The organism is Citrobacter sp. Cpo061, assembly GCF_030332845.1.
Taxonomy (GTDB): domain Bacteria; phylum Pseudomonadota; class Gammaproteobacteria; order Enterobacterales; family Enterobacteriaceae; genus Citrobacter; species Citrobacter portucalensis.
The window spans coordinates 1-57,671 of the sequence record NZ_JAOWHB010000005.1 but is presented as its reverse complement, the minus strand read 5'-3'; the positions used below and the strand labels follow the sequence as shown (position 1 = coordinate 57,671).

47 protein-coding genes, 2 pseudogenes and 1 riboswitch (1 of these 50 running past the window's edge) are annotated in these 57,671 nt (G+C 52.7%); of the genes and pseudogenes, 25 read left to right on the top strand and 24 right to left on the bottom strand.

Translation table 11 applies throughout. The features are described 5' to 3' along the window. Window positions 1–827: pseudogene (locus tag OGX97_RS00260) on the top strand (MFS transporter) (it extends 440 nt beyond the left edge of the window). A gap of 43 nt (window positions 828–870) precedes the next feature. Here OGX97_RS00260 and cpxA read toward each other — a convergent pair. Both cpxA and cpxR read right to left on the bottom strand, forming a co-directional pair. Continuing rightward, the gene (gene cpxA, locus OGX97_RS00255; protein ID WP_003028758.1) at window positions 871–2,244 is read right to left on the bottom strand and encodes an envelope stress sensor histidine kinase CpxA; all 1,374 of its coding nucleotides are present in this window, start codon (window positions 2,242–2,244) and stop codon (window positions 871–873) included. Next, the gene (cpxR, locus tag OGX97_RS00250; RefSeq protein WP_003028763.1) at window positions 2,241–2,939 is read right to left on the bottom strand and encodes an envelope stress response regulator transcription factor CpxR; all 699 of its coding nucleotides are present in this window, start codon (window positions 2,937–2,939) and stop codon (window positions 2,241–2,243) included. The genes cpxA and cpxR overlap by 4 nt, the downstream gene beginning before the upstream one ends. A gap of 150 nt (window positions 2,940–3,089) precedes the next feature. Here cpxR and cpxP point away from each other — a divergent pair, with 150 nt between their 5' ends. The 7 genes from cpxP (at window position 3,090) to OGX97_RS00215 (ending at window position 10,797) form a co-directional block, all read left to right on the top strand. Beyond that, the gene (gene cpxP, locus OGX97_RS00245) at window positions 3,090–3,590 is read left to right on the top strand and encodes a cell-envelope stress modulator CpxP (protein ID WP_008787022.1); all 501 of its coding nucleotides are present in this window, start codon (window positions 3,090–3,092) and stop codon (window positions 3,588–3,590) included. A gap of 148 nt (window positions 3,591–3,738) precedes the next feature. Continuing rightward, a complete protein-coding gene (gene fieF, locus OGX97_RS00240; protein WP_003825216.1) occupies window positions 3,739–4,641 on the top strand; it encodes a CDF family cation-efflux transporter FieF in 903 nt (300 codons plus the stop codon). A gap of 185 nt (window positions 4,642–4,826) precedes the next feature. Further along, a complete protein-coding gene (pfkA, locus tag OGX97_RS00235; RefSeq protein ID WP_003825214.1) occupies window positions 4,827–5,789 on the top strand; it encodes a 6-phosphofructokinase in 963 nt (320 codons plus the stop codon). 200 nt (window positions 5,790–5,989) lie between these two features. Beyond that, the gene (gene sbp, locus OGX97_RS00230) at window positions 5,990–6,979 is read left to right on the top strand and encodes a sulfate/thiosulfate ABC transporter substrate-binding protein Sbp (protein WP_032945592.1); all 990 of its coding nucleotides are present in this window, start codon (window positions 5,990–5,992) and stop codon (window positions 6,977–6,979) included. Between the two features lie 104 nt (window positions 6,980–7,083). Next, the gene (locus OGX97_RS00225) at window positions 7,084–7,833 is read left to right on the top strand and encodes a CDP-diacylglycerol diphosphatase (RefSeq protein WP_020996109.1); all 750 of its coding nucleotides are present in this window, start codon (window positions 7,084–7,086) and stop codon (window positions 7,831–7,833) included. A 73-nt stretch (window positions 7,834–7,906) separates the two neighbouring features. Beyond that, window positions 7,907–9,211 carry an SLC13 family permease gene (locus tag OGX97_RS00220; protein ID WP_008787026.1) on the top strand — a complete coding sequence of 435 codons (1,305 nt, stop codon included), beginning with the start codon at window positions 7,907–7,909 and terminating at the stop codon, window positions 9,209–9,211. A 113-nt stretch (window positions 9,212–9,324) separates the two neighbouring features. Then, on the top strand, window positions 9,325–10,797 hold the full coding sequence (locus OGX97_RS00215; RefSeq protein WP_003825206.1) for a DASS family sodium-coupled anion symporter: 1,473 nt from the start codon (window positions 9,325–9,327) through the stop codon (window positions 10,795–10,797). A 39-nt stretch (window positions 10,798–10,836) separates the two neighbouring features. Here the strand turns inward: OGX97_RS00215 and tpiA are convergent, their stop codons facing one another. Together tpiA and OGX97_RS00205 are read right to left on the bottom strand one after the other, a co-directional pair. Continuing rightward, window positions 10,837–11,604 (bottom strand): triose-phosphate isomerase, encoded by a 768-nt coding sequence (tpiA, locus tag OGX97_RS00210; protein ID WP_003028783.1) that lies wholly within the window; start codon window positions 11,602–11,604, stop codon window positions 10,837–10,839. Between the two features lie 108 nt (window positions 11,605–11,712). Beyond that, on the bottom strand, window positions 11,713–12,312 hold the full coding sequence (locus OGX97_RS00205) for a YiiQ family protein (protein WP_153687751.1): 600 nt from the start codon (window positions 12,310–12,312) through the stop codon (window positions 11,713–11,715). Window positions 12,313–12,412: 100 nt separating this feature from the next. On the opposite strand from OGX97_RS00205, the gene OGX97_RS00200 reads away from it, so the two are divergent. Then, window positions 12,413–12,841 carry a DUF805 domain-containing protein gene (locus OGX97_RS00200; RefSeq protein ID WP_008787028.1) on the top strand — a complete coding sequence of 143 codons (429 nt, stop codon included), beginning with the start codon at window positions 12,413–12,415 and terminating at the stop codon, window positions 12,839–12,841. A 63-nt stretch (window positions 12,842–12,904) separates the two neighbouring features. Here the strand turns inward: OGX97_RS00200 and fpr are convergent, their stop codons facing one another. From fpr to OGX97_RS00180, 4 genes are all read right to left on the bottom strand, one after another. Then, window positions 12,905–13,651 carry a ferredoxin--NADP(+) reductase gene (gene fpr, locus OGX97_RS00195; RefSeq protein ID WP_048215185.1) on the bottom strand — a complete coding sequence of 249 codons (747 nt, stop codon included), beginning with the start codon at window positions 13,649–13,651 and terminating at the stop codon, window positions 12,905–12,907. A gap of 95 nt (window positions 13,652–13,746) precedes the next feature. Next, window positions 13,747–14,757 carry a class II fructose-bisphosphatase gene (glpX, locus tag OGX97_RS00190; RefSeq protein ID WP_003840506.1) on the bottom strand — a complete coding sequence of 337 codons (1,011 nt, stop codon included), beginning with the start codon at window positions 14,755–14,757 and terminating at the stop codon, window positions 13,747–13,749. A 135-nt stretch (window positions 14,758–14,892) separates the two neighbouring features. After that, window positions 14,893–16,401 carry a glycerol kinase GlpK gene (gene glpK / locus OGX97_RS00185; RefSeq protein WP_003028792.1) on the bottom strand — a complete coding sequence of 503 codons (1,509 nt, stop codon included), beginning with the start codon at window positions 16,399–16,401 and terminating at the stop codon, window positions 14,893–14,895. 22 nt (window positions 16,402–16,423) lie between these two features. Further along, a complete protein-coding gene (locus OGX97_RS00180; RefSeq protein ID WP_008787032.1) occupies window positions 16,424–17,269 on the bottom strand; it encodes an MIP/aquaporin family protein in 846 nt (281 codons plus the stop codon). A 428-nt stretch (window positions 17,270–17,697) separates the two neighbouring features. Here OGX97_RS00180 and zapB point away from each other — a divergent pair, with 428 nt between their 5' ends. Then, the gene (zapB, locus tag OGX97_RS00175; protein ID WP_115259761.1) at window positions 17,698–17,943 is read left to right on the top strand and encodes a septal ring assembly protein ZapB; all 246 of its coding nucleotides are present in this window, start codon (window positions 17,698–17,700) and stop codon (window positions 17,941–17,943) included. Between the two features lie 218 nt (window positions 17,944–18,161). Here the strand turns inward: zapB and rraA are convergent, their stop codons facing one another. From rraA to priA, 7 genes are all read right to left on the bottom strand, one after another. Beyond that, window positions 18,162–18,647 (bottom strand): ribonuclease E activity regulator RraA, encoded by a 486-nt coding sequence (gene rraA, locus OGX97_RS00170; protein WP_008787034.1) that lies wholly within the window; start codon window positions 18,645–18,647, stop codon window positions 18,162–18,164. A 92-nt stretch (window positions 18,648–18,739) separates the two neighbouring features. Next, on the bottom strand, window positions 18,740–19,669 hold the full coding sequence (gene menA / locus OGX97_RS00165) for a 1,4-dihydroxy-2-naphthoate polyprenyltransferase (RefSeq protein WP_103285925.1): 930 nt from the start codon (window positions 19,667–19,669) through the stop codon (window positions 18,740–18,742). A gap of 67 nt (window positions 19,670–19,736) precedes the next feature. Continuing rightward, window positions 19,737–21,068 (bottom strand): HslU--HslV peptidase ATPase subunit, encoded by a 1,332-nt coding sequence (hslU, locus tag OGX97_RS00160; protein WP_003028803.1) that lies wholly within the window; start codon window positions 21,066–21,068, stop codon window positions 19,737–19,739. Between the two features lie 9 nt (window positions 21,069–21,077). Further along, entirely contained in the window at window positions 21,078–21,608 is a 531-nt protein-coding gene (gene hslV / locus OGX97_RS00155) for an ATP-dependent protease subunit HslV (protein ID WP_003028805.1), read from the bottom strand. Window positions 21,609–21,699: 91 nt separating this feature from the next. Continuing rightward, window positions 21,700–22,674: a cell division protein FtsN gene (gene ftsN / locus OGX97_RS00150; RefSeq protein ID WP_079935063.1), complete on the bottom strand. Its 975-nt coding sequence runs from the start codon at window positions 22,672–22,674 to the stop codon at window positions 21,700–21,702. A 93-nt stretch (window positions 22,675–22,767) separates the two neighbouring features. Then, on the bottom strand, window positions 22,768–23,793 hold the full coding sequence (cytR, locus tag OGX97_RS00145; RefSeq protein WP_003825179.1) for a DNA-binding transcriptional regulator CytR: 1,026 nt from the start codon (window positions 23,791–23,793) through the stop codon (window positions 22,768–22,770). A gap of 156 nt (window positions 23,794–23,949) precedes the next feature. Then, complete coding sequence (priA, locus tag OGX97_RS00140) at window positions 23,950–26,148, bottom strand: primosomal protein N' (RefSeq protein ID WP_218659644.1); 2,199 nt, start codon at window positions 26,146–26,148, stop codon at window positions 23,950–23,952. 257 nt (window positions 26,149–26,405) lie between these two features. Between priA and rpmE the strand changes: the two genes are divergently transcribed. The 3 genes and pseudogenes from rpmE (at window position 26,406) to OGX97_RS00125 (ending at window position 29,142) form a co-directional block, all read left to right on the top strand. Next, complete coding sequence (gene rpmE / locus OGX97_RS00135; RefSeq protein ID WP_008787040.1) at window positions 26,406–26,618, top strand: 50S ribosomal protein L31; 213 nt, start codon at window positions 26,406–26,408, stop codon at window positions 26,616–26,618. A gap of 340 nt (window positions 26,619–26,958) precedes the next feature. Beyond that, on the top strand, window positions 26,959–27,639 hold the full coding sequence (locus tag OGX97_RS00130) for an oligogalacturonate-specific porin KdgM family protein (protein ID WP_003825173.1): 681 nt from the start codon (window positions 26,959–26,961) through the stop codon (window positions 27,637–27,639). Window positions 27,640–27,717: 78 nt separating this feature from the next. Then, window positions 27,718–29,142, top strand: a pseudogene (locus OGX97_RS00125) (MFS transporter). 58 nt (window positions 29,143–29,200) lie between these two features. On the opposite strand, the gene metJ reads toward OGX97_RS00125, so the two are convergent. Continuing rightward, window positions 29,201–29,518, bottom strand: coding sequence for a met regulon transcriptional regulator MetJ (gene metJ / locus OGX97_RS00120; protein ID WP_003825168.1), 318 nt, complete (start codon window positions 29,516–29,518; stop codon window positions 29,201–29,203). Between the two features lie 265 nt (window positions 29,519–29,783). On the opposite strand from metJ, the gene metB reads away from it, so the two are divergent. The 4 genes from metB (at window position 29,784) to katG (ending at window position 36,989) form a co-directional block, all read left to right on the top strand. Continuing rightward, window positions 29,784–30,944, top strand: coding sequence for a cystathionine gamma-synthase (gene metB / locus OGX97_RS00115; RefSeq protein WP_003028818.1), 1,161 nt, complete (start codon window positions 29,784–29,786; stop codon window positions 30,942–30,944). A gap of 2 nt (window positions 30,945–30,946) precedes the next feature. After that, window positions 30,947–33,379 (top strand): bifunctional aspartate kinase/homoserine dehydrogenase II, encoded by a 2,433-nt coding sequence (locus OGX97_RS00110; RefSeq protein ID WP_032945630.1) that lies wholly within the window; start codon window positions 30,947–30,949, stop codon window positions 33,377–33,379. 374 nt (window positions 33,380–33,753) lie between these two features. Further along, window positions 33,754–34,641 (top strand): methylenetetrahydrofolate reductase, encoded by an 888-nt coding sequence (gene metF / locus OGX97_RS00105; RefSeq protein ID WP_235125909.1) that lies wholly within the window; start codon window positions 33,754–33,756, stop codon window positions 34,639–34,641. A gap of 167 nt (window positions 34,642–34,808) precedes the next feature. Continuing rightward, complete coding sequence (gene katG / locus OGX97_RS00100; protein WP_008787046.1) at window positions 34,809–36,989, top strand: catalase/peroxidase HPI; 2,181 nt, start codon at window positions 34,809–34,811, stop codon at window positions 36,987–36,989. Between the two features lie 86 nt (window positions 36,990–37,075). Here the strand turns inward: katG and gldA are convergent, their stop codons facing one another. The 6 genes from gldA to argE form a co-directional block, all read right to left on the bottom strand. Beyond that, window positions 37,076–38,179: a bifunctional L-1,2-propanediol dehydrogenase/glycerol dehydrogenase gene (gene gldA / locus OGX97_RS00095; protein ID WP_060683063.1), complete on the bottom strand. Its 1,104-nt coding sequence runs from the start codon at window positions 38,177–38,179 to the stop codon at window positions 37,076–37,078. 12 nt (window positions 38,180–38,191) lie between these two features. Beyond that, the gene (gene fsa, locus OGX97_RS00090) at window positions 38,192–38,854 is read right to left on the bottom strand and encodes a fructose-6-phosphate aldolase (RefSeq protein ID WP_020996106.1); all 663 of its coding nucleotides are present in this window, start codon (window positions 38,852–38,854) and stop codon (window positions 38,192–38,194) included. Window positions 38,855–39,099: 245 nt separating this feature from the next. Then, window positions 39,100–39,960, bottom strand: a complete 861-nt coding sequence (locus tag OGX97_RS00085) for a helix-turn-helix transcriptional regulator (protein WP_191226552.1) — start codon at window positions 39,958–39,960, stop codon at window positions 39,100–39,102. A gap of 151 nt (window positions 39,961–40,111) precedes the next feature. After that, a complete protein-coding gene (locus tag OGX97_RS00080) occupies window positions 40,112–41,845 on the bottom strand; it encodes a phosphoethanolamine transferase CptA (protein WP_008787054.1) in 1,734 nt (577 codons plus the stop codon). Window positions 41,846–42,055: 210 nt separating this feature from the next. After that, window positions 42,056–44,707, bottom strand: coding sequence for a phosphoenolpyruvate carboxylase (gene ppc, locus OGX97_RS00075; RefSeq protein WP_008787055.1), 2,652 nt, complete (start codon window positions 44,705–44,707; stop codon window positions 42,056–42,058). A gap of 269 nt (window positions 44,708–44,976) precedes the next feature. Continuing rightward, window positions 44,977–46,128 carry an acetylornithine deacetylase gene (gene argE / locus OGX97_RS00070; RefSeq protein WP_137378325.1) on the bottom strand — a complete coding sequence of 384 codons (1,152 nt, stop codon included), beginning with the start codon at window positions 46,126–46,128 and terminating at the stop codon, window positions 44,977–44,979. A gap of 155 nt (window positions 46,129–46,283) precedes the next feature. On the opposite strand from argE, the gene argC reads away from it, so the two are divergent. The 4 genes from argC to oxyR all read left to right on the top strand — a co-directional run bounded on the left by argC (window position 46,284) and on the right by oxyR (window position 50,801). Continuing rightward, a complete protein-coding gene (argC, locus tag OGX97_RS00065) occupies window positions 46,284–47,288 on the top strand; it encodes an N-acetyl-gamma-glutamyl-phosphate reductase (RefSeq protein WP_279851049.1) in 1,005 nt (334 codons plus the stop codon). Window positions 47,289–47,298: 10 nt separating this feature from the next. After that, on the top strand, window positions 47,299–48,072 hold the full coding sequence (gene argB / locus OGX97_RS00060) for an acetylglutamate kinase (protein WP_003028854.1): 774 nt from the start codon (window positions 47,299–47,301) through the stop codon (window positions 48,070–48,072). 108 nt (window positions 48,073–48,180) lie between these two features. Beyond that, window positions 48,181–49,551 carry an argininosuccinate lyase gene (argH, locus tag OGX97_RS00055; RefSeq protein WP_048237070.1) on the top strand — a complete coding sequence of 457 codons (1,371 nt, stop codon included), beginning with the start codon at window positions 48,181–48,183 and terminating at the stop codon, window positions 49,549–49,551. Window positions 49,552–49,883: 332 nt separating this feature from the next. Further along, on the top strand, window positions 49,884–50,801 hold the full coding sequence (gene oxyR, locus OGX97_RS00050; RefSeq protein ID WP_008787060.1) for a DNA-binding transcriptional regulator OxyR: 918 nt from the start codon (window positions 49,884–49,886) through the stop codon (window positions 50,799–50,801). Here the strand turns inward: oxyR and sthA are convergent. After that, window positions 50,784–52,184 (bottom strand): Si-specific NAD(P)(+) transhydrogenase, encoded by a 1,401-nt coding sequence (gene sthA / locus OGX97_RS00045; RefSeq protein WP_003028860.1) that lies wholly within the window; start codon window positions 52,182–52,184, stop codon window positions 50,784–50,786. The two genes, oxyR and sthA, sit on opposite strands and share 18 nt — an antisense overlap. Window positions 52,185–52,375: 191 nt before the next feature. Here sthA and fabR point away from each other — a divergent pair, with 191 nt between their 5' ends. Both fabR and OGX97_RS00035 read left to right on the top strand, forming a co-directional pair. After that, complete coding sequence (gene fabR / locus OGX97_RS00040; protein ID WP_003028862.1) at window positions 52,376–53,011, top strand: HTH-type transcriptional repressor FabR; 636 nt, start codon at window positions 52,376–52,378, stop codon at window positions 53,009–53,011. 15 nt (window positions 53,012–53,026) lie between these two features. Then, the gene (locus OGX97_RS00035; RefSeq protein ID WP_003825114.1) at window positions 53,027–53,386 is read left to right on the top strand and encodes a YijD family membrane protein; all 360 of its coding nucleotides are present in this window, start codon (window positions 53,027–53,029) and stop codon (window positions 53,384–53,386) included. 72 nt (window positions 53,387–53,458) lie between these two features. Here the strand turns inward: OGX97_RS00035 and trmA are convergent, their stop codons facing one another. Beyond that, entirely contained in the window at window positions 53,459–54,559 is a 1,101-nt protein-coding gene (gene trmA, locus OGX97_RS00030; protein ID WP_100271667.1) for a tRNA (uridine(54)-C5)-methyltransferase TrmA, read from the bottom strand. Between the two features lie 115 nt (window positions 54,560–54,674). Next, window positions 54,675–54,861, top strand: a riboswitch (cobalamin riboswitch). 65 nt (window positions 54,862–54,926) lie between these two features. Between trmA and btuB the strand changes: the two genes are divergently transcribed. Then, window positions 54,927–56,783, top strand: coding sequence for a TonB-dependent vitamin B12 receptor BtuB (gene btuB / locus OGX97_RS00025; protein ID WP_032945649.1), 1,857 nt, complete (start codon window positions 54,927–54,929; stop codon window positions 56,781–56,783). Beyond that, window positions 56,728–57,579 (top strand): glutamate racemase, encoded by an 852-nt coding sequence (gene murI / locus OGX97_RS00020; RefSeq protein ID WP_235125900.1) that lies wholly within the window; start codon window positions 56,728–56,730, stop codon window positions 57,577–57,579. The genes btuB and murI overlap by 56 nt, the downstream gene beginning before the upstream one ends. Window positions 57,580–57,671 lie beyond the last annotated feature (92 nt).

Here is a 57,671-nt window from a genome sequence, read left to right as displayed (position 1 = left end):
TGGATGTTATCGTTGCATCTGGCGCTCTGTTTGTCTTCGTCCAGTTTGGTGAAGGTAAAGCGGGGATGCAGGCGGGCCTGTTGTTCTATACGGTAATTACGCTTGTGGCAGGTATTGTGACGTACTTTATTGTCGATGATGACAAAGTGAAAGGTGGCGAGAAAACCAGTGCCAACATGGAAGTGTTAAAGGGTATCAAACATGTTTTGTCCTGCCCTAATGTTTGGCTGGCTTCTTTAGGTATTTTCTTCGTTTATGCCGCGTACTGTGGACTGACTTACTTTATTCCGTTCTTAAAAGATATCTATATGCTGCCGGTAGCTCTCGTCGGTGCGTACGGCATCATCAACCAGTATGCGTTAAAAATGGTAGGTGGGCCGATTGGCGGAATGTTGGCAGATAAAGTTGCTAAATCACCGACAGTGTATCTGAAGTGGACGTTCCTGATCTCTGCTGTGGCGATGCTTGTGTTCATGCAGTTACCGCATCAAACAATGAACGTGTATATCGGTATGGCGGCGACATTAGGGTTCGGAGCGATTATCTTCTCACAGCGCGCCATTTTCTTCGCGCCGATGGATGAGATCGGTACCCCACGTGAGTATGCGGGCTCGGCAATGGCATTTGGTTGCATCATCGGTTATATGCCAGCGATGTTTGCGTACACGTTGTACGGCTATTTGCTGGATACCAATAGCGGCATCACTGGCTACAACTATGTCTTTAGCGTGATGATTGCGTTCAGCTTAATGGGCTTTATCTGTTCGACCATTCTGGTGAAGCGAATTAAAAAGCAAAAGCTAGCGGCGGCGGCTGCGGCGGCATAACGTGAATGCTTCCCCGGTAATCATGTCGTACCGGGGAAGCCTGTTAAGCGCGTTTATACAGCGGTAACCAAATCACCAGCCGTAAACCACCCAGCGGGCTGTCTTCGGCCTTCACCCAGCCACGATGCTGCTGAATTGCGGTTTCAACAATCGCCAGACCCAGACCCGTTCCGCCAGACTCGCGATCGCGCGCCTCATCGGTACGATAGAACGGACGGAAAATCTGTTCTCTGTCTTCAGGGCTAACGCCTGGGCCATCGTCGTCCACGGTGATGGTAATCCCGTCGATATCCACCGCGAAGCCAACTTCAATCTTCGTATGTGAATAGCGCAGGGCATTGCGCACAATGTTTTCCAGCGCACTTTCCAACGCATTTGGGTTACCGTACAGCGGCCACGGACCCGGCGGGAAATTCACCGTGAGCGATTTACCCATCTGCTCAGCTTCAAAGGCGGCGTTATCCAGCACTTCGCCCCAAAGCTGATTAGCTTTCACTGTTTCACTGACCAGCGCGTTTTTCTGCTGATTACGTGACATCACCAGCAGGTCGTTGATCATGCTGTCCAGTCGGTGTGCTTCTGTTTCAATGCGCTCCAGCTCTTTGCTCTCACCGCTACGACGGCGCAGCAGAGCGGTGCCCAGTTGCAGACGCGTTAGCGGTGTTCTCAGCTCGTGAGAGATGTCCGACAGCAGGCGTTGCTGTGTGGTCATCATCCGTTCCAACGCCGTCACCATCTGGTTAAAGCTCGCGCCTGCCGCCAGGAACTCCTGCGGACCGGCTTCCAGCTCAGGATGTTGACGCAGGTTACCCTGAGCTACTTCATCCGCCGCGTTTTTCAACTTACGCGCCGGTTTCGCCAGACTCCAGGCAAGCCAGAGCAATAGCGGTGAGCTGACTAACATGGTGACGATCAGCAACAACAGCGGTCGGTCGAACAGCAGGTTGATAAAGTCAGATTGTGAGCTGCTGGCAGGTCGTATGAGATACAGCTGGTAGTTATCTTCACCGTCTCTGACGGAGAAAGGCCCGACCATCTCAACGCGACCGTATTTTTTCTTTTGCGGATGGTCGGCGTTATCGGCCTGACCAATAAAGTTACGAATGATCTGCATTTCGTTGCGTTCTGCGCCGATCACGCGTCCTTCCGTCGTAACAAGTAATAACCGCTGTCCTGGCGGCGCCCACTTGTCTATCGCCCGAAACAAGCGACGCCACCACATCAAATCATTGGGTGGATCGTTCGCCAGTTCAGCTTCAACGTGTTGCTCAATCATTAACCCCTGGCGCTGCTCGCTGTCCAGTAGCTCGGTCATCTGGCGTGAGTCGAGCTTGGGTAACATCAGTACCAACATCAACACCAGTGCCAGCGTCAACCAGAAGATGGCAAAGATGCGTGCGGTTAAGCTCCCTATCATGAAGCGGAGACCATCAGGTAGCCGCGACCACGCAGGGTTTTAAACCACGGGTGTCCGTCTTTACGCTCTGGCAGCTTACGACGCAGGTTCGAGATATGCATGTCGATCGCGCGATCGAAAGGCGTCAGGCGTTTGCCCAGCACTTCCTGGCTCAGGTGCTCACGCGAAACCACCTGACCGAGATGCTGAGCCAGCAAATAGAGCAGGGTGAATTCGGTGCCGGTTAACTCCAGAATTTGCCCGTCAAAGCTGGCTTCCTGGCGACCCGGATTAAGGCTTAACGCATCAACTTCCAGCGTCGGCGAGCCGTTATCGCTGTTCTGCTGCTGTTCGCTCCAGTGTGAGCGACGCAGAATAGCGCGGATGCGCGCGACCAGTTCACGGTCGTTAAACGGTTTAGGTAAATAGTCGTCCGCGCCCAGCTCAAGGCCAAGTACGCGATCCAATTCGCTGCCGCGAGCGGTCAGCATGATTACGGGTGTCTGGTGTGTCTGACGAAGTGCTTTCAGCGTATCAATGCCGTTTTTCTTCGGCATCATGACGTCAAGCAAAAGTAAATCGATGCTGTCATCCAGAAGCTCAAGCGCCTGTTCCCCATCATAGGCAACCAGCACATCGAAACCTTCCATTTCGAGCAACTCCTTTAACAGGGAAGTCAGCTCTCGGTCATCATCAACTAACAGGATTTTATTCATTGTTTACGTACCTCCGAGGCAGAAATTACGTCATCAGGCGTCGCTAATCTATGACTTTACGTTGTTTTACACCCCCTGACGCATGTTTGCAGCCCGAATCGTAAACTGTCTCTCGTTGAATCGCGACAGAAAAGATTTTGGGAGCAAGTGATGGGCAAAGTTACCGCTGCCGTCATGGCCTCAACGCTGGCACTCAGTACATTTAGCCATGCAGCTGAAGTCGTCACAGGCGATCACTGGCACCTGGGTGAAGGCTCATCGCAACGCAGCGTTCAGAGCCACATGTTTGACGGTATCAGTTTAACCGAACATCAACGTCAACAGATGCGAGATTTAATGCAGCAGGCGAGACACGAACAGCCTCCTGTTAATGTTAGCGAAATGGAGACAATGCATCGCCTTGTCACCGCAGAGAAATTTGATGAAAGCGCAGTGCGCGCTCAGGCAGAAAGAATGGCGCAAGAACAGGTTGCCCGCCAGGTTGAAATAGCCAGGATCCGCAATCAGATGTATCGCCTGTTAACGCCAGAGCAGCAAGCGGTTTTAAATGAGAAACATGAACAACGAATGGAGCAACTGCGCGATGTAGCGCACTGGAAAAAAAGCTCATCGTTGAATTTATTGAGTAGTAGCAACTCACGTTCCCAGTAGTAACCCTGTTTTCCTTGCCATAGACACCATCCCTGTCTTCCCCCACATGATGTGGGGGTTTTTTTTTGCCCAAAATTTGTCCCTCGGTTATTGCCTGACTGTTTTACTTCATCCGTTATACTAGCGGCATATCCTGGCAGGAGTGTTTATGAATCAAACCTATGGGCGGCTAGTGAGCCGGGCGGCAATCGCGGCAACCGTGATGGCATCGCTGTTACTTTTGATCAAAATTTTTGCGTGGTGGTACACCGGATCGGTCAGTATTCTGGCTGCACTGGTGGATTCTCTGGTGGACATCGCGGCGTCGTTAACCAACCTGTTGGTGGTGCGCTATTCGCTGCAGCCCGCCGATGATGAGCATACGTTCGGACACGGAAAAGCGGAATCGCTGGCGGCGCTGGCGCAAAGCATGTTTATTTCTGGTTCGGCGCTATTTTTATTCCTGACCGGGATTCAGCATCTCATCCAACCCACGCCGATGAAAGATCCGGGCGTTGGGGTGGTGGTCACCATCATTGCGTTAGTGTGTACAATCATTCTGGTCTCGTTTCAGCGCTGGGTAGTGAAGCGTACGCAAAGTCAGGCCGTTCGGGCAGATATGCTTCATTATCAGTCTGATGTTATGATGAACGGTGCGATTCTCATTGCGCTCGGGCTGGCATGGTATGGCTGGCATCGTGCAGATGCCTTGTTTGCGCTGGGGATTGGCATCTATATTTTATATAGCGCATTACGCATGGGGTATGAGGCAGTGCAATCTTTGCTGGATCGCGCTTTACCCGATGAGGAACGTCAGGAAATTATTGATATAGTGACGTCATGGCCTGGAGTCAGCGGCGCTCACGATCTTCGCACGCGGCAGTCAGGGCCGACCCGCTTTATTCAGATTCATTTGGAAATGGAAGATAATCTGCCGCTCGTTCAGGCGCATTTGGTGGCTGAACAGGTTGAGCAGGCAATTTTACGGCGTTTCCCGGGATCGGATGTCATCATTCATCAGGATCCCTGTTCAGTCGTACCCAAGGAAGGCAAGATGTTTGAGCTTTCATAATTCGTTGTAAAAAAAGTGAACCGGGCCAGCATTTTGTGTATAAATTACCACCATTTGGCCTGACCTGAATCAATTCAGCAGGAAGTGATTGTTATACTATCTGCATATTCGTTGGATCGTTTCGATATGCGGAATCGACTTCCGGCAGCAGATTTCATTTTGCATTCCAAAGTTCAGAGGTAGTCATGATTAAGAAAATCGGTGTGTTGACAAGCGGCGGTGATGCGCCGGGCATGAACGCAGCAATCCGTGGTGTTGTACGTGCAGCGTTGACGGAAGGGCTGGAAGTCATGGGGATCCATGATGGCTACCTGGGTTTGTATGAAGACCGTATGGTCCAGCTTGACCGCTACAGCGTGTCCGACATGATCAACCGTGGCGGTACTTTCCTCGGTTCTGCTCGCTTCCCGGAATTCCGTGATGAAAACGTACGTGCGGTGGCGATCGAAAACCTGAAGAAGCGTGGCATCGACGCCCTGGTTGTTATCGGGGGTGACGGTTCTTACATGGGTGCAAAACGCCTGACTGAAATGGGCTTCCCATGCATCGGTCTGCCGGGCACTATCGATAACGATATCAAAGGTACCGACTACACCATCGGTTACTTCACCGCTCTGGGTACCGTTGTCGAAGCGATTGACCGCCTGCGTGATACCTCTTCTTCTCACCAGCGTATTTCCATCGTCGAAGTGATGGGCCGCTACTGTGGTGACCTGACCTTGGCAGCTGCAATTGCCGGTGGTTGTGAGTTCGTGGTGGTTCCGGAAGTGGAATTCAGCCGTGACGATTTGGTTACTGAAATCAAAGCGGGCATCGCGAAAGGTAAAAAACACGCAATCGTAGCGATCACTGAACACATGTGTGACGTTGACGAACTGGCGCATTACATTGAGAAAGAAACGGGTCGTGAAACGCGTGCAACCGTACTGGGTCACATCCAGCGTGGTGGTTCCCCGGTTCCTTACGACCGTATCCTGGCATCCCGTATGGGCGCCTATGCCATTGAACTTCTGCTAGAAGGTCACGGCGGTCGCTGCGTAGGTATTCAGAACGAGCAGCTGGTTCACCACGACATCATCGACGCTATCGAAAACATGAAGCGTCCGTTCAAAGGTGACTGGCTGGACTGCGCGAAAAAACTGTACTAAATGCAATTGCCTGATGGCGGCTTGCACCTTATCCGGCCTACATGATGCAAATCGTAGGCTTGATAAGCGTAGCGCCATCAGGCAAAAACTCGACGCCATATATTCCCCCAAGTTATAGCAAATCTTTTTTTATTCTTTAATGTTTGGATGCCTTTCTGGCACGCTTTGCTCATCACAACACTACCTAAGAGAGCTGGGCGATGAACAAATGGGGCGTAGGGTTAACATTATTGCTGGCATCGACCAGCGTTCTGGCAAAGGATATTCAGTTACTTAACGTATCGTACGATCCAACGCGTGAACTGTACGAGCAGTACAATAAGGCCTTCAGCGCGCACTGGAAGCAGGAAACGGGCGACAACGTTGTGATCCGCCAGTCGCACGGCGGTTCGGGTAAACAGGCGACTTCCGTCATCAACGGCATTGAAGCCGATGTTGTGACGCTGGCACTTGCTTACGACGTGGATGCCATTGCTGAACGTGGCCGTATCGATAAAAACTGGATTAAACGCCTGCCGGATAATTCTGCGCCTTACACCTCCACCATCGTGTTCCTGGTCCGCAAAGGCAATCCCAAACAAATTCATGACTGGAACGATTTAATCAAACCGGGCGTGTCGGTCATTACGCCAAACCCGAAAAGCTCCGGCGGAGCTCGCTGGAACTATCTGGCGGCATGGGGCTATGCCCTGCACCACAACAACAACGATCAGGCCAAGGCACAAGACTTTGTGAAGGCCCTGTATAAAAACGTTGAGGTACTCGATTCTGGCGCACGTGGCTCAACCAATACCTTCGTTGAACGTGGTATCGGTGATGTGCTGATTGCCTGGGAAAACGAAGCGCTGTTGGCAACGAACGAGCTGGGCAAAGATAAATTCGAGATAGTGACCCCGAGTGAATCTATCCTCGCGGAGCCGACCGTATCCGTGGTTGATAAAGTGGTGGAAAAGAAAGATACCAAAGCGGTGGCGGAAGCTTACCTGAAGTATCTCTACTCGCCGGAAGGTCAGGAGATAGCAGCGAAAAACTTCTACCGCCCACGTGATGCAGAAGTCGCGAAGAAATACGAAAACGCATTTCCGAAGCTGAAGCTGTTCACTATCGACGAAGAGTTTGGCGGCTGGACGAAAGCGCAGAAAGAGCACTTCTCTAACGGCGGTACGTTCGACCAAATCAGTAAACGATAAATAAGTCTGTGATTTACCGACCCGGTGGCCTAACGCGACCGGGTTTTTTATTTGTCATGGTTTTGCGTTACTCTTGCCCTTCAATGGGATACAGGAAACGCGTAATGAAAAAAGCAGGCTATCTTTTACTGGCGGTGATAGTGGTCGCCGCCGCTGCAGGTATCGGGTACTGGAAATTCACCGGCAACCCGGACGCATTACGCCAGATCGTTCTTCAGCAATGCCTGCCGCACCAGTTGCAGCAGCAGGACCCCGCCCCATGCGCTGAAGTAAAGCCGGATGCCGGATATGTGGTGTTCAAAGACCGTAACGGCCCACTGCAATATCTGTTGATGCCTACCTGGCGGATCAACGGTACGGAAAGTCCGCTGTTGTTGAAATCAGGCACACCGAACTTTTTCTGGCTGGCCTGGCAGGCGCGTAGCTTTATGAGCCAAAAATACGGCCAGGAAATCCCTGACAAAGCAGTCTCTCTGACCATTAACTCTCGTAGCGGGCGTACGCAAAATCACCTGCATATTCATATCTCCTGCCTGCGAACCGATGTCAGAAAGCAGCTGGATGACAACCTGGCGAAAATCAGCACCCGCTGGCTACCATTACCGGGTGGGCTGCGCGGTCATGAATATCTGGCACGTCGCGTCACGGAAAATGAACTGGCACAACGCAGCCCGTTTATGATGCTGGCGGAAGAGGTGCCGGATGCGCGTGAGCATATGGGCAGCTATGCGTTGGCGATGGTGCGCCAGAGCGACGAATCCTTTGTCCTGCTGGCTACTCAGCGCAATCTGCTGGCACTGAATCTCGCCTCCGCTGAGGAAATTCAGGATCATCAATGTGATATTCTGCGTTAACCCCACCTAATCTGGCGTTTACTCCGCATGCCTGTCCCCGTATTCTTGTTGAAAAAAACAACAGGAGACAGGCATGTCGCTCTGGCTTACACACCCTCTGTTTATCCCCTCTCTGGTGGTTGGTATCACCATTCTGCTCTGGGCTACGTCGCTGCTGCCGGAGTTTATAACGGCGCTGCTGTTCTTTGCCGTGGCGATGGTGGCCAAAATCGCGCCACCGGATGTGATTTTTGGCGGCTTTGCGTCCTCCGCGTTCTGGCTGGTATTTAGCGGCTTTGTACTGGGTATCGCGATTCGTAAAACGGGGCTGGCGGACAGGGCGGCGAGGGCGCTGTCATCGAGGTTGACTGATTCCTGGCCGTTAATGGTGGCGAGTGTGGTACTGCTAAGTTATGCGCTGGCATTTGTAATGCCGTCCAACATGGGGCGCATTGCGCTGCTGATGCCGATCGTCGCGGCGATGGCGAAACGGGCTGGAATTAACGACGGCACGCGCGCCTGGTATGGTCTGGCACTGGCAGTCGGGTTTGGGACGTTCCAGCTTTCTGCGACGATTTTACCCGCTAACGTACCGAATCTGGTGATGAGCGGCGCGGCGGAAGGCTCTTACGGCATCCACCTCAATTATCTTCCCTATTTGCTGCTGCATACGCCGGTTCTGGGTTGGCTTAAAGGCGCGGTGCTCATTGTGCTTATCTGCTGGTTGTTCCCTGGCAAGCCGCATGCGCCGCGCGATCTCACGCCGCCGGAGCCGATGAGCCGGGATGAAAAACGTCTGGCCTGGATGTTAGCGGTGGTGCTGTTCTTGTGGGTAAGCGAAAGCTGGCACGGCATTGGCCCCGCGTGGACCGGGCTGGCGGCGGCAGTTATCACATTGCTACCACGGGTTGGCTTTATCAATGGCGACGAGTTTTCCACTGGGGTCAACATTCGTACCTGTATTTATGTGGCGGGTATTCTGGGGCTGGCGATCACCGTCACGCAAACCGGTATTGGTAGCGCTGTTGGCGAAGCGCTGTTACAGGTGATGCCGCTGGATGCGGAAAAGCCGTTTACCAGTTTCCTCGCGCTGACCGGTATTACCACTGCGCTTAATTTTATTATGACGGCGAACGGTGTTCCGGCGTTGTATACCACGTTGGCGCAAAGTTTTGCCGATGCGACGGGATTCCCGCTGCTGTCGGTGATTATGATCCAGGTGCTGGGTTATTCAACGCCACTGTTGCCGTATCAGGCTTCACCGATCGTAGTGGCGATGGCGCTCGGGAAAGTACCTGCAAGGGCGGGGATGCTGCTATGTATCGCACTGGCGGCGGCAACGTATTTGATTCTTCTGCCGCTGGATTACGCCTGGTTTACGGTGTTAGGAAAACTGTAGATGTATCAAAATGTTAATTTTATGTTTTGTGAGTGAGTGAATTGTATTATGTGCGGCAATATCGGTTAATGCCCGAGCGCAGATTTGCGCACTGGAAACTCAAGGATTGATTCATGGACAGTTTGACCCCCATCCGCTGTTGGCCTGCCATCATCTCGCTCGTGATTACGCTGACCATCTGGTTTGTTATCCCGTGTCCTCCTGACGTAACCCCGCAAGCGTGGCACCTGCTGGCACTGTTTATTGGTACGATCGCCGCGATTATCGGTAAAGCTATGCCCATTGGCGCAATTGCGATTGTGGCGATTATGCTGGTGGCGATGACTGGCGTTACTAACCCCGGCAAACCCTCCGCGGCGTTGAACGATGCGTTGAGTGGCTTTTCGAACCAGTTAATCTGGCTGATTGGTTTATCCATTATGCTGTCGCAAAGTCTGTTAAAGACCGGCCTGGGGGCGCGTATTGGCTACGGGTTTATTGCGCTATTTGGTAAAAGAACGCTGGGTATTGCGTGGGCATTAACCCTTGCGGAAACGCTAATTGCACCCGTAACGCCAAGCAATACCGCGCGTGGCGGCGGCATTATTCACCCGGTAATGCGGGCGATTGCGGAGAGCCTCGGCTCGCAGCCAGGCCATGCCGAGAATGGCTCAACGGGCCGTTATCTCGCGCTGGTGAACTACAACATTAACCCGATCAGCTCGGCAATGTTCATCACCGCGACCGCACCTAACCCGTTAATCGTCAGCTTTTTGACGAAGGGGACGGATGGCGTGCTGAACATGACCTGGGGAATGTGGGCTATTGCGGCGCTTCTTCCCGCTCTGGTATCACTGGTTGTCATGCCGATTGTAATCTGGTGGCTCTATCCGCCAGCTATCACGCGCACGCCAAATGCGCCGCAGTTCGCGCGGCAAAAACTGGATGCGCTGGGTCCACTATCACTGGCAGAAAAAATCACCCTGGCAGTGTTCATTTTGCTGCTCTGCCTGTGGGCGGGTGTTCCAGCGATGCTGATGGGCAGTGCCTGGAGCGTAAACCCCACTAGCGCCGCGTTAATTGGTTTGTCGATTCTATTGATGGCGGGCGTATTGAGCTGGGATGACATTCTTAAATGCCGCGGGGCATGGGATACGATAGTCTGGTTTGCCGCGCTGGTGATGATGGCGGATTTTCTCAGCAAACTGGGGTTGGTGGGATGGCTGGCAACCAGCGTTGGTAGCGCAATCGACCATCTTGGCGTGCACTGGAGTGTTGCAACGCTGCTGTTGATTCTGCTTTATGTCTACTCGCACTACTTTTTCGCCAGCACTACTGCGCATATTACGGCTATGTTCGCTGCGTTTTTCGCCGCAGGATTAGGCCTCGGCGCGCCGCCAGCATTGCTTGGTTTAATGCTCGGTTTCTCCTCCTCCCTGATGATGTCGCTCACGCACTATGGCACGGGTACTGCGCCGATCATCTTTGGTTCGGGCTATGTCACGCTGGCAGAGTGGTGGAAAACGGGGCTGGTGATGAGTGTGGTCAACCTGACCATTTGGGGTGTGACCGGCGCCTTCTGGTGGCACTGGTTGGGATACTGGTAGTTAATACAGCGGGAGGAGTGCTCCTCCCGCCTTAACAACTTAAGCCTGTTTAGCGGCTTCTGCTGCTTTAACGATGACGGCGAAGGCGTCTGCTTTCAGAGAAGCACCACCAACCAGCGCACCGTCGATGTCCGGCTGAGCAAACAGCTCTGCCGCGTTAGCTGCGTTTACAGAACCGCCGTACTGGATGATTACTTGCTCAGCGATTTTCGCGTCAGCTTTAGCAATGTGGTCACGAATAAATTTGTGAACAGCCTGAGCCTGAGCAGGAGTTGCAGATTTACCGGTACCGATAGCCCATACTGGTTCGTAAGCGATAACGACGCCTTCGAATGCTGCCGCGCCCTGAGTTTTCAGAACCGCGTCGATCTGACGTGCACAAACTTCTTCAGTTTTGCCCGCTTCGTTTTCTGCTTCGGTTTCACCGATGCACAGAACTGGAGTCAGACCCTGCTCTTTCAGTACGGCGAATTTTTTAGCGATCAGCTCGTCAGATTCTTTGTGGTAAGTACGACGCTCAGAGTGACCGATAATGATGTACTGTGCGCCGATGTCTTTCAGCATTTCAGCACTTGTTTCACCAGTGAATGCGCCAGACAGGTTCAGGTCAACGTTCTGCGCGCCCAGAATGATGTGGCTACCGGCAGCGGCGTGTTTCGCCAGGTCGATATACATTTCCGGCGGAGCAATCGCTACTGCACAGCCAGCAACGCCAGCCAGTTCTTTACGCAGATTAGCAACCAGTTCGTTTACCATGTGGCGGCTGCCGTTCAGTTTCCAGTTACCCATCACTAAAGGATGTCGCATTTCATTTCTCCACGCTTGTCAGCGAATTAAGGAATATGGCCGCCCGTAAGGGCAGCATGGTCTGTGAAACAGTATAGAGATTCATCCCCCGAAAGGCTTTGCTTTTTGTCACTTATTCGACCCTTCGAGGTTTTCAGATAGAGCCAGCTTAATCGGTTCAACAGCGAAGGTCAGCCCCTTTTCACCGTTATCTGCCACGACATAGCGAATTGCGCCTTCTGTTTCGGCGTAATAGTGCTTACCTTTGCCTGCGGCGAGCAGTTTTTGCAGTTTTTTCTGGCTCTGTTCCTTCGTCAGTAGCGGTGCGACGGTGCGGATGACGGCGGTCATGTATTCCAGCGCTTTCGCTTTAGCTGCCTTTTGCTCTGGTCCCTGAATTGGTAACCAGGTTATCTGCATGCTTTTGATTTTCAGGGTGCCGCGCTCAAGGGCGGAAGACGCATACAGGTTTTCATTGATTTTACTGGCCGCGCGGGTGAGATTTGCCCGATCGCGACTGCTGTCGATGGCGCGGAACTCATTCAGGATCAGCTTCGGATTCTGTGTATTAAAGTTTTCGCGAAACTGGCTAATCGACAGGTCAAAGGTCGGCGCGCCCGCCAGTAAATAGGGGGCTGTGGTTGCCGTCGATGGCGCTTCCGCCAATGCCGCAGGGCTGGCGGTTAAGGCTGAAAACAATAATAAAAACAGTGTAAATCCGTGCTTCATCAATCGTACCTTTCATTCTCACTGCTCACGATTAAAACGGTAACCGTCGAGCTTGTCAAAAGGGTAAACTGTTCTGGAAGGTAATAATAAAGGAACTTACATGACCATACAGCAGTGGTTATTCTCATTTAAAGGGCGCATCGGGCGCCGTGATTTCTGGATTTGGATTGGCCTATGGATCGTCGGCATGCTGGTTTTGTTTTCGCTGGCGAGCAAACAATTACTCGATATTCAGACCGCGGCTTTTTGTCTGGTGTGTCTGCTATGGCCAACGGCGGCAGTGACGGTAAAACGTCTGCATGACCGGGGGCGTTCCGGAGCGTGGGCGCTGTTGATGATTCTGGCGTGGATGCTGCTGGCCGGAAATTGGGCGATGTTACCCGGCGTCTGGCAATGGGCGGTAGGCCGCTTTGTTCCAACGTTGATTCTGGTCGGCATGCTTATCGATCTGGGTGCGTTCATTGGCACCCAGGACGCAAATAAATATGGTAAGGATACGCAGGACGTAAAGTACAGGGCTGACTCGTAGGCCGGATAAGTGTATGCGCCATCCGGCAAAATGCCCGGGTGTTTACCGGGCATTGAAACGTTCTTACCAGTAGTGCTCTGCGGTCATATGGCCCGGTCGGCGGCGCAGGTGTTTGGTCATCTGCCGGGTGTCCTTCAGCAACTGCTGCGTGTCGCGTACCATCTGCGGGTTTCCGCACAGCATCACATGACAGGTTTCTTTATCCATTGGCAGCCCGACCGCTTTTTCCAGTTCACCGCTTTCAATTAGCGCCGGTACACGCCCGGTCAGCGAATCTGCCACGGTTTCACGGCTGACCACCGTCTGGATGCGTAATTTACCTTCGTAGCGCTTTTCCAGCGCCTGCATCAACGGCAGATAGCTCAAATCGGCGGCATAGCGCGCGGCGTGGACCAGCACCAGATTTTTGAAGCGATCCAGGTCTTTGCCTAATTGCAGAATCGACAAGTATGGGCCGATAGCCGTGCCGGTTGCCAGCATCCACAGCGTGTCGCAATCGGGGACTTCATCCAGCACGAAGAAACCAGCAGCTTCACTCACCACCTGGACTTCATCGCCAGGCTTCAGTGCTGCCAGACGAGGGCTGAGTTTGCCGTCGGGAACCGTCACCAGATAAAACTCTAAATCGGGGTTATCAGGGGCATTGACGTAAGAATAGGCGCGCTGGACGCGCTCGCCCTCGATCTCAAGGCCAAGCTTGGTGAATTGACCTGCAGTGAAAGGAAGAACCGGAGCTCGCACGGTCAAACTAAACAGGGCATCGGTCCAGTTCTGTACCTTCGTGACTTTGCCTGTTACCCAATCTGCCATGGTTTTCTCCTGTCTGCTTTGATTGCCTTATCTTCGTTCGTTGGACGAAAGATTTCCAGCCCATATGGGCTGGAAGGCTCTATTGATCAAATCAATTACAGGATGTGCGCCTGCACATCGGGATCTTTGCGATCGAGGTAGTGAATCGACTGAATGCGACGGATCGTACGTGATTTACCGCGGATCAGCAGCGTTTCGGTGGTCGCGATATTACCTTTGCGGCTAATCCCTTCCAGCAAATCGCCTTTGGTGATGCCGGTGGCAGAGAAAATGACGTTGTCGCTACGCGCCATTTCATCGAGACGCAGCGCTTTGCCCGCTTCAATGCCCATGGCGGCGCAACGAGCGAGTTCTTGTTCGCCAATGCGACGGTTCTCTTCGCTGTCGCCTTTGACGTCATGACGTGCCAGCAAACGGCCTTGCATGTCGCCGTCCAGCGCGCGGATAACGGCGGCAGAAACGACACCTTCCGGTGCGCCGCCAATGCCGTACAGCACGTCAACTTCACTGTCTGGCATGCAGGTCAGAATGGAGGCCGCAACGTCACCGTCTGGAATAGCAAAAACACGCACGCCCAGTTTTTGCATTTCGGCGATCGTTTCATCATGGCGTGGCTTGGCCAGAATGGTGACGGTCAGTTCACTCAGCGGCTTATTGAGTGCAGCGGCAACGTTATGCAGGTTGGCTTCCAGCGACAGGTTCAGGTCGATAGACCCTTTTGCGCCTGGGCCGACAATCAGCTTTTCCATGTACATGTCTGGCGCGTTCAGGAAGCAGCCTTTATCGCCAACAGCCAGTACGGCCAGCGCGTTTGCCTGACCCATTGCCGTCATGCGTGTGCCTTCGATAGGATCGACGGCGATGTCGACCGCATCACCAAGACCGGTCCCGACTTTCTCACCGATAAACAGCATCGGTGCTTCATCGATCTCACCCTCGCCAATCACGATGGTACCGTCGATATTGACCTGGTTGAGCATAATACGCATGGCGTTTACCGCCGCGCCGTCAGCGGTATTTTTGTCGCCGCGGCCCAGCCATTTATAGCCAGCCAGCGCGGCCGCTTCGGTCACGCGTGAAAATTCAATGGCAAGTTCTCGTCTCATTGCAAACTCGTAGCTGAAAGGAATGGCGCGAAGTGTAGCACAGGGGAGGGGGCGAGATTATTGATGTGTGTGCGGGGTTGCCCCCGCACGAAGATATTGCCGGATAAGGCACAGTTGCCATCCGGCTATGACGTATTACTCGTCGTGATCTTCCCACGCCATGGCGCGTTTGACCGCTTTTTTCCAGCCGCTGTAACGGAAGTTACGTTCGGTGGTTTCGATGCCTGGGCGGAATTCACGCTCGATGACCGCTTTTTCCTGCAGCTCATCCAGATTCTGCCAGAAGCCTACTGCCAGACCAGCGAGGTATGCCGCACCCAATGCGGTGACTTCGCGGACTTCCGGGCGCTCAACGCGCGTGCCGAGAATGTCGGACTGGAACTGCATCAGGAAGTTGTTGGCGACCGCACCGCCATCGACGCGCAGGGCGTGCAGGCGAATACCGGAGTCAGCCTGCATTGCTTCCAGAACATCACGAGTCTGATATGCAATAGACTCAAGCGTGGCACGGATGATGTGGTTGGAGTTTACCCCACGGGTCAGACCAAAGATGGCGCCGCGAGCATACGGGTCCCAGTATGGTGCGCCCAGGCCAGTAAATGCCGGAACGACATACACGCCGTTGGTGTCTTTCACTTTGGTGGCGAAATATTCGGAGTCGAACGCATCGCTGATGAGTTTCATTTCATCACGCAGCCACTGGATAGATGCGCCAGCCATAAATACCGCACCTTCCAGCGCGTAGTTCACTTCCCCGGTCGGTCCGCAGGCGATGGTGGTCAGCAGTCCGTTTTCGGACTTAACGGCTTTCTCGCCGGTGTTCATCAGCATGAAGCAGCCGGTACCGTAAGTGTTTTTCGCCATCCCTTCCTTCACGCACAGCTGGCCAAACAGCGCTGCCTGCTGGTCACCGGCGATACCGGAGATAGGAATACGAATACCGCCTTTACCACCGATGTTGGTCTGGCCGTACACTTCAGAAGAGCGACGAACTTCAGGCAGCATTGCACGCGGAATATCCAGCGCATCCAGCATCGTGTCATCCCAGTCCAGGGAGTGGATGTTGAACAGCATGGTACGTGAGGCGTTGGTGTAATCCGTGACGTGTACACGTCCCTGCGTCATTTTCCAGATAAGCCAGGTATCTACGGTACCGAACAGCAGTTCGCCGCGACGAGCGCGCTCACGCGAGCCTTCTACGTGGTCGAGGATCCACTTCACTTTGGTGCCGGAGAAGTACGGGTCAATGACCAGACCTGTATTATTACGGATGTACTCTTCCATACCGTCGCGTTTGAGCTTTTCGCAGATATCCGCGGTACGACGACACTGCCACACAATCGCGTTATAGATAGGTTTACCGGTTTCGCGTTCCCAGACGATGGTGGTTTCACGCTGGTTGGTAATACCGATCGCTGCAATTTCATCGGAACTGATATCGGCTTTCGCCAGAACTTCTACCAGCGTGGAGCTTTGGGTCGCCCAAATTTCCATCGGGTCATGTTCTACCCAACCTGCTTTCGGGTAGATTTGTTCGAATTCGCGCTGTGAAACGGCAACGATATTCGCATCGTGGTCCATTACGACCGCGCGGGAGCTGGTGGTGCCCTGGTCGAGCGCAACGATATATTTTTTTTCAGTCATAATTTTTTGTCCCGTAGTCACATTACTGCGAAGCTTTTTGTTGAGTGTTGGCCGCAACGTCTTTTTCTTCAATCGCGCAGACATCGCACGGTAAATGACGACCAATCAGTTTGCGATATGCCCATGCGCCCAAAATCGCGCCGGTAATTGGGCCAAACACCGGAACCAGGAAGTAAGGGATATCGCGACCACCCGTGAAGGCAATCTCACCCCATCCGGCCATCCAGGCGAAGAGTTTCGGTCCGAAGTCACGTGCCGGGTTCATCGCAAAACCTGTCAGCGGACCCATGGAAGCACCAATAACGGCAATCAACAAGCCGATCAGCAGTGGTGCCAGCGGACCACGAGGTACACCGTTACCATCGTCGGTCAGAGCCAGAATCAGCCCCATTAGAATAGCGGTAATGACCATTTCAACCGCGAAGGCCTGCACAAAATTGATATGCGGGTTCGGATAGGTGGAGAAAGTACCTGCCAGACCCAGGCTCTCGGTACTGCCGCGTACGATATGGTTAGTTTGTTCGAAATCGAGGAAAAGATTGTAATAAAGCCCGTAAACCAGTGCCGCTGCGCAAAAGGCGCCGGCAATTTGCGAAATAATAAAAGGAACAACTTTGCGTTTATCAAAACAGGCGAACAGCCAGAGTGCGATGGTTACCGCGGGATTCAGGTGTGCACCAGAAACGCCTGCGGTCAGATAGATAGCCATCGCTACCCCCAGACCCCAGATGACACTGATTTCCCACTGACCGAAAGTAGCCCCAGCCACTTTAAGTGCAGCGACACAGCCCACACCGAAGAAAATCAACAACCCGGTACCGAGGAATTCAGCAATGCACTGGCCTTTTAAGGTTGATGTTTGACTCATAATCGGATCCTGAAGAGAGTTTAATGTTTATTGTGTGCGAGAAGGTCACTGACATCCCCGGAGCCGGTAGGCACACTGTTAATTTATCGTTAACGCGCAAAAACGAGAAATATCGAAATTAAAATGTGTGTACTGCATCAACAAAATGAGCGTTTTCGCGCCATCGTGAGGTATTTGTTATACAAAAATAGTGTGAGCTGAATCATTTCACTGATCAATCTGTTAACACTTAAGAGTTATGACAGTAATGTCACCAGGAGAAAGACTAAAAGTGTTGCAAACCGCAATCTGCGCGGGATGCCGCTGGACAGGGATGACGCGGCTTCATACAATCGGTGTTAAGTAGAGTGCGCTCGTTTTTATTAAGGCGTCGCCGGTTATCGGGACGAGGATTTTTATCCATCAACGCCTTGCAATTCAGGAGAGGTATGACGATGTCATTAGAAGTGTTTGAGAAACTGGAAGCAAAAGTACAGCAGGCGATTGATACCATCACGCTGTTGCAGATGGAAATCGAAGAGCTGAAAGAAAAGAACAACTCACTGTCGCAGGAAGTTCAGTCTGCACAGCAGCAGCGTGAAGAACTGGAGCGTGAGAACAATAGCCTGAAAGAACAGCAGAGCGGCTGGCAGGATCGTCTGCATGCCCTCCTCGGTCGTATGGAAGAAGTCTAATCCTCGTCATATTTCACGTTATGGCGGCGTTGGCTGCGTGCATTCACCCCAGTCACATAGTGACCTATGCTTCTGGGGATTCACTTACTTGCCGCCTTGCCCTGACGTGAAATCTTTAGAGGATTTAGAGTGCGAGTTTGTAGGCCGGACAAGGCGTAAGCCGCCATCCGGCAATCAGCGACACGCATAAAAAAGGCACCTTGCGGTGCCTTTTTCGCTTATTCGATATCGAGCGGGTCTTCGGAGAGGATTATCCCGGTGTTATCGGCGTACAGGTGGTCGCCGGAGAAGAACGTCACGCCACCGAAGTTGACGCGTACATCGCTTTCTCCAATGCCTTCACCTGAGGCACCTACCGGAATAGCGGCAATCGCCTGAATGCCGATATCCAGTTCTTCCAGATCGTCTACCTGGCGTACTGAGCCGTAGATGACCAGACCTTCCCATTCATTCTGTACGGCCAGCCGTGCCAGTTCGGCATCGACCAGCGCACGACGAACAGAACCGCCGCCATCGACCAGCAGAATGCGACCACGGCCGTTTTGTTCGAGCAGATCGTACAGCAACCCGTTGTCCTCGAAACATTTTACCGTGATGATTTGTCCGCCAAACGACGACCGTCCTCCAAAGTTAGAGAACAGCGGTTCCACGACGTTGACATCTTCCTGATAGATGTCACAAAGCTCGGATGTATCGTATTTCATAGGCTTAACGTTCAGTTGCTGCGAGAATTTTTAGTATATCGCGCTATGTGTACTGTTGGCAAAATCATCAATTGTTAATTGATATTTGTCAGTTAAAGAGACCACTGACTTAAGAAAATTCCAACGACAAACAGCAGGTTAGTTAACAATGCCGCTTTTACGGTGCGTTCCAGCATCGGACGCATTGCTGCCGGGTCCATCTCGCGCATTACATAGTGAGCCTGTTTGATCAGCAGCGGAGCGGCGAGGATAAACAGCCATCCCCACAGGCTTTGCAGTGAGAACAGGTTGAACAGTGCCAGACAGACCAGCGTGCCCATCAGCAGACAGGCGTGGTAGCGGCGGGCATTGACAGCGCCTAAACGCACGACCAGCGTGTTCTTGCCGTTTTCTCTGTCGCTGTTGATATCGCGCAGGTTGTTGACGTTGAGCACGGCGGTTGCCAGCAGGCCGCAGGCGGTGGCAGGCAGAATCAGCGCTGGAATCAATGTATGCGCCTGCAGATACCAACTTCCCATTACGCTGAGCCAGCCGAAGAATACCAGCACAGAAATATCGCCCAGGCCAATATATCCGTAAGGGCGATTACCCACGGTGTAGGTGATCGCGGCGATAATCGACAGGCCGCCGAGCACCAGGAAACCGACAAAGTCCGCCAGCGTGTGACAGGCTACAGCAACCAGTGCCAGCCCGGACAGACAGATCAGCACCACGGTGACGATCAGCGCGCGCTTCATCTGCTGTTGGGTGATGACCCCTTTTTGCATACCGCGCAGCGGTCCAATACGGTCGGGCTTGTCGCTGCCTTTAACGGCATCGCCATAGTCGTTAGCAAGATTGGACAGAATTTGCAGCAGTCCTGCCGTAATCAATGCCAGCAGAGCAACCAGCGGATCGAAGTATCCTTGCCACCATGCTAATGCCGTACCGACGATGATCGCCGCGAAGGCGAGCGGTAAGGTCTTAGGTCGTAAACTTTCCAGCCAGGCTTGTGAGCGGCTAATTTGTTGTTGTTCAGTCATATTTAGCGCCAATAAAAATGGGGCTTTATCAGCCCCATCAACAGTGATGAAAATGCATTGAACGCGATTATAGGATAAAACGGCTCAGATCTTCATCTGCGACCAGCGCATCCAGATGTTTGCTCACATATTCGGCATCAATTGTGATGCTTTGGCCGTTCAAATCGCTCGCATCATAGGAAATATCTTCCATCAGACGTTCCAGAACGGTATGCAGACGACGTGCACCGATGTTTTCGGTGGTTTCGTTAACCTGCCAGGCCGCTTCGGCAATGCGTTTAATACCGGATTCAGTGAAGTTGATGTCCACACCTTCAGTCGCCATCAGCGCTTTGTACTGGACGGTGATGGAGGCATTCGGTTCGGTAAGGATACGCTCAAAATCGCTGGTGGTCAGCGCCTGCAGCTCGACACGAATCGGCAGACGACCCTGCAGTTCTGGGATCAGGTCGGACGGTTTGGCTACCTGGAATGCACCAGAAGCGATAAACAGAATGTGATCTGTTTTCACCATGCCGTGCTTGGTGGAGACCGTGCAGCCTTCAACCAGCGGCAGCAGGTCGCGCTGTACGCCTTCACGGGACACGTCCGGGCCGGAGGATTCACCGCGCTTACAGATTTTGTCGATTTCGTCGATAAACACGATCCCGTGCTGCTCAACGGCGTCGATAGCTTCTTGTTTCAGCTCTTCCGGGTTCACCAGTTTGGCAGCTTCTTCTTCAATCAGCAGCTTCATCGCGTCTTTGATTTTCAGCTTACGCGGTTTTTGCTTCTGACCGCCCAGGTTCTGGAACATGGACTGCAGCTGGCTGGTCATCTCTTCCATTCCTGGAGGCGCCATAATTTCAACGCCCATCGGTGCGGCCGCGAGATCGATTTCGATCTCTTTATCATCCAGCTGGCCTTCACGCAGTTTTTTACGGAATGCCTGACGCGCTGCAGAAGGTTCCTGCGGCTGCTCTGACTGCCCCCAGTTATTTTTAGCTGGTGGGATCAGCACGTCGAGAATGCGCTCTTCCGCCATCTCTTCGGCACGGAAGCGGTTTTTCTCAATTGCCTGCACGCGGACCATTTTGATGGCAGCATCGGTCAGATCGCGGATGATGGAATCTACTTCTTTACCAACATAGCCGACTTCGGTGAATTTTGTTGCTTCAACTTTGATGAACGGCGCGTTGGCCAGTTTTGCCAGACGACGGGCGATTTCGGTTTTACCGACACCGGTCGGGCCAATCATCAGAATGTTTTTCGGCGTGACTTCATGACGCAACTCTTCGTTGAGCTGCATACGACGCCAGCGGTTACGCAGGGCGATCGCCACGGAACGCTTAGCGTTATCCTGGCCGATGATGTGTTTGTTCAGTTCGCTGACAATTTCGCGTGGGGTCATTTCAGACATGGGGGATCCTTACGCTTTGGAGTTCAATTCTTCGATGGTATGGAAGTGGTTGGTATAAATGCAGATATCCCCTGCAATATCCAACGCTTTCTCAGCAATCTCGCGTGCGCCAAGCTCGGTATTTTCAAGCAGAGCGCGTGCAGCAGCCTGGGCGTAGGGACCGCCGGAGCCGATAGCAATCAGATCGTTTTCTGGCTGGATGACGTCGCCGTTACCGGTGATGATGAGTGATGCCGTTTCATCTGCGACGGCCAGCAGCGCTTCGAGTTTGCGCAGCATACGGTCGGTACGCCAGTCTTTTGCCAGTTCAACGGCAGCTTTCACCAGGTGACCCTGGTGCATTTCCAGCTTGCGTTCAAACAGTTCAAACAGCGTGAATGCATCCGCAGTACCACCCGCAAAGCCCGCGATGACTTTATCGTTGTACAGACGGCGGACTTTCTTCACGTTGCCTTTCATTACGGTGTTACCCAGTGTGGCCTGACCATCACCGGCGATTACCACATGGCCGTTACGGCGTACGCTTACTATTGTTGTCACGAGCAGACCCCTTGGTTACAAATGCAATGTACAGGCCCCGCACAGTGTACGGGGCGTAATGCAAGTATAGATGGGGGGGATTTTGGGGGTTTCAACCCCCAGTGGAGAGTCGAATGCAGTTTGTGTGACCAGCAACCTTCAGGCGGCTGATGGTGTTGTCGGCATTCTCTTTGCCTTTGACCGGACCAATGACCACACGATTCCAGCCGTTATTGGTGGTAATACGCGAGTTGAACCCTTCAAAGGCCAGCTGCGCGCGCACGGTTTCTGCCTGCTCAGCGCCTTTAAATGACCCGCACTGAACCATCCAGCGGCGTTCATCTTTTTTCTCCGCCGTCTGTTTTGGCGGTTGCGTTTCATTCGTTATTGGCGCGGCCGGTTGCGTTTTCGGCTGAGCGGCGGTGGTATGCGCAGGCGTTTGCAGCAGATCCTGATACGGCTGTTGCGCCGCCGGTTTTGGCTGCGCTTTCGGCTGCTGTACCGGCGCGGCTTGTGCTGTACGCGTTTGCTGCTGCTGATACGGCTGTTCTGTTGCCCGTGGACGCGGCTGCTGAGCCTGCTGCTGTGCGTTATTCCACTGCTGCTGTTGCACCTGACGCTGACGCTGCAGCGTTTGCTGGCGCTGTTCAGGCGTTTGCTCGTTCCACGGTACTTCGTTGAGCTGTGTCGGCTGTTGACGCATATCAGCCTGCATTTGCGCCAATAGCTGGCGCTGCTCATTGGTTAGCTGGTCGGCATTCAGCACCTCGCCGCCCGCAGACGGTTCGGTAGGCGCACGTACGCCAGGCTGACGACTTTCCAGCTCTTTGATGTATCGCCAGCGCTCTTCCGGTTTTGGCGGAATGCCATTACCGGTGACTTTCTGGTTTTGCAGCGTTTCGGACTCTTCTTTCTTGTGATGCGTAATGAAGTACAGACCACCGATAAAGGTCACGAGTACGGCTGCAGCAATAGCAACCATTGCGGGCGATACCGCAGGCGTATTGCGTTGTTTTTTCCGTGATGTGCTCTTCTTGCGCCGCGAAGGTGCCGGTTGGCCGCGACGTACATAATCTCGTTGTGCCACTATCGTTTCGCTGTATTTATTCGTTCGTCAGCCCGCCATGTTACTTAAGCGGCGGGCCTTTGACCAGACAGGGGAGTCCGAAAGCACTTTACTTTACGTCAGTGCCCGGGTAGTACCCCGAATAATAAGCTCGCAGTCCAGTAAACGTGAGCCACTGCTGACGCTCTGCCCTTGTAATTGATCGAGCAGTAACAGCATAGCTTCACGTCCGATATCGAAACGCGGCTGTGCGACGGTTGTCAGGGGTGGATCACAAAATTCCGTGAGCGAAATGTTATCAAAGCCAATAATGGATAAATCATCAGGGACTTTCAGACCCTGACGTTTGGCGTAAGAGAGTGCGCCCAGCGCCATGACGTCGCTGTGACAAAAGACAGCGGTCGGCGGCTGTGGTAGTTCAAGGAGCTGCTTCAACGCATTGGCTCCCGCTTCATAGGTAAAGTCACCGCGCGCGATGAAATGCGGATCGACCGTAATTCCGCTGCGGCGTAATGCCTGAACGTAGCCTTGCAGACGGTAATGGCACAGCGGCATATCTTCGGGGCCGGCGATACAACCAATGCGTTTATGCCCCAGTTCCAGCAGATAATTCATCGCGTTAAAGGCGGCGGTGAGGTTATCAATGTGCACGGTAGGGAGTTCCAGCTCTGGCGCGAACTCGTTCGACATGACCATCGGCGGTAAATTGCGCTGTTCTTCCACGCTGGCATCAAACGGCAGGCGCGAGCTGAGCAGTACCATGCCATCGATCTGCTTGGTGATAATGAGGTTAAGAAACGTCTTTTCCTGCTGATTCTGGTGCGCGCAGTCGCCAATAAGCACCAGGTATCCCTGTTCTGCGGCAGTCACTTCGATGCCACGAATCACTTCGCTAAAAAACGGATCGCAGATATCCGGCACAATCACCAGAATGGTACGTGACTCATTACGCTTAACGTTACGTCCCATTGATTGGGGTAGATATCCCACTTCCAGCGCTGCCTGCTCAACCTTGTTACGGGTTGACTGTGAGACTTTGTCCGGGTTCATTAATGCGCGGGATACGGTTGCCGTTGAGACTTTCGCCTTCAGAGCAACATCTTTCATCGTAGCGGCGGCAACCTGCTTATTCGGTTTCACTCTTTCTCCTCGCCAGAGAGCTGCTGGCACAGACTCGTCCCTGGATAACCTTCATCTGAAACATTTTTATCAGATAGTGAATGGAAGCGGTTACAGAATTTTCATAAAAAGTGTGATGGATCTTTAATTTTACGATCCGCCTCGCATCGTGAGGGGTTATCCCTCGATGGGATCGACATCCAGCACCCATTTAACCTTGCGTGCATCGGGTAGCGTATTGATCAGTGCCAGCGTGCCGCTGACGATATGTTGCAGACGAATTCGTGATGGATGTTGCAACAATATTTGCCAACGATAACGACCACCGCGTTTGGGCGCCAGTGCGGGAACCGGGCCGAGCACCCAGAGTTTGTCATCAGCCAACGGGCTGGCTTGAATGAGATTCCGTAGTTGCTGCAAGAACATTGGTGCATGCTGGTTGTTATGATCTTCTGCCCGCACGATCACATGGCTGGTCCACGGTGGAAGCTGGAGCGTTTGTCGCTCGGCCAGCGCCTGTTCGGCAAACGCGTCATAGCCTTTATACAGCAAGGTTTGCAGCAGCGGATGTTCAGGATGGTGCGTTTGCAGCACCACTTCGCCTTGCTTCCCGGCGCGTCCGGCACGGCCAGAGACCTGCGTATAGAGCTGGGCGAAGCGTTCTGCTGACCGGAAATCTGCGGAGAATAGCGCGCCGTCAACGTCCAGCAGCGCCACCAGAGTGACGTCCGGGAAGTGGTGGCCTTTGGCCAGCATTTGCGTGCCTATAAGAATTCGTGCGCCGCCGCGATGCACTTCTGCCAGATGCTGCTCCAGCGACCCTTTACGGCTGGTGGTGTCGCGATCGATGCGTGAAATTGGCACGCCGGGGAAAAAAGGTGCCAGCGCCTGTTCAAGCTGTTCGGTGCCGAGTCCTACCGGAACCATATGCGTCGAGCCGCAGGAAGGGCACTGACGTGGTATTGGGCGCTGGCTGTCACAGTGGTGGCAACGCAGGTGGTGCTGCGCCTGATGTAGCGTGTAGTAGTGATCGCAACGCGGACATTCGGCAATCCAGCCACAGTCGTGGCAAAGCAGGGCGGGTGCAAAACCGCGACGGTTCAAAAACAGGATCACCTGGTTATCCGCCTGCAGGTGCTGACGCATACGGGCGATTAGCGCAGGGGCGAGTCCGGCCTGCACCTGCTGACCTTTGAGATCCAGCACGTGCTGAGTGGCTGGGCGCGCATTTCCGGCGCGGCGCGTCAGGCGTAGCATGCGATATTTGTTCTGCCGCACGTTACACAGCGTTTCCAGTGCCGGGGTGGCTGAGCCGAGAATAATCGGGATTTGCTCGCTATGGGCGCGGTAAACCGCGAGGTCGCGCGCATGATAGCGCCAGCCTTCCTGCTGTTTATAAGAGCTGTCGTGTTCTTCGTCGATGACAATCACGCCGAGATTTTTAAACGGCGTAAACAGCGAAGAACGCGTGCCGATAACTATCGCCGCCTCGCCATTTTTTGCTTTCAGCCAGGCTGAAAGACGTTCACTGTCGTTTAAACCGGAGTGCAGGACTTCGACCGGCGCATTGAAACGTTCGCGAAAACGGGCAATAGTTTGCGGCGTCAGGCCAATCTCCGGCACCATCACCAGAGCCTGCTTGCCCTGGGCAAGGACGTTTTCCAGAACGCTAAGATAGACCTCTGTTTTGCCTGATCCCGTTACGCCCGCTAATAGCCAGGCGCTAAAACTGTCTGAGGCGCTGTGAATCGCCCCGACGGCGGTGGCCTGCTCGGTGTTCAGCCGCAGACGCTCACCGGAAACCGCGTAGTGCGTACGCCAGTCGCTAAAGCCTGGTGTTTCGCTCGCCAGATCGCACAGCCCTTTTTTCCGCAGAGCCTGTAATGCGGCATCATTAAATTCCAGTTCAGCCACCTGGTCGCGCCAGATTTTCCCCTGGCGTAGCGCAGCCAGCGCCTGTTGCTGCTTGGGAGAACGCTTCAGGTTGTTGAGGTCAATTACCTGGCCTTCTTCAGTGGCAAACCAGTACCACATGGGCGCGTTTGTCGCCGGGCGTCCCTGGCGCAGTAAAATTGGCAGAGCGTGAAACAGTACGTCACCGATGGGATGATGATAATAATCAGCCGCCCACAACAGCAGACGCCAGACAGAGGTCGAGTAGACCGGTTCGCTGTCCAGCACTTCGAGAACGGCTTTCAATTCGCTCCGCGGCAGTTCACTGTGCTCGCTGACGGAAAGGACGATACCCACGCGCTCCTGCTGCTTGCCAAAGGGCACGCGTACACGACACCCGGCTTTGGCACTCAAGCCTTCCGGCAGGAGGTAGTCAAAGGTGCGAGGTAGCGGAACAGGTAAGGCAACGTGCGCAACGGGCATTGAATCATCCTGACTTGAAATCTGGCGGGTTAGTATACACATTAGTGGAGGGTAGAATGCGGATCAGTTTGCATGAGCAGGTTAATTTCTGTATGATTCGCCGCCTTTGATGCAAATTGATTGCGTCAAACAATGACCATTACCCGAGAGTTTCAGGCTGTTGATGCAGCGTGAAAGGTGACGGGGAATAATTAACATCGCGTGGTGTCTGGCGTTAGGGCTGGAAGAGCGACGCGGCCTTAAACCGAGGTTTTCCCATGAAAAAAGATATTCACCCGAAATACGAAGAAATTACTGCAAACTGCTCTTGCGGTAACGTCATGAAAATCCGCTCTACCGTCGGTCACGATCTGAACCTGGACGTGTGCGGTCAGTGCCACCCGTTCTATACTGGCAAGCAGCGTGATGTTGCTACCGGTGGCCGTGTTGATCGCTTCAACAAGCGTTTCAGCATCCCAGGCAGCAAGTAAGTTTCAGCTGTCAGAAAAAAGCGCCTTATGGCGCTTTTTTTGTTTCTGCGCTTCAGAACTGAAATATATATTGATGTATTGAATAATCTATTTTATTAAATAAATAAAACGGTGTTTTATTTTTTTCGATAAAATATTGAAACTGGTGATCTGCGTCCTTTTTATCTTCTGTCTTTTGCCACTTTTACCAGCTCCTGGCAAAATACCAAAGGTTTCTGCTTTCTTTCTAAAATACACTTTTGTGGAAATATAAAATTAATCTAAAAGCCTTTTTGTTTTCCCATTTTATGGACAAAACGAGATGGATTATTTCCGTTGTTGAGTGTGAAGAGGGATTGTCATGAAATTTAAATCTGCGTTATTACTGATTCCATTATTCTCTGCGGCCGCACAGGCGGGTTATGTTGATTACCGACATGAATATTATGACGATGGACGTAATTACGATCGTGTGTATATGTCTCACCGTTTTGCCACGGGTTTTGGTGTGGCAGTAGAAGCCATTTCTCGTTCCGAAAACACGCAGTCAAATGATGCGTGGAATAATATGGAAAGTAACGGCAACGAGTATACCGCAAGCTATCAGTTCACCTGGCAGGGTCTTGTCTGGCAGCCCGGCATTGCAATCGAAACGGGCGATAATATCGCGATTTATAAGCCTTATATCCGCGTACAGTACAACATCAACGACAACTGGTGGACCGCGTTCCGCTATCGTCAGGAGTACATGCGCAGAAACACTGACGGCAAAGATGACCGCATGGTCTATCGTCCGGAAGCCTGGCTTGGTTATAACGTCAATGACTGGATGTTTGAGCTAAATGGTATTTATAAAATTGCCGATAGCGAAGATTTATATAACAACCGGAAAGATGATTATGAATATAACTTCCGCGTGGCGTACAAATTAGGCTCCTGGGTTCCATTTGTTGAGGTTGGCAACGTTTCCTCGGGTTATAACACAACAACGACAGACGATCGTCAGACCCGTTATCGTGTCGGTCTTGGTTATAACTTTTAATCGGTAATAGTTTTCGTATCGGCTGATTACGTCGATAAGCATAGTTTGTGTGAATAATATGTCTAAGGAGTTGACATCATGTCTAATGATGGAACTATTATCGGAAATAATGAAACCACTGCCGTCAGGCCTTTCGGAATTAGAGATAAAATTGGTTATTTATGTGGTGACCTCGGAACCTGTTTTATTCTTGGCTTAGTTAATAGTTTTTTAATGATTTATTACACTAACGTCCTCGGTATTTCCGGCGTTATTGTTGGCTCACTCTATTTTGTGACCAAACTCTTTGATGCGTTCGTTGATGTTGGTGTAGGGCGCTTATGCGATACCTCTAAACTGACGGTACATGGACGTTTCAACCCGTGGGTGCGTCGCATGAAGTATCCATTTTGCATCATTGCGGTTGTCCTGTTCCTGCCGTTTGTGAATGATTTTTCTTATACGGCGAAAATCATCTACATCTGCTGCTCCTATTTCATTTACGGTTCGCTGTTATCTACCGTGAGTATTCCGTACGGTGCTATGTCTGCGGCGATTAGCTCGAATCCTGAAGATCGTGTATCGCTTTCAACCTGGCGTAGCGTTGGGTCAGCAATTGGCGGTGGGGCAACTGGCTTTTTCATTCCAATCCTGATGTACACCACCCTGGTGGATGGAAGCCAGGTGATTTCCGGGCAACACTTCTTCTGGATTTCCATTGGTTGCGCAGTGCTGGGCTTGATCTTTTTATCCTTGACCTGTCATTTAACGACGGAGCGCGTGCGCGTGGAGAGAAAAGAGAGCATGCCCGTTTCGGTGTTGCTGAAGGGACTGGCACGCAATAAGGCGCTGATTGTTTTAGTGGTTGTGGATTTGCTGATTGTAATTAATCAGGGGTTGTCCGGTACCAACATGACTTACCTGTTTAATGACTATTTCCACAATAAAGAGGCGATGTCAGTCGCGTTGCTGTTTACCTTTGGTTCCCTGGTTTTGCTGGCGCCATAGGCATCCTGGCTCACGAAGCGGTTTGGTAAAAAAGAAGCCAGCGTAGGCGCGTTGCTTTTTGCCGTGGTCATGTATGTGATTATGTACTTTGTCCACATTACGGATGCAAAGGTCTATCTGGTTTTCTTGTTCCTGGCGACGCTGGGTGCAGGGTTATTCAACCTGATGATTTGGGCGTTTATGACTGATGTTTGTGACTACCATCAGTATGTCACTGGCGATCGCGAGGATGGCACGGTTTATGGTGTGAACTTCTTTGCGCGCAAGGTTGGTCAGGCATGCGCAGGGGCGATTGGTGGCTTTATGTTGGCTATCATTGGCTATCAATCATCGTCAACAGGTGGTGCAGTGCAAACCAGCATTGTGCAGGAAAATATTTATACGATGGCGAATCTCTTGCCGGCGCTATGCCTGTTTTTGGCGGCGGTCATTCTGATTTATTTCTATCCATTGAACCGTACGGAAACGCTCAAAATGGAAGAAACATTGAATAAACTCAATGGTATTAGTAAGTAACACTGTGAGAAAAGGCGGGAGCATTCCCGCCTCTACACGCTCATTGCTGTTCTAACTATCAGTATTCCCACGTTTCCGGGTTGATACCCAGTTCACGCATGATTACCTTTGCTTCTTCCGGGATTTCATCACTGCGTTCTTTACGCAGGTCGTCATCGTTGGGTAAGGGTTGCCCAGTAAAAGCATGCAGAAACGCTTCACACAGCAGTTCGCTGTTGGTGGCGTGGCGCAGGTTGTTCACCTGACGACGCGTGCGTTCATCGGTAAGGATTTTTAACACCTTCAGAGGAATGGAAACCGTAATTTTTTTGACTTGCTCACTCTTCTTACCGTGCTCAGCGTATGGGCTGATATATTCGCCGCTCCATTCAGCCATGAGATACCTAATCCTCTTCGTCATTAATATTGAGGCCAGAACCTGAGCCCGGACCATAATTGCGCGTAGTTTATCGTAGTGGCGTGGCCCTGACACGAAGTAAGCCGACGCAGATGTACGCTAATGCATATAATTTTAACGGCTATTTCCAGTTTGCTCAATCTATACGCAAAGAAGTTTAGATGTCCAGATGTATTGACGGCTATCGTAACTATGATTACTCTGGTGTCTGACTTTTCACCGACTCAGCCAGGATCTCCTCAATATGACGCGTAAACAGGCCACCATCGCAGTGCGTAGCGGGTTAAATGACGACGAACAGTACGGTTGCGTTGTCCCGCCGATTCACCTCTCCAGCACCTATAACTTTACCGGATTTAATGAACCTCGCGCCCATGACTATTCGCGTCGCGGCAACCCAACGCGCGATGTTGTTCAGCGTGCGCTGGCGGAACTGGAAGGCGGTGCAGGTGCTGTGCTGACCAATACTGGCATGTCGGCGATTCATTTGGTGACCACGGTCTTCCTCAAGCCTGGCGATCTGCTGGTCGCACCGCATGACTGCTACGGCGGGAGCTACCGACTGTTTGACAGTCTGGCAAAGCGTGGCTGTTACCGGGTCCTGTTTGTCGATCAAGGAGATGAGCAGGCATTACAGGCCGCATTGGCAGAAAAACCGAAACTGGTGCTGGTAGAAAGCCCAAGCAACCCGCTGCTGCGCGTGGTGGATATTGCGAAAATCTGTCAGCTGGCGCGTGAAGCTGGCGCGGTCAGCGTGGTCGACAACACTTTTTTAAGCCCGGCACTGCAAAATCCACTGGCATTGGGCGCCGATCTGGTGTTGCATTCATGCACGAAATATTTAAACGGTCACTCAGACGTGGTGGCTGGTGTTGTGATAGCGAAAGATCCGGAAACGGTCACTGAACTGGCATGGTGGGCGAATAATATTGGTGTGACCGGCGGCGCGTTTGATAGTTATCTGCTGTTGCGCGGCCTGCGTACTCTGTCTCCTCGAATGGAGGTGGCGCAACGTAATGCTCAGGCGATAGTCGATTATCTGCAAACTCAGCCGCTGGTGAAAAAATTGTATCACCCGTCATTGCCGGATAATCAGGGCCATGAGATTGCCGCGCGTCAGCAAAAAGGCTTTGGCGCGATGTTAAGTTTTGAACTGGATGGTGATGAGCAAACGCTGCGCCGCTTCCTTGGCGGGTTGTCATTGTTTACGCTGGCGGAATCGTTAGGGGGTGTTGAAAGTCTGATCTCCCACGCCGCAACCATGACACACGCGGGCATGGCGCCAGAAGCGCGTGCTGCTGCCGGAATTTCCGAAACGCTGCTGCGTATCTCCACCGGTATTGAAGATGGCGAAGATTTAATTGCCGACCTGGAAAATGGCTTCCGGGCTGCAAACAAGGGGTAAACATGAGTGTGATTGCGCAGGCAGGGGCGAAGGGTCGTCAACTGCACAAATTTGGTGGTAGTAGTCTGGCTGATGTGAAATGTTATCTGCGTGTCGCAGGCATTATGGCGGAGTACTCGCAGCCTGATGACATGATGGTTGTTTCAGCCGCAGGCAGTACCACTAACCAGTTGATTAGCTGGCTGAAATTAAGCCAGACCGATCGCCTTTCTGCGCATCAGGTTCAACAGGCGTTACGTCGCTATCAGAGCGAGCTTATCAGCGGTTTGTTACCGCCTGATATAGCGGATGGACTAATTGGTGCGTTTATTCACGATCTGGAGCGTCTGGCTGGATTACTCGACAGTGGCGTGAACGATGCCGTCTATGCTGAGGTTGTTGGGCATGGTGAGGTATGGTCCGCGCGTTTGATGTCTGCGGTCCTTAACCAACAGGGGCTGGAGTCAGCCTGGCTGGATGCGCGCGATTTTTTACGTGCTGAACGCGGTGCCCAGCCGCAGGTAGATGAAGGTCTTTCTTACCCGCTGCTACAGCAACTGCTGGCGCAGCATCCGGGTAAACGGCTGGTGGTTACCGGCTTTATTAGCCGCAGCAATTGCGGTGAAACGGTCCTGCTGGGGCGTAACGGCTCCGACTACTCGGCGACGCAGGTTGGCGCGCTGGCGGGCGTTTCTCGCGTAACTATCTGGAGCGATGTCGCCGGGGTTTACAGCGCGGATCCGCGTAAAGTAAAAGACGCCTGTTTGCTGCCGCTGCTGCGTCTGGATGAAGCCAGCGAGCTGGCGCGTCTGGCGGCACCGGTTCTCCATGCCCGTACCTTACAGCCGGTTTCCGGTAGCGATATCGATCTCCAACTGCGTTGTAGCTATACGCCGGAGCAGGGTTCAACGCGCATTGAACGCGTACTGGCCTCCGGTACCGGGGCGCGTATTGTGACCAGTCATGATGACGTCTGCCTGATTGAGTTTTTGGTTCCGACTGGCCAGGACTTTAAGCTGGCTTATAAAGAGATTGATCAGGTTTTAAAACGTACCCAGGTGCGTCCGCTGGCAGTGGGTGTGCATCCTGACCGCCAACTGCTGCAATTTTGCTATACCTCCGAAGTCGCTGATGGCGCACTGAAAATTCTGGATGAAGCTGGTCTGCCAGGCGAGCTGCGTTTGCGCCAGGGGCTGGCGCTGGTGGCGATGGTCGGGGCGGGCGTCACCCGTAATCCGCTGCACTGCCACCGTTTTTGGCAACAGTTGAAAGGTCAGCCGGTTGAATTCACCTGGCAATCGGAAGAGGGTATCAGCCTGGTCGCGGTACTGCGTACTGGGCCAACAGAGAGCCTGATTCAGGGTCTGCATCAGTCAATTTTCCGCGCGGAAAAACGCATTGGTCTGGTGCTTTTCGGCAAAGGCAACATCGGCTCACGATGGCTGGAGCTGTTCGCTCGCGAGCAGAGCACGCTCTCGGCGCGCACCGGATTAGAGTTTGTGCTGGCGGGTGTGGTTGATAGCCGTCGTAGTCTGCTGAATTACGAAGGGCTGGATGCCAGCCGCGCGTTAGCTTTCTTTGATGACGAGGCAGTAGAGCAGGATGAAGAGTCTCTATTCCTGTGGATGCGTGCTCACCCGTATGATGATTTAGTGGTGCTGGACGTTACTGCCAGCGAGCAACTTGCGGATCAGTATCTGGATTTTGCCAGCCATGGTTTCCACGTTATCAGCGCCAACAAACTGGCGGGGGCGAGCAGCAGTCATAATTATCGCCAAATTCATGACGCTTTTGAAAAAACCGGTCGCCACTGGCTGTATAACGCCACCGTGGGAGCAGGTTTGCCGATCAATCATACCGTGCGCGATCTGATTGATAGCGGAGATACCATTCTGTCGATCAGCGGGATCTTCTCCGGTACGTTGTCGTGGTTGTTCCTGCAATTTGATGGCACGGTCCCGTTCACCGATCTGGTGGATCAGGCGTGGCAACAGGGGCTGACTGAACCCGATCCGCGCGTAGATCTTTCCGGCAAAGATGTGATGCGTAAGCTGGTGATTCTGGCGCGTGAAGCAGGTTACGACATCGAACCGGACCAGGTTCGCGTGGAATCGCTGGTGCCTGCGCATTGTGAAGAAGGCTCTATTGACCATTTCTTTGAGAATGGTGATGAGCTGAACGAGCAGATGGTGCAGCGTCTGGAAGCGGCGCGTGAAATGGGGCTGGTGCTACGCTATGTGGCGCGTTTTGATGCTAACGGTAAAGCGCGCGTTGGTGTTGAAGCGGTTCGTCCTGAACACCCGCTGGCGGCGCTGCTGCCGTGCGATAACGTATTCGCCATTGAAAGCCGCTGGTATCGCGATAACCCGCTGGTGATCCGTGGACCGGGCGCAGGTCGTGACGTCACCGCCGGCGCTATTCAGTCAGACATCAACCGTCTGGCGCAGCTGCTGTAGTTTTTGTTGCCGGATGATCCGGCCGACGGTTCGTTTGTGACCCAGGCCGGATAAAATACGTCAACAGCCATCTGCATAATCACTTCAACGCTCTCATCCTGCGTTAAACCTACCCGTATTGCGTCTTACCCGCGCTCTGGCCAGAGGCGAGTCTGTCACCGCTCTCGTTAACGGCTGGCAGACGGTCATGCCACAATTCCCCATCATTTCAGGCTGATGTGAATTTTTTTCACGTTGGCTGAGTATTCCTCACCTTTAACGATGATTTTTGTGTTGACGCCAGCGTGCTTTTCCGTCATTTTTACATCTAGACGTCTAAACGTATAGCAGTTCACAACACAACATATAACGACAAAAGATTGATGAGGTAAGGTATGAGCTTTTTTCACGCCAACCAGCGGGAAGCCCTGAATCAGAGCCTGGCGGAAGTACAGGGTCAGATTAACGTTTCGTTTGAGTTTTTCCCGCCGCGCACCAGTGAAATGGAGCAAACCCTGTGGAACTCCATCGATCGCCTGAGCAGCCTGAAGCCGAAGTTTGTTTCAGTCACCTACGGTGCAAACTCTGGTGAGCGCGACCGTACGCACAGCATTATTAAAGGCATTAAGGATCGCACTGGTCTTGAAGCAGCTCCGCACCTGACCTGTATTGATGCTAGCCGCGATGAGCTGCGCACCATTGCTCAGGACTACTGGAATAACGGTATTCGTCATATTGTTGCTCTGCGCGGTGACTTGCCGCCGGGAAGCGGTAAACCGGATATGTATGCCTCTGACCTGGTGACTCTGCTGAAAGACGTTGCGGACTTTGATATCTCCGTTGCGGCTTATCCGGAAGTACACCCAGAAGCGAAGAGCGCTCAGGCCGATTTGCTGAACCTGAAGCGTAAGGTTGATGCTGGTGCAAACCGCGCCATTACTCAGTTTTTCTTCGATGTGGAAAGCTATCTGCGCTTTCGCGATCGCTGCGTGTCTGCGGGAATCGATGTGGAAATTATTCCGGGTATCCTGCCAGTCTCCAACTTTAAACAGGCGAAAAAATTTGCCGATATGACCAATGTTCGTATCCCCTCCTGGATGTCGACCATGTTTGATGGTCTGGATGACGATGCGGAAACCCGCAAGCTGGTAGGTGCAAACATCGCTATGGACATGGTGAAAATCCTCAGTCGCGAAGGGGTGAAAGATTTTCACTTCTATACCCTTAACCGTGCCGAGATGAGCTACGCAATTTGTCACACGCTGGGAGTAAGACCAGCATAATTAGTGCCTCAGCCCTCTTCGGAGGGTTTTTTATTGATCATTTTGATCTACATCTCTGTAACTTTAAATATAAAAGGAATGAGCTATCGAATCTGTGGGTTTTTTCGACTATATCTTATCTCTGGTGGTGTATATCGTAGTCAGAACACTGTAAAGGGAGCATATAGATGAGCATGTCCGACGATAGCCAAAACGCATCAACTGCCGGTAAGTGTCCTTTTCATCAGGGCGGGCCGGATCACAGCGCGGGTGCAGGAAGAAATAACCGCGACTGGTGGCCTAATCAACTCCGCGTTGATCTTTTAAACCAACATTCCAATCGTTCGAACCCGCTGGGTGAGGACTTCGACTACCGCAAAGAATTTAGCAAACTTGATTACTCTGCCCTGAAAGGGGATCTCAGAGCCCTTCTGTCCGAATCTCAACCGTGGTGGCCTGCTGACTGGGGCTCTTATGCCGGTTTGTTTATCCGCATGGCATGGCACGGTGCTGGGACCTATCGTTCCATCGATGGACGCGGTGGCGCGGGTCGCGGACAGCAGCGTTTTGCACCACTGAACTCCTGGCCAGACAACGTCAGCCTGGATAAAGCGCGTCGTCTGCTGTGGCCAATCAAGCAGAAATATGGCCAGAAAATTTCCTGGGCTGACCTGTTTATCCTTGCGGGTAACGTGGCGCTGGAAAACTCAGGCTTCCGCACTTTCGGCTTCGGTGCCGGTCGTGAAGACGTCTGGGAACCGGATCTCGACGTAAACTGGGGTGATGAAAAAGCCTGGTTGACCCACCGTCATCCGGAAGAACTGGCAAAAGCGCCGCTGGGCGCAACCGAAATGGGTCTTATCTATGTGAACCCGGAAGGGCCGGACCATAGCGGCGAACCGCTCTCTGCGGCCGCGGCTATTCGCGCTACCTTCGGTAACATGGGTATGAACGACGAAGAAACCGTAGCGCTGATTGGCGGCGGTCATACGTTGGGCAAAACTCACGGTGCTGCACCGGCTTCGCACGTAGGCGCCGATCCAGAATCCGCACCAATTGAAGCGCAGGGCCTGGGCTGGGCCAGCAGCTACGGCAGCGGCGCGGGTGCAGACGCAATTACTTCCGGTCTGGAAGTGGTCTGGACGCAGACGCCGACCCAATGGAGCAACTATTTCTTCGAGAACCTGTTCAAATATGAATGGGTACAAACCCGCAGTCCGGCAGGTGCGATTCAATTTGAAGCGGTTGACGCACCGGAAATTATCCCCGATCCGTTCGATCCGTCGAAAAAACGTAAGCCAACAATGTTGGTTACCGACCTGACGCTGCGTTTCGATCCTGAATTCGAGAAGATCTCCCGTCGTTTCCTGAACGATCCGCAGGCCTTCAACGAAGCATTTGCCCGCGCATGGTTTAAGCTGACGCACCGTGATATGGGGCCAAAAGCACGTTACATCGGACCGGAAGTGCCAAAAGAAGATCTGATTTGGCAAGACCCGCTGCCGCATGCGTTCTTTAACCCAAGCGAAGAAGATATCCTGAAACTGAAGGCGACCATTGCCGCTTCCGGGTTGTCCGTGGGCGAACTGGTATCGGTAGCGTGGGCTTCGGCATCAACGTTCCGCGGTGGGGATAAACGTGGCGGCGCTAACGGTGCGCGTCTGGCGCTGGACCCACAGCGTGGCTGGGATGTGAATGCTACCGCGGCACGCGTACTGCCTGTGCTGGAAGGCATTTATAAGTCAGCCCATACCGCTTCGTTAGCCGATATTATCGTGCTGGCCGGTGTTGTCGGTATAGAGCAGGCGGCTAGCGCTGCGGGTGTCAGCATTAAAGTACCTTTTGCGCCGGGCCGCGTGGATGCGCGTCAGGACCAAACGGATATTGAGATGTTTGAACTGCTTGAGCCGATCGCCGATGGCTTCCGTAACTACCGCTCCCGTCCTGACGTATCGACCACCGAGTCGTTGCTGATTGATAAAGCGCAGCAGCTGACGCTGACCGCACCGGAAATGACCGTGCTGGTGGGCGGTATGCGCGTACTGGGCACCAACTTCGACGGCAGCCAGCATGGCGTCTTTACCGATCGTCCTGGCGTGCTCAGCACTGACTTCTTCGTCAATCTGCTGGATATGCGCCATGAGTGGAAGGCGGTTGATGAGTCAAAAGAGCTGTTCGAAGGTCGTGACCGTCTGAGCGGTGAAGTAAAATACACGGCAACCCGCGCCGATCTGGTGTTCGGTTCTAACTCCGTACTGCGCGCAGTGGCTGAAGTTTATGCCTGCAGCGATGCTCACGAGAAGTTCGTGAGAGATTTCGTTGCCGCATGGGTGAAAGTGATGAACCTGGATCGTTTCGATCTGCTGTAACAGATAATGCCGGATGTCGCTTGTGCGTATCCGGCATAGTATGAATAAAAAAATCCCCGCGAGTGCGGGGATTTTCTGTTTGCAGGTTATTCCCACTCTTGCAGGTAACGTTGACCGTACTGGTCAGCCACCAGCAGGGCGGCATACACCTGGTCCGGCGTTGCGCCGCCAGGCATGTTGTGGATGGTTTCGCCTTCTGCACAGGCTGCCTCAGCCACAATGCGCATTTTCGCCTGAATATCCTGTTTGATGTCCAGTTGCGCCAGGGTAATCGGCAGGCCAACGGAATGGCACAGCGCGGCAACGGTTTCAATTTCATCAACTGGCGCGTTTTCCAGCACCAGCTGCGTCAGCGTACCAAACGCCACTTTCTCGCCGTGATAGTAGTGATGCGCATCCGGGATTGCGGTCAGACCGTTATGAATGGCGTGAGCCGCTGCCAGACCACCGCTTTCAAAACCGACGCCACTCAGATAGGTGTTGGCTTCAATAACACGTTCCAGTGCTGGTGTCACCACGTGCTGCTCGGCTGCCAGCATCGCTTTTTCGCCTTCTTCGATCAGCGTATTAAAGCACAGCTCTGCCAGCGCCAGCGCCGCCTGAGTACACTGACCGCCCGCCATGGTGGTTGCGCCGCTGCGTGAACAAGCACGCGCTTCGAACCAGGTTGCCAGCGCATCGCCAATACCCGCAGCTAACAGACGCGCCGGTGCGCCCGCGACAATTTTGGTATCCACAATGACCCTGTCCGGGTTGTTGGGCAGCAGCAGATAGCGATCGAATTCACCGGCATCGGTGTAAATGACGGACAGCGCGCTGCACGGCGCATCGGTAGAGGCGATGGTTGGGGCAATGGCGACAGGCACGCCCATAAAGTGCGCCAGCGCTTTGGCGGTATCCAGCGTTTTACCGCCGCCAATACCAAGTACTGCGCCACACTGCGCTTTTTCCGCTACGCCGCGCAGACGGTCGATTTCGTTTTGTGAACATTCGCCGCCAAACGGTGCAATTTCCAGCGCCAGTCCGGCATCCTGGAAGCTTTTTTCCAGTGCGCCCTGGGCAAAGCCTAAGACAAACTTGTCCCCAACGACCAGCCAGCGTTCTGCCAGTGGTTTGAGGTAGCTACCAAGACGGGTAATAACATCGGCACCCTGGATGTACTTACCAGGTGATTGAATAATGCGATCCATACTTTATTTCCCTCACAGGTTGATGTGACCAAATGCGTTGTTCCAGTCCTGCTCAAACTTCTCTATTGCTGACTCTACCGCAGGGGTATTGAGCATTTGTTGCGCTACGTCTAATGGCAGGGTGATAGCTTCACATCCTGCCAGTAAGCAATCCAGCGCCTGACGCGGGGTTTTAAAGCTGGCTGCCAGTACCATGCTGTTTGGCGCATGCAACTCCAGTAACGTTTGCAGTTCTTGTACTGTGCGAATCCCATCGCCGCCCTGTGCGTCGATACGGTTAACGTAAGGCGCGATATATTTGGCTCCTGCCAGCGCAGCCAGTAGCCCCTGAGAAGCACTGTAAACGGCGGTTCCCAGCGTGGTGATACCCTCTTTTTTCAGCATCTTAATCGCGGCCAGACCTTCGGATGTCACCGGGATTTTCACTACCAGACCGGGCACTGCATTGCTCAGGCGTTTGGCTTCTTCCACCATGCCCTGCGCCTCGCGGCTCATGGTTTGGGCAAACAAAATACCCTCTTCGCCGATGGCGTTTTGCAGGCGTGGCAGTACATCCCAGATAGATTCTTTGCTTGCCGCCACAATGCTTGGGTTGGTGGTAACACCCGCGATAGGGAAGATGCGTGCCAGACGTTCAACTTCCGCGACGTTGGCGGTATCAAGGTAAAGTTCCATACAAAACACCCTCTTCGTTTTCTATTAGCAACCCGTTGCCGGAATGCTTTGCTGTGAACAGGATAAGAGTGTTTCTCCACACCGCGCTATCTGACAAATTTGTCAAAAGCTGGATAAATGTAATGTATCTAGAAAAATGAGAGATACTTCACATATCAGTTTTAGGTGAGTTTATTCTGGCAAAATGGGTAATGGATTTCTTTTTTGATATTACAAAAATCCAGTGAATGTTATTTTTGTCTTCTTTATTGCTGGCAGATATTTTTCTCCGTCAATTGGCTGTGGTATTGCCGACGGTATTCTGATGGTGAACGTTCTGTATTTTTGCGAAACAGGCGGCAGAAGTAGTTGCTGTCAACAAACCCACAAATGTGCGCCACCTCTTTAATCTTCAATTCGTAACCCTTCAACAGCGTTTTTGCGTGTTCCAGTCGCGTGTGGTTCAGGTATTCGTTAAAACCGATAGCGCCCGTTTTTTGAAAAAGGTGGGAAAGATAATTGGGTGAGATGTAGAACGCCTGCGCGACGGATTCTCGGGTGAGCGGTGAAGCGTAGCGTTCGTCAATATAGTTGCGAATGGCTTCGAAAAGCGCCTGGCTGCGTGATGCGGTTTGGATCTGGCTGCCGAGCAGATCGCGGCAGTGGCTCAGTAAGCTTGCAACGATTAGCCTGGCGGTTTGCTGCTCCTGCGGCTGCATCTGCATTTCATTGAGCGTTTGCAGCAGGAATGAGCCAATACGCGGTCCACGGCGCGCGACGTGCTGGCGGGTAAGGTTTTGATATTGCTTACCGTCCCACTGAACGATGCTAAAACCCAGTTGCTGTTTGCCAAATAAGATACTGAGCGTGGTCACCGGTGTGAGCCACTGTGGAAAGTTCCAGCCACCAGCCGGAACGAACAAGGCATCGCAAGGCTGTAACGTCGCGGATGCGCCAGCAACACCGTTATCGGTGAATTCACCTTCCAGCACAATCTCCAGTCGGGGAAAATCGACCTGATACGCCAGTTCCGGCGTTGAGCTACTGGTGCTGGCAAAGTAAATCTGCCGCAGCGGTGTGGGGCCGTTGATCAGGCGAGAGAGCAGGTGGCTGATGTCGTGATACATGTTAATCCCTTGCAGGCAGCAGACAGGGAAACAGTAACGTTGAAAACAATCGCCCTCAAGTGATTATTGCCGGATGGCGGCTAATGCCTTATCCGGCCTACAAGTCTTTGCGAGCTGTAGGCCGGATAAGCGTAGCGCATCCGGCAGACTGTTACTGATTACCGATTTGATCGCCGTAAGGCAGGGTATCGTAATCAATCAGGGCATTCTTTTTGTACGGGTTGCCAATCCAGCGGGTCGTCTCTTTGAACTGCGGGCTGGTAATGGCACGAGTTGGATCGAAACCATCATAGGTGAAGCCCGCTAAATCAGACCAGGTGTGGATAAGCTCTGAGCTGCTGTATTTACGATTCACATCCTGTGAGAAGTCACGCGGGTGTGCGGCCTGCCATTTTTCCGAGGTCCACAGCAGGAACGGCACCGTATACATATGGCGCGTTGGGTTGTCTTCATTACGACCCTGCGTTTTATGCGGTGGCGTATCGTATACCTCTTCTCCATGATCGGAGAAGTACAGCAGGAAGCCGTTCGGATCGGTCGCTTTATAGTCTTTGATCAGACTGGCAATGATATGGTCATTGTAGACATTCGCGCTGTCGTAATCGTTGTAGGCTTCCAGCTCATCGTCACTCAGGCCTGCGGGCACATTGTCGACATTATTGTCGAACTTACCCTGACCATCCGGATAGCGGAATTTGTACTTAATATGCGTTCCCAGCAGGTGCACGATGATGAACTTTTTCGGTGCAGGGTCGGCCAGTACTTCTTTAAACGGTGCCAGCACGTTGCTGTCATATTCGCGCGCACTTTGTGTACGCTGCTGGTTCATATAGAACTGTTTATCCGTCTGCTTAGAGAACACCGTCAGCATGGTGTTGCGGGCGGTCATCGTCTGCTGATTGGTGATCCAGAAGGTTTTATAACCTGCCTGTTTCATCATGTTCATCAGGGACGGCTGAGTCAGATACAGATCCGGGTTCTTCTCGTTGGCAAAGGTCAGCGCCTGCTGCAGGATTTCAATGGTGTACGGACGGGAGGTCACGACATTATTGAACACGGTGAAGTTAGGATCGGATTTATGCAGTGCATCCAGTTCCGGCGTTGTTTCGCGTGGGTAACCGTACAGGCTCATGCGGCCACGTTGCGTTGATTCGCCAATCACCAGTACCAGCGTACGCGGTGCATCACCTGAGCTGTCTTTAAAGTTGGCCAACGGCGGCAGGGCATTGTTCTCATTCAGCAGGCTGTTCAGCGCGGTCAACTGCTGACGATACTGATAATAACCAGAGATGAATTGCCATGGCGCAGCTGGTTCCATGCGTGAGGCGAGACCATTCAACGTTTTTTCAAATGGTTTATGTTTGATAAACGTGTTCACCGTCATCGGATGCAGAATCAAACCGTATAACAGTGCAAACGACACCAGATAGCGCCAGGGCGATGGAATATGCACAGGACGCAGACGTGTCCATAGCAGAATTGCCACAGCTGTATAGGCCAGCGCAATCAAGACAATCTTCAGACTGAAATACTGGCTCAGATATTCGCTGGCTTCGTTCGCATTGGTTTCAAACATTACGTACAGAACGCTTTGCGAGAACTCTTGTCCGTAAATGACGTAATAGCTTAGAGCAGCCAGCGAGGCTGCCCATAGCATTACGCCAATGACGGCAGCAATAACGCGGATACGGTTTGGAAATAAGAATACCGGAATCAACCACAGCGAACTGAACAGCAAGGAGTCGCGTAAACCATTAGTTCCGCTATAGCCGGATAAGAGAATAACGACCTGGAGTAAACTGGAAAAAAAACAAAAATAGAGGAGCGCCCAGCCCAGGGCTTTCCAGCTAAATTTAGGTTTAGACTGGGGGTGTAAGGATTGCATAATGTAAGCCTGTCTTTAATTGTAGCGCCAAGAGTAGCACTTAAACATTAAGAGGAACTGAAGCATCACGATCTTAGGATCGTGTTTTGCCATCTTTATATTCATTTGGTGAATATATTCGAGGGGGAATATATTGAAAATGAAGTGGTTGTAACAGCGGTTTTTGCCGTCGCCTCCGAATAATAGCACGAAGGCGACGGGGGAGGGACGTTAGCCTGTATTGCGCATACCAGCGGCGACACCAGCGATTGTGACCATCAATGCTTGTTCTACGCGTGGGTCCGGTGCATTGCCTTGCTCTTCCGCCAGGCGTGAGCGGTGTAACAGCTCTGCCTGTAATACGTTTAGCGGGTCAGTATAAATATTTCTTAACTGAATGGACTCGGCAATCCACGGCAGGTCGGCCATCAAATGTGAGTCGTTGGCAATCGCCAGTACGACATCGATATCTGCTGCCAGGCGTTGGCGTAGCTCTGCACCCAACGGCCACAGATCTTTTTTGACCAGGCGCTGATCGTAATACTCTGCCAGCCACAGGTCTGCTTTCGCGAAAACCATTTCCAGCATGCCAAGGCGTGTGGAGAAGAATGGCCAGTCGCGGCACATGGCTTCAAGTTCGCTTTGCTTGCCGTCTTCAACCACTTTTTGCAGCGCGGTACCTGCACCCAGCCAGGCCGGGAGCATCAGGCGGTTCTGCGTCCAGGCGAAGATCCACGGAATGGCGCGCAGAGACTCTACCCCGCCGGTCGGACGGCGTTTTGCCGGACGTGAACCGAGCGGGAGTTTACCCAGTTCCTGCTCCGGTGTCGCTGAGCGGAAATAAGGGACGAAGTCTTTGTTTTCACGCACATATCCACGATAGAGCTCGCAGGAAATATCGGAAAGCTCATCCATGATATGACGCCAGCTATCTTTCGGTTCTGGCGGTGGTAACAGGTTGGCCTCCAGAATTGCTCCGGTGTACAGCGACAGGCTGCTGATGGTCACTTCCGGCAGGCCGTACTTAAAGCGGATCATCTCCCCTTGTTCTGTCACGCGCAGACCGCCTTTCAGGCTGCCCGGCGGTTGAGAGAGTAGCGCCGCATGGGCAGGCGCGCCGCCGCGACCAATGGAACCACCGCGACCGTGGAACAGCGTCAGTTCGATACCGGCTTTTTCGCAGGTTTTGATTAGCGCGTCCTGAGCCTGGTATTGCGCCCAGGAGGCCGCCATCACGCCCGCGTCTTTTGCGGAATCAGAGTAGCCAATCATGACCATCTGTTTGCCCTGAATAAAGCCGCGGTACCAGTCGATATTTAAAAGTTGAGACATGACGTCATCGGCATTGTTGAGGTCGTCCAGCGTTTCAAATAGCGGAGCGACCGGCATAGCAAAACCAATTCCGGCTTCTTTCAGCAGCAGATGCACGGCCAGCACATCCGATGGAGTTTTCGCCATCGAGATAACATAGGCGGCAATGGAGCCATATGGGGCTTCGGCAATGACCCGACAGGTGTCGAGCACTTCGCGGGTGTCGTTGCTCGGTTCCCAGTTACGCGGCAGGAGCGGACGCTTGGAATTCAGTTCGCGGATCAGGAAAGCCTGTTTATCCGCTTCCGACCAGTTTTCGTAGTCGCCAATGCCCAGATAACGGGTCAGTTCGCCCAGGGCTTCAGTATGACGGGTGCTTTCCTGGCGAATATCAATACGCACCAGCGGCACACCGAAACACTTCACGCGCCTAAGGGTGTCGAGCAATTCGCCATTGGCGATGATGCCCATGCCACAGGACTGCAGAGACTGGTAGCACGCGTAAAGTGGGTCCCAGAGCTGTTCGTTTTGGGTGAGAAGTCCCGCAGGTTTCGGCAATTTCTCGCCTTTCAGACGGGCTTCAAGCCAGGCCTGGGTTGCCATCAGACGAGAACGCAGGGTTTTCATCAGATAGCGATAAGGTTCAGCTGCACCTTCTTCGCCTACCAGCGCCATCAGCTCCGGCGTGGCATCAACCATCGACAGCTCAGAAATCAGAAACTGGATGTCTTTCAGGAACAGGTCTGTCGCTTTCCAGCGGCTGAGTAATAGCACGTGACGGGTGATATCTGCCGTTACGTTCGGGTTACCATCACGGTCACCGCCCATCCAGGAAGTAAATCGAACCGGGACAAAATCAACCGGCAGCTTATAACCCAGATGCTCTTCCAGTTGTTCATTCAGCTCGCGCAGGTAGTTCGGTACACCTTCCCACAGGCTGTTTTCAACTACCGCGAAACCCCATTTGGCTTCATCAACCGGGCTTGGGCGCAGCTTGCGGATCTCATCCGTATGCCAGGACTGGGCAATGAGCTGACGCAGACGGCGCATCAGTTGGTTGCGTTCATAATCGACGAGGTCTTTGTTATCAAGCTGCTTGAGGCAGGCGTTCACTTCACCCATTTTATGGATCAGCGTACGACGAGTGATCTCGGTCGGGTGGGCGGTGAGTACCAGCTCCAGAGAGAGTGATTCTACGGCTTTCTTGATGGTGGCGTCATTGAGGTTGGGCTGCTCTTTCAGTTTACGCAGAGTGCGAGCAATCACTTCCGGGTTGCTGGCTGCTTCGCCTTTTGGCGAAATGCTGTGGTATTGCTCGGCGGTGTTGGCCAGGTTCAGGAACTGGCTAAATGCGCGGGCAACCGGCAGCAGCTCGTCGTTAGACAGATTTTGCAGTGTGGTGAGCAATTCCTGGCGATTAACTTCATTGCCAGCGCGAGATGATTTGGACAGCTTACGAATTGTTTCTACGCGATCAAGAATGTTCTCTCCCAGCGCATCCTTGATGGTCTCTCCCAGCACTTTGCCGAGCATACTGACATTACTACGCAACGCGGAATATTGTTCGTTCATATTAACCCAGACACCCCATCTATTGTGAATATGTCCTGTATCTTTCGCGCCTGACTATCACGCGAAATCTTGCGGACTTAACTTTTTAGCCGTCTTTTATAAAGCCACGTAAAACACGTGACGTCAATTGCTGCGAAATCGGTTCAGCAAACGAATAAATGCCGTGAATTTACGTTATTTAATTCACATCCAATCAAATAAGCGTTGCTTATGGAAATGTTAAAAAATCACCCCACTTACCACTAAAGGATTAGCGGGGTGACAAGCAGTTAATGCCAGCAGAAATGATGCACAACCTGGGTGATTAATTCGCGAGTTGGCTTAATAAAGCGTGTTTCCAGATATTCATCCGGCTGATGCGCCTGATTAATAGAACCTGGACCCAATACCAGCGTCGGGCAAAGCGTCTGGATAAATGGCGCTTCGGTGCAGTAGTTCACCACTTCAGTCTGTGCGCCCAGCAGTTTCTCAACCACCTCTACCAGTTGATGGTCAGGCGGACACTCATAGCCTGGAATCGGTGGATGCAGTTCCGATACGGTCAGGCGGCCCGGCCAGCGTTCGCTGACAGGGGCCAGCGCTTCGTTAAGTAACCCATTGAGATCGTTTAGCGTCATACCTGGTAGCGGGCGAATATCCATATGCAGTTCGCAGCAGGCGCAGATTCGGTTGGCGGCGTCGCCACCGTGGATGTGGCCCAAATTTAACGTTGGATACGGAACGGTAAAGGCATCATGGTGATAGCGCGCTTTCAGGTCATCGCGCAGATGCATGATATGGCCGATGGCATCATGCATCAGTTCAATCGCATTAACGCCACGTGCCGGATCGCTTGAATGACCCGATTGTCCCAGAATGCGTATCGCATTAGAGATATGACCTTTGTGTGCGCGAACCGGTTGCAGTGAAGTGGGTTCGCCAATAATCGCGCAGTCTGGGCGCAGAGCAGTGGTTTCAGAAAAGTAGCGAGCTCCCGCCATGCTGGTCTCTTCGTCAGCAGTGGCCAGAATGTAGAGGGGCTTTTTCAGCTTCGTGACGTCGACATCACGCAACGCGTCGAGGATAAAGGCGAAGAAGCCTTTCATGTCCGCCGTACCCAAACCATAGAGCTTATTGTCATGCTCGGTTAGGGTGAACGGATCGCGCGTCCAGCGTCCGTCGTCAAAGGGTACGGTATCGGTATGGCCCGCCAACAACAGACCACCAGAGCCCTGTCCAATGCTCGCCAGCATATTGAATTTATTCCGCGTATCGGGAACCGGCTGGACCTCCACATTGAAGCCTAAATCTTTAAACCAGCCCGCCAACAGAGTGATTAAACCTGCATTGCTTTGATCGAGCGCTTCTTCGGTAGCGCTAATCGATGGCGTGGCAATCAGAGCGCGGTAAATCTCGATAAATGGCGGTAAATTGTTTTTCATTGTTGACACACCTCGGGTCATGATAGTATCAATATTCATGCAGTATTTGTGAATAAAAATACATTAACGTTGAGCGTAATAAAACCCACCAAGTGTAAGGTGAGGTGATAAAGGCTTATACCTGGCAACAGAATCTAAGAAGGTGAGCAGCCCCGATGTTGAATACGCTGATTGTGGGCGCCAGTGGCTATGCCGGCGCAGAGCTTGTGACCTATGTAAATCGCCATCCTGATATGACCATAACCGCTTTGACCGTCTCAGCGCAAAGCAATGATGCAGGAAAATTAATCTCCGATTTGCATCCGCAGTTGAAAGGCATTGTCGATTTACCGTTGCAGCCAATGTCAGATATCAGCGAGTTTAGCGCAGGGGTGGATGTTGTGTTCCTCGCAACGGCTCATGAGGTAAGTCATGACCTGGCTCCGCAGTTTTTGCAGGCCGGTTGCGTGGTGTTTGACCTCTCTGGCGCGTTTCGCGTAAATGACGGCGCGTTCTATGAAAAATATTATGGTTTTACCCATCAGCATCCCGATCTGCTTGAGCAGGCAGTTTACGGGCTGGCGGAATGGAACGAAGACCAACTGAAAGAAGCGAATCTGATTGCTGTGCCGGGTTGTTACCCGACGGCGGCGCAGCTTTCGCTGAAACCACTGATTGATGCCGGGCTGTTGGATCTCAAGCAGTGGCCGGTAATTAATGCGACCAGCGGCGTAAGCGGTGCGGGCCGTAAAGCGGCTATCTCTAACAGTTTTTGCGAAGTAAGCCTGCAACCGTATGGCGTGTTTACCCATCGTCATCAGCCGGAAATCGCTACTCACCTGGGGGCTGAAGTGATTTTCACCCCGCATCTGGGCAACTTCCCGCGCGGAATTCTGGAAACTATCACTTGCCGCCTTAAAGCGGGTGTAACTTATGCTCAGGTAGCGCAGACGCTGCAACAGGCGTATGGCGATAAACCGCTGGTGCGTCTGTATGACAAAGGGGTTCCAGCGCTGAAGAATGTGGTTGGATTACCATTCTGTGATATCGGGTTTGCTGTGCAGGGTGAGCATCTGATCGTTGTGGCGACGGAAGACAACTTATTGAAAGGCGCGGCGGCACAGGCGATGCAGTGCGCAAATATTCGTTTTGGCTTTGCCCAAACGCAGTCTCTTATTTAAGGGTGCAACAATGAATCCATTAATTATCAAGCTGGGCGGCGTTTTACTGGATAGCGAAGAGGCGCTGGAGCGTCTGTTTACCGCACTGGTGAATTATCGTGAGTCGCACCAGCGTCCGCTGGTCATTGTGCACGGCGGCGGCTGCGTGGTCGACGAGCTGATGAAGCAGCTGAATCTGCCGGTGAAAAAGAAAAATGGTCTGCGCGTCACGCCTGCCGATCAAATTGACATTATTACCGGTGCCCTGGCGGGAACGGCGAATAAAACCTTGCTGGCCTGGGCGAAAAAGCATCACATCGCGTCTGTTGGTCTGTATCTTGGCGATGGCGACAGCGTAAAAGTGACGCCGCTCGATAAAGAACTGGGTCATGTTGGACTGGCGCAGCCGGGTTCGCCTAAGCTGATTAACACGCTGCTGGAAAGCGGTTTTCTGCCGGTAGTGAGCTCTATTGGTGTCACTGATGATGGTCTGCTGATGAACGTGAATGCCGATCAGGCTGCAACGGCGCTGGCGGCAACGCTGGGTGCGGATCTGATCCTGCTCTCTGATGTGAGCGGTATTCTGGATGGCAAAGGCCAGCGCATTGCCGAAATGACCGCGGCGAAAGCGGAACAGCTGATTGAACAGGGCATTATTACCGATGGCATGATCGTGAAGGTGAATGCAGCGCTGGATGCCGCGCGTACGCTGGGCCGTCCGGTGGATATCGCCTCCTGGCGTCATGCAGAGCAACTTCCGGCGCTGTTTAACGGCACGCCAATTGGTACGCGTATTCTGGCTTAACTATTAATGTGCCGGATGGCGGCTTCGCCTTATCCGGTCTACGTGGGTTTTGTAGGCTCGGTAAGCGCAGCGCCACCGGGCAAAAATATCATATTAAGGAAATTCGTTATGGCACTTTGGGGTGGGCGTTTTACACAGGCAGCAGATCAGCGGTTCAAACAGTTCAACGACTCGTTGCGTTTTGACTACCGCCTGGCAGAACAGGATATTGTTGGCTCTGTGGCCTGGTCCAAAGCGTTGGTAACGGTCGGTGTACTGACTGCCGATGAACAGCTGCAGTTGGAAGAGGCGCTGAATAACCTGCTGGAAGAGGTTCGCGCGAATCCTCAGCAGATTTTGCAAAGCGATGCCGAAGATATTCACAGTTGGGTGGAAGGTAAGCTGATTGATAAAGTCGGCCAGCTTGGTAAAAAACTGCATACCGGGCGTAGCCGTAATGACCAGGTCGCGACCGATCTCAAGCTGTGGTGCAAAGATACGGTTATCGAATTACTGTCGGCCAATCGTCAGTTGCAAACTGCGCTGGTGGTGACGGCGGAGAATAACCAGGACGCCGTCATGCCGGGTTACACCCACCTGCAACGTGCGCAGCCGGTGACGTTTGCTCACTGGTGTCTGGCCTATGTTGAAATGTTGGCGCGTGACGAGAGCCGTTTGCAGGATGCGCTCAAACGCCTGGACGTCAGTCCGTTAGGCTGCGGCGCGCTGGCGGGTACGGCGTATGAAATCGATCGCGAGCAGTTGGCGGCTTGGTTGGGCTTTGCCTCGGCAACGCGCAACAGCCTGGACAGCGTTTCTGACCGTGACCACGTGCTGGAGTTACTCTCCGACGCCTCTATCGGCATGGTACACCTGTCGCGTTTTGCTGAAGATCTGATTTTCTTTAACACCGGCGAAGCGGGCTTTGTTGAACTCTCCGACCGTGTGACTTCCGGTTCATCTCTGATGCCGCAGAAGAAAAACCCGGATGCGCTGGAGCTGATCCGTGGCAAATGCGGTCGCGTGCAGGGTGCGCTGACCGGCATGATGATGACTTTAAAAGGCCTTCCACTGGCATACAACAAAGATATGCAGGAAGACAAAGAAGGGCTGTTCGACGCGCTCGACACCTGGCTGGACTGTCTGCATATGGCCGCGCTGGTGCTGGATGGAATCCAGGTGAAACGTCCGCGTTGCCAGGAAGCGGCGCAGCAGGGTTATGCTAACGCCACTGAGCTGGCGGATTATCTGGTGGCGAAAGGCGTCCCGTTCCGCGAAGCGCACCATATTGTGGGGGAAACGGTGGTCGAGGCGATTCGTCAGGGCAAACCGCTGGAAGCGCTGTCGCTTGCCGACTTACAAAAGTTCAGCCAGGTGATTGGCGATGACGTTTACCCGATCCTCTCGTTGCAATCGTGTCTGGATAAACGTGCAGCGAAAGGTGGCGTGTCGCCGCAGCAGGTTGCGCAGGCGATCGACTACGCGAAGGCACGCCTGTAGGTCGGATAAGGCGAAGCCGCCATCCGGCACTGTGCGCCGTTCTGCCTGATGGCGCTACGCTTATCAGGCCTACCAAACCATAACCCGGCCGAGCTTTGCGACGCCGGGCTTTTTTTATGCAAAAAAATGCGGACTCAAGGTCCGCAAAAGTTCACGTTGGCTTTAGTTATTTCGAGTATGAGAGAAACTCTCAAACGGACAGTAGCTTCAAGGGTTAAAGGGGTACCGTTCCGTTTCTGTGGTGCATTATTAAACAGAAAGCTTGATAGGGATAATCGTTCGTTGCTATGCTACCTATCGCTACGAACTATCGTGGCGATGGAGGATGAATAATGAATATTCGTGATCTTGAATACCTGGTGGCGCTAGCCGAACATCGTCACTTCCGACGAGCGGCAGACTCCTGTCACGTTAGCCAACCCACGCTGAGCGGGCAGATCCGCAAGCTGGAAGATGAGCTTGGCGTCATGTTGCTGGAGCGTACGAGTCGCAAGGTGCTGTTCACCCAGGCCGGTTTGCTGCTGGTGGATCAGGCGCGCACCGTGCTGCGCGAGGTCAAAGTGCTCAAGGAGATGGCAAGCCAACAAGGCGAGACAATGTCTGGCCCGCTGCATATTGGTTTGATCCCAACGGTGGGGCCATACCTGCTGCCGCATATTATTCCGATGTTGCACCAGACCTTCCCAAAACTGGAGATGTATCTCCATGAAGCGCAGACACATCAGCTGTTGGCGCAACTGGATAGCGGCAAGCTCGACTGCGTCATTCTGGCGCTGGTCAAAGAGAGTGAGGCGTTCATCGAAGTACCGTTATTTGATGAGCCTATGATGCTGGCGATCTATGAAGATCACCCATGGGCAAACCGTGACTGTGTACCGATGTCCGATCTGGCGGGTGAAAAACTGCTGATGCTGGAAGATGGCCACTGTCTGCGCGATCAGGCGATGGGTTTCTGCTTTGAAGCGGGTGCTGATGAAGATACCCATTTTCGGGCAACCAGTCTGGAAACGCTGCGTAACATGGTGGCGGCAGGCAGTGGTATTACCTTACTGCCTGCGCTGGCCGTTCCACCGGAGCGTAAGCGTGATGGTGTCGTTTATCTGCCATGCATTAAACCCGAACCGCGTCGTACGATTGGTCTGGTGTACCGTCCTGGTTCGCCGCTGCGCAGCCGTTATGAACAGCTGGCAGAGGCCATCCGTGGATCAATGGATGGCCATTTCGACAGTGCGTTAAAACAGGCGGTTTAAGCCATTTAGCGCCGCTACCCGATAGGCTTCTGCCATGGTTGGGTAGTTAAAGGTGGTGTTAACGAAGTACTCGATAGTGTTACCACCACCTTTTTGCTCCATTATCGCTTGTCCGATGTGAATAATTTCGGCCGCGCGCTCCCCAAAGCAGTGGATCCCCAAAATCTCTTTGGTTTCGCGATGGAACAGGATCTTCAGCGTTCCGACACTCATACCCACGATTTGTGCACGTGCCAGATGCTTAAACTGGGCACGGCCAACCTCGTATGGAACTTTCATTGCCGTGAGCTGCTGTTCGGTTTTACCAACGGAGCTGATTTCCGGAATGGTGTAAATCCCGGTTGGGATATCTTCGATCAGATGCGCGGTGGCCTCGCCTTTTACCAGTGCCTGGGCGGCAATGCGTCCCTGGTCGTAGGCCGCCGATGCCAGGCTCGGATAACCAATTACATCCCCTACTGCGTACACATGCGGCAGCGCCGTCTGGTACATGCTATTCACTTTGAGCTGCCCGCGGCTGTCGGTTTTCAGACCAATGTTTTCCAGCGCCAGCGAATCGGTATTACCGGTACGGCCATTGGCGTACAGCAGGCAGTCGGCCTTCAGTTTCTTACCGGACTTCAGGTGCATGATGACGCCATCATCGCAACCTTCAATCTTCTCATACTCTTCGTTGTGGCGAATGACCACACCGCTGTTCCAGAAGTGGTAAGAGAGCGAGTCGGACATCTCCTGATCGAGGAATGCCAGCAGACGATCGCGGGTGTTGATTAAATCAACTTTGACGTCCATTCCACGGAAGATCGACGCATATTCACAGCCAATGACCCCTGCGCCATAAATCAGCACATGACGGGGTTCGTGGTGCAGGCTCAGGATAGAGTCACTGTCGTAAACCCGGGGATGCGAAAAGTCGACATCAACAGGGCGATAAGGACGCGAACCGCAGGCAATAACAAACTTATCCGCAGTCAGCGTTTCCACCGTACCGTCGTGACATTCCAGGGCGATCGTGTGTTCATCAACAAAACGAGCATTTCCCTGCAAAATTTCGCAGTGGTTGCGCTCGTAAAATCCTTGCCGCATACGCGTTTGCTGATTAATAACGTTATCAGCGTGGTTGAGAATATCGGCGAAAGAAGAACGAAGGAGTCGGGAGTGGTCGCTGTACAGTGGGTTCTGATTGAATTCAATAATGCGGCTGACGGCGTGGCGGAGTGCTTTCGACGGGATGGTGCCCCAGTGGGTACAGCCTCCGCCGACGTTATGATAGCGCTCAATCACCGCGACGCGCGCTCCTTGCTTAACCAGACCCATTGCCGCGCCTTCGCCGCCGGGACCGGAACCTATTACTATTGCATCGTAATCGTAAGAATGTGACATGGTCAGGCTTACCTGTTCTTATACATAAAAGCAACAGAATAGTAACATCGTTGTTGAGATAACCCAATTATCGTTGTGCTTTTTTGCGAAGTCGAAGCACAAACTGCGCGTAAACAATCATTCACAAAGCCATGCCAACCGCCTAATCTCTGGTATAGTGCCAGCAAGGTATGTGGAAGGATTCAGACATCGTGATGGGCGTTAGAGCGCAACAAAAAGAGAAAACCCGGCGTTCGCTGGTAGAAGCCGCATTTAGTCAACTCAGCGCTGAGCGTAGTTTTGCCAGCCTCAGTTTACGCGAAGTCGCTCGTGAAGCGGGCATTGCGCCAACCTCGTTTTATCGCCATTTCCGCGATGTGGATGAACTCGGCCTGACGATGGTGGACGAGAGCGGTCTGATGCTGCGTCAGTTGATGCGCCAGGCGCGCCAGCGTATCGCGAAGGGCGGGAGTGTGATCCGCACCTCGGTCTCAACATTTATGGAGTTCATCGGCAACAATCCCAACGCCTTCCGTTTATTATTGCGCGAGCGTTCGGGGACATCCGCAGCGTTTCGTGCAGCGGTCGCTCGTGAAATTCAGCACTTCATCGCGGAACTTGCGGACTATCTGGAACTCGAAAACCATATGCCTCGTGCGTTTACTGAAGCGCAAGCCGAAGCCATGGTAACCATTGTGTTCAGCGCCGGGGCAGAAGCACTGGATGTTGGCGCTGAACAGCGCCGACAGCTGGAAGAGCGGCTGGTATTGCAACTACGCATGATCGCGAAAGGCGCATTTTATTGGTACCGCCGTGAACAAGAGAAGATGACGCACCACTCCGAGTAACGAGAAGGACAAGCAATGAAACAGTCAGGTCAAGATAAAGGTACGCTGCTGCTGGCGCTGGTTGCTGGCTTATCGATCAATGGTACATTTGCGGCGCTGTTTAGCTCCATTGTGCCATTCTCAGTATTCCCGATCATTTCGCTGGTGCTGACGGTGTATTGTCTGCATCAACGCTATCAGAACCGCACCATGCCTGTGGGATTGCCGGGCCTGGCTGCCGCCTGCTTTATCCTCGGCGTTCTGTTGTACAGCACCGTGGTACGCGCTGAATATCCGGATATCGGCTCTAACTTCTTCCCGGCGGTACTGTCTGTGATTCTGGTGTTCTGGATCGGCTTTAAAGTGCGTAACCGTAAGCAGGAAATAGCAGAGTAACAGTTGTAACTGTAGGCCGGATAAGGCAAAGCCGCCATCCGGCAATCTGAAGCGGCCGGCCTACGTTCAGTTTTACTTCTTGGTTAACAGTACGCCGCACTCCATATGGTGCGTATACGGGAACTGATCGAATAGCGCCAGACGTGAAACATTGTGCGTCTGGCTTAACGTTTCCAGGTTTTTACACAGCGTCTCCGGATTGCAGGAGATGTACAGAATGCGCGGATACGCCTGCACCATTTTCTCCGTTTCGCTGTCCAGACCGCTGCGCGGTGGGTCAACGAAGATAGTTTCACACTGGTAACTCTTTAGATCGATTCCCTGCAAACGGTTGAACTCGCGAACGCCGTTCATCGCCTGAGTAAACTCTTCGGCCGCCATGCGGATTATTTGTACGTTTTCAATCTGGTTAGCCGCAATGTTGTACTGTGCAGCAGCAACGGACGGCTTGGCGATTTCCGTTGCCAGTACGCGGTTGAAGTTTTGTGCCAGGGCTAACGAGAAATTGCCATTGCCGCAATACAGCTCCAGCAGATCGCCTTTTGAGCCCCTGGTGACATCAATCGCCCACTCCAGCATCTGAATATTCATGGCGGCGTTCGGCTGGGTGAAGCTGTTCTCAACCTGGCGATAGATAATCTCTTTACCCGCAACCGGCAGGCGTTCGTCAATGTAGTCCTGATCCAGCTCGATTTTGGTTTTGGTTGCCCGGCCAATCAGATGCACATTCAGGTTTTTCGCCCGTAACGCATCCCGCAGCGTTTCAGCTTCCTGACGCCATTCATCATCCAGCTTTTTATGGTACAGCATCGATACCACCGCCTGATCGCTCAGGGTTGTGAGGTAATCAATCTGAAACAGTTTGTGACGCAGGACGTGGTTGTTGCGAACGCCTTCGATCATTGCCGTCATCAGCGTGTTGATAAGCTCACTGGCTGCCGGGAAGCTGTCGACACGGATACGGTTTTTGGTCTGGCTGTCGAACATGATGTGGTACAGATCATCACCGTCATGCCACAGACGGAATTCCGCGCGCATACGGTAGTGGCTGACCGGTGAGCGAAACACTTCCGGAGCCTGTGCATAAAATGGCGTCATTAAGCTCTGCAGACGCACCACTTTTTCAGCTAACTGTGCGTCGTACTGTTCTGTCGGAAGGTGTTCGGGGGTCATGATGCGTCCTGAAAAATAAAAGTACGCGGGGATTGTAGGGATTGCTCATCAGATGTCCAGTCATTGATGATTTCCGATATTGTGATACGCAGTCTGGACAGTGGGTTGTAACAAACTGTAGCATCCGTTTTCCGGTCCTGTGAGTTAAAAGGGAATCCAGTGTGAATCTGGAGCTGACGCGCAGCGGTAAGGAAGGTAGGGGATGAGCGCACCTGGTGCAGACACTGCGGCATGCCGTGGGAAGTCATCGTCTCTTTAAGTTGCCTCCAAGCCCGAAGACCTGCCGGCTAACGTCGCATCTGGCTTTCATCATCGCGTACTATCGGTGGGACCTGCGGCATCCTTCTTATATTGTGGATGCTTTACAATGATTAAAAAATCGTTGCTGTGCACGGCACTTTCCGTCACGGCATTTTCTGGTTGGGCACAGGATACTAGCCCAGATACTCTCGTTGTTACTGCCAACCGTTTTCAGCAGCCTGTTAATACTGTCCTTGCCCCCACTGATGTGGTGACGCGTGAAGATATTCAGCGCTGGCAGTCAAAAGATCTCAATGATGTCATGCGCCGATTGCCGGGCGTAGATATTTCGCAAAGCGGCGGTATGGGGAAAAGCTCCTCGCTGTATGTTCGCGGTACTGAGTCCCGGCATGTGCTGGTATTGATTGATGGAGTGCCGATGGCGCGTGCGGGCATCGGTAATGCGATTGATATTGGTCAGATTCCGGTATCGTTGGTGCAACGTGTTGAATATATTCGCGGGCCGCGTTCAGCTGTGTACGGATCTGGTGCGATCGGTGGTGTGATGAACATCATTACGATGAGTAATGAAGAGAAATCACAGATCAACGCAGGTATGGGGACTGATGGTTATCAGACCTACGACGGCACGATAAATAAACGATTTGGTGACACGATGGTGACGGCGGCTGGCGCTTACCAGACGACCAAAGGTTTTAACATTCAACCTGACTCCCCTTACAGCGGCGACAGCGATCGCGATGGTTATCGCAACAAACTGTTCTGGGGCGGCTTGCAGCACAAGTTTAACGATAACTTCTCCGGTTTCTTCCGTGGTTACGGCTACACGGCGAATAGCGATTACGATCAGGGCTCTTATGGCTATGCTGGCGGTAATGACGAAGCTCAGAATTACACTCAGTCCTGGGATTCCGGCCTTCGTTACAGCTCAGGTATCTATTCCGCCCAACTGATTGCTAACTACCAGCATCTCAAAGATTACAACTATAGCAATCAACTCGGTCGTTATGCGGGGGATGCTACGCTGGATAATATGGAACAGCGCTATATTCAGTGGGGAAATAACGTTGAGGTTGGGCATGGAGCGATTAGCGGTGGTGTCGACTGGAAACAAGAAAAGCTGACTTCCAGTAGTACCACGAAATCGGACGCTTATAAACGTGATACGACCGGACTTTATCTAACTGGGCAACAACAAATTGATAGCGTCACGCTGGAAGCCTCAGGCCGTGAAGATCATGATGAACAATTCGGCTGGCATGGCACCTGGCAGACTGCTGCAGGCTGGGAGTTTGTTGATGGCTACCGTGCAACGCTCTCTTATGGCACAGGTTTCCTGGCTCCTTCACTTGGTCAGCAATACGGGGCTACGCGTTTTGCCTCTTCCTATGGGCCGGGTATTGCAGCCAACCCGAATTTGAAACCGGAAGAATCTAAACAGTGGGAAGCAGGGATTGATGGATTGACAGGGCCGCTTGATTGGCGTCTTTCTGCATATCATTATGAAATTCAAAACCTGATCGATTACAAGAATAACCAGTATGTCAACGTTAAGTCAGCCACGATTAAAGGGCTGGAATGGACTGGGAATGTTACGACTGGCCCAGTAGATCATCACCTGACGCTACAGTATGTTGATCCGCGGGATGATGATACGAATAAGGTACTCTATCGCCGAGCAAAACAGCAGGTTAAGTATGAGTTAACTGGGCAGGTTCAGGACTTGGGGTGGAACGTTGCTTATCAATATATAGGTGAACGTTACGATAATGATTATGACAATAATCGTGATGTTAAATTGGGCGGCGTCAGCTTGTGGGATATCGGAGTGTCATATCCAATCACCTCACAGCTGACAGTTCGTGGTAAAATCGCCAACCTGTTCGATAAAGATTACGAGACAGTTTATGGCTACGCAACTGCAGGACGGGAATACACCTTGTCTGGCAGCTACACCTTCTGATCCCCGTCCCACCGTGCTGGTGTTTGATTCCGGCGTCGGTGGGTTGTCGGTCTATGACGAGATCCGGCGTCTTCTGCCGGATCTCCACTATATCTACGCTTTCGACAACGTCGCTTTTCCTTATGGAGAGAAGAGCGAGGGGTTTATCGTCGAGCGTGTTGTTGAGATTGTGACTGCGGTCCAGCAGCGCTATCCCCTCTCTCTTGCGGTCATCGCGTGTAATACAGCAAGCACGGTGTCGCTCCCTGCGTTACGTGAGAAATTTGCATTCCCGGTTGTGGGCGTGGTGCCTGCGATTAAACCGGCAGCGCGACTCACGGCGAACGGTGTTGTGGGGCTACTGGCTACACGTGCAACGGTGAAGCGGTCGTATACCCATGAGCTGATTGCGCGATTCGCTAACGAATGCCAAATTGCAATGTTGGGTTCTGCTGAGCTGGTGGAACTTGCGGAAGCGAAGCTGCACGGTGAAACAGTTTCTCTGGAAGAGCTGCGGCGTATTCTGCGTCCGTGGCTGCGGATGTCTGAACCACCTGACACAGTAGTGCTCGGTTGCACTCATTTCCCTCTATTACAGGAAGAGCTTTTACAGGTCCTGCCCGAGGGGACGAGACTGGTGGATTCTGGTGCCGCGATAGCGCGCCGCACGGCCTGGTTGTTAGAGCATGAAGCGCCAGATGCGAAATCAACCGATGAGAACGTCGCATTTTGTATGGCAATGACGACAGAAGCTGAACAATTATTGCCTGTGCTACAGCGCTATGGCTTTAAAACGCTCGAAAAACTGTCAGTTTAAGTGGTTTTGATGAAAAAATACGCACTCGGAAGATTATTTTAAATTTCCCCTTGTCAGCCTGAAATAACTCCCTATAATGCGCCTCCACTGAC

Excerpts from the sequence above, each read along its gene's own strand:
- cpxA (WP_003028758.1), bottom strand. The coding sequence starts at position 2,244 with ATGATAGGGAGCTTAACCGCACGCATCTTTGCCATCTTCTGGTTGACG.
- cpxR (WP_003028763.1), bottom strand. The coding sequence starts at position 2,939 with ATGAATAAAATCCTGTTAGTTGATGATGACCGAGAGCTGACTTCCCTG.
- cpxP (WP_008787022.1), top strand. The coding sequence starts at position 3,090 with ATGGGCAAAGTTACCGCTGCCGTCATGGCCTCAACGCTGGCACTCAGT.
- fieF (WP_003825216.1), top strand. The coding sequence starts at position 3,739 with ATGAATCAAACCTATGGGCGGCTAGTGAGCCGGGCGGCAATCGCGGCA.
- pfkA (WP_003825214.1), top strand. The coding sequence starts at position 4,827 with ATGATTAAGAAAATCGGTGTGTTGACAAGCGGCGGTGATGCGCCGGGC.
- sbp (WP_032945592.1), top strand. The coding sequence starts at position 5,990 with ATGAACAAATGGGGCGTAGGGTTAACATTATTGCTGGCATCGACCAGC.
- OGX97_RS00225 (WP_020996109.1), top strand. The coding sequence starts at position 7,084 with ATGAAAAAAGCAGGCTATCTTTTACTGGCGGTGATAGTGGTCGCCGCC.
- OGX97_RS00220 (WP_008787026.1), top strand. The coding sequence starts at position 7,907 with ATGTCGCTCTGGCTTACACACCCTCTGTTTATCCCCTCTCTGGTGGTT.
- OGX97_RS00215 (WP_003825206.1), top strand. The coding sequence starts at position 9,325 with ATGGACAGTTTGACCCCCATCCGCTGTTGGCCTGCCATCATCTCGCTC.
- tpiA (WP_003028783.1), bottom strand. The coding sequence starts at position 11,604 with ATGCGACATCCTTTAGTGATGGGTAACTGGAAACTGAACGGCAGCCGC.
- OGX97_RS00205 (WP_153687751.1), bottom strand. The coding sequence starts at position 12,312 with ATGAAGCACGGATTTACACTGTTTTTATTATTGTTTTCAGCCTTAACC.
- OGX97_RS00200 (WP_008787028.1), top strand. The coding sequence starts at position 12,413 with ATGACCATACAGCAGTGGTTATTCTCATTTAAAGGGCGCATCGGGCGC.
- fpr (WP_048215185.1), bottom strand. The coding sequence starts at position 13,651 with ATGGCAGATTGGGTAACAGGCAAAGTCACGAAGGTACAGAACTGGACC.
- glpX (WP_003840506.1), bottom strand. The coding sequence starts at position 14,757 with ATGAGACGAGAACTTGCCATTGAATTTTCACGCGTGACCGAAGCGGCC.
- glpK (WP_003028792.1), bottom strand. The coding sequence starts at position 16,401 with ATGACTGAAAAAAAATATATCGTTGCGCTCGACCAGGGCACCACCAGC.
- OGX97_RS00180 (WP_008787032.1), bottom strand. The coding sequence starts at position 17,269 with ATGAGTCAAACATCAACCTTAAAAGGCCAGTGCATTGCTGAATTCCTC.
- zapB (WP_115259761.1), top strand. The coding sequence starts at position 17,698 with ATGACGATGTCATTAGAAGTGTTTGAGAAACTGGAAGCAAAAGTACAG.
- rraA (WP_008787034.1), bottom strand. The coding sequence starts at position 18,647 with ATGAAATACGATACATCCGAGCTTTGTGACATCTATCAGGAAGATGTC.
- menA (WP_103285925.1), bottom strand. The coding sequence starts at position 19,669 with ATGACTGAACAACAACAAATTAGCCGCTCACAAGCCTGGCTGGAAAGT.
- hslU (WP_003028803.1), bottom strand. The coding sequence starts at position 21,068 with ATGTCTGAAATGACCCCACGCGAAATTGTCAGCGAACTGAACAAACAC.
- priA (WP_218659644.1), bottom strand. The coding sequence starts at position 26,148 with ATGCCCGTTGCGCACGTTGCCTTACCTGTTCCGCTACCTCGCACCTTT.
- rpmE (WP_008787040.1), top strand. The coding sequence starts at position 26,406 with ATGAAAAAAGATATTCACCCGAAATACGAAGAAATTACTGCAAACTGC.
- OGX97_RS00130 (WP_003825173.1), top strand. The coding sequence starts at position 26,959 with ATGAAATTTAAATCTGCGTTATTACTGATTCCATTATTCTCTGCGGCC.
- metJ (WP_003825168.1), bottom strand. The coding sequence starts at position 29,518 with ATGGCTGAATGGAGCGGCGAATATATCAGCCCATACGCTGAGCACGGT.
- metB (WP_003028818.1), top strand. The coding sequence starts at position 29,784 with ATGACGCGTAAACAGGCCACCATCGCAGTGCGTAGCGGGTTAAATGAC.
- OGX97_RS00110 (WP_032945630.1), top strand. The coding sequence starts at position 30,947 with ATGAGTGTGATTGCGCAGGCAGGGGCGAAGGGTCGTCAACTGCACAAA.
- metF (WP_235125909.1), top strand. The coding sequence starts at position 33,754 with ATGAGCTTTTTTCACGCCAACCAGCGGGAAGCCCTGAATCAGAGCCTG.
- katG (WP_008787046.1), top strand. The coding sequence starts at position 34,809 with ATGAGCATGTCCGACGATAGCCAAAACGCATCAACTGCCGGTAAGTGT.
- gldA (WP_060683063.1), bottom strand. The coding sequence starts at position 38,179 with ATGGATCGCATTATTCAATCACCTGGTAAGTACATCCAGGGTGCCGAT.
- fsa (WP_020996106.1), bottom strand. The coding sequence starts at position 38,854 with ATGGAACTTTACCTTGATACCGCCAACGTCGCGGAAGTTGAACGTCTG.
- OGX97_RS00085 (WP_191226552.1), bottom strand. The coding sequence starts at position 39,960 with ATGTATCACGACATCAGCCACCTGCTCTCTCGCCTGATCAACGGCCCC.
- OGX97_RS00080 (WP_008787054.1), bottom strand. The coding sequence starts at position 41,845 with ATGCAATCCTTACACCCCCAGTCTAAACCTAAATTTAGCTGGAAAGCC.
- ppc (WP_008787055.1), bottom strand. The coding sequence starts at position 44,707 with ATGAACGAACAATATTCCGCGTTGCGTAGTAATGTCAGTATGCTCGGC.
- argE (WP_137378325.1), bottom strand. The coding sequence starts at position 46,128 with ATGAAAAACAATTTACCGCCATTTATCGAGATTTACCGCGCTCTGATT.
- argC (WP_279851049.1), top strand. The coding sequence starts at position 46,284 with ATGTTGAATACGCTGATTGTGGGCGCCAGTGGCTATGCCGGCGCAGAG.
- argB (WP_003028854.1), top strand. The coding sequence starts at position 47,299 with ATGAATCCATTAATTATCAAGCTGGGCGGCGTTTTACTGGATAGCGAA.
- argH (WP_048237070.1), top strand. The coding sequence starts at position 48,181 with ATGGCACTTTGGGGTGGGCGTTTTACACAGGCAGCAGATCAGCGGTTC.
- oxyR (WP_008787060.1), top strand. The coding sequence starts at position 49,884 with ATGAATATTCGTGATCTTGAATACCTGGTGGCGCTAGCCGAACATCGT.
- sthA (WP_003028860.1), bottom strand. The coding sequence starts at position 52,184 with ATGTCACATTCTTACGATTACGATGCAATAGTAATAGGTTCCGGTCCC.
- OGX97_RS00035 (WP_003825114.1), top strand. The coding sequence starts at position 53,027 with ATGAAACAGTCAGGTCAAGATAAAGGTACGCTGCTGCTGGCGCTGGTT.
- trmA (WP_100271667.1), bottom strand. The coding sequence starts at position 54,559 with ATGACCCCCGAACACCTTCCGACAGAACAGTACGACGCACAGTTAGCT.
- btuB (WP_032945649.1), top strand. The coding sequence starts at position 54,927 with ATGATTAAAAAATCGTTGCTGTGCACGGCACTTTCCGTCACGGCATTT.
- murI (WP_235125900.1), top strand. The coding sequence starts at position 56,728 with ATGGCTACGCAACTGCAGGACGGGAATACACCTTGTCTGGCAGCTACA.